The 44,599-nt window shown below is 68.8% G+C and carries 46 protein-coding genes (1 of these 46 only partly in view); 33 read left to right on the top strand and 13 right to left on the bottom strand.

The window, feature by feature from the left end; genetic code table 11:
• From infB to MRAB57_RS26735, 3 genes are all read left to right on the top strand, one after another.
• Positions 1-2,504 (top strand): translation initiation factor IF-2 (gene infB / locus MRAB57_RS26745; protein WP_245836017.1); only part of this gene is annotated, 2,504 nt, incomplete at its 5' end.
• On the top strand, positions 2,504-2,995 hold the full coding sequence (gene rbfA / locus MRAB57_RS26740; RefSeq protein ID WP_077090020.1) for a 30S ribosome-binding factor RbfA: 492 nt from the start codon (positions 2,504-2,506) through the stop codon (positions 2,993-2,995). The genes infB and rbfA, both read left to right, overlap by 1 nt.
• Positions 2,970-3,980, top strand: a complete 1,011-nt coding sequence (locus tag MRAB57_RS26735; RefSeq protein ID WP_077090019.1) for a DHH family phosphoesterase — start codon at positions 2,970-2,972, stop codon at positions 3,978-3,980. Before rbfA ends, MRAB57_RS26735 begins: the two co-directional genes overlap by 26 nt.
• Here MRAB57_RS26735 and MRAB57_RS26730 read toward each other — a convergent pair.
• From MRAB57_RS26730 to MRAB57_RS26720, 3 genes are all read right to left on the bottom strand, one after another.
• Positions 3,977-4,552, bottom strand: coding sequence for a hypothetical protein (locus MRAB57_RS26730; protein WP_077090018.1), 576 nt, complete (start codon positions 4,550-4,552; stop codon positions 3,977-3,979). The genes MRAB57_RS26735 and MRAB57_RS26730 overlap by 4 nt on opposite strands.
• Before the next feature lie 84 nt (positions 4,553-4,636).
• Positions 4,637-4,996, bottom strand: a complete 360-nt coding sequence (locus tag MRAB57_RS26725) for a hypothetical protein (RefSeq protein WP_077090017.1) — start codon at positions 4,994-4,996, stop codon at positions 4,637-4,639.
• Between the two features lie 8 nt (positions 4,997-5,004).
• A complete protein-coding gene (locus tag MRAB57_RS26720) occupies positions 5,005-5,754 on the bottom strand; it encodes an enoyl-CoA hydratase (RefSeq protein ID WP_077090016.1) in 750 nt (249 codons plus the stop codon).
• A 68-nt stretch (positions 5,755-5,822) separates the two neighbouring features.
• Between MRAB57_RS26720 and MRAB57_RS26715 the strand changes: the two genes are divergently transcribed.
• Together MRAB57_RS26715 and MRAB57_RS26710 are read left to right on the top strand one after the other, a co-directional pair.
• Positions 5,823-6,092 carry a DUF2277 domain-containing protein gene (locus MRAB57_RS26715; RefSeq protein WP_077090015.1) on the top strand — a complete coding sequence of 90 codons (270 nt, stop codon included), beginning with the start codon at positions 5,823-5,825 and terminating at the stop codon, positions 6,090-6,092.
• The gene (locus tag MRAB57_RS26710; RefSeq protein ID WP_077090014.1) at positions 6,089-6,649 is read left to right on the top strand and encodes a DUF1802 family protein; all 561 of its coding nucleotides are present in this window, start codon (positions 6,089-6,091) and stop codon (positions 6,647-6,649) included. The genes MRAB57_RS26715 and MRAB57_RS26710 overlap by 4 nt, the downstream gene beginning before the upstream one ends.
• Here MRAB57_RS26710 and MRAB57_RS26705 read toward each other — a convergent pair.
• The gene (locus tag MRAB57_RS26705; RefSeq protein WP_077090896.1) at positions 6,608-8,317 is read right to left on the bottom strand and encodes a CocE/NonD family hydrolase; all 1,710 of its coding nucleotides are present in this window, start codon (positions 8,315-8,317) and stop codon (positions 6,608-6,610) included. The two genes, MRAB57_RS26710 and MRAB57_RS26705, sit on opposite strands and share 42 nt — an antisense overlap.
• Before the next feature lie 51 nt (positions 8,318-8,368).
• The gene (locus tag MRAB57_RS26700) at positions 8,369-8,944 is read right to left on the bottom strand and encodes a DUF3558 domain-containing protein (RefSeq protein WP_077090013.1); all 576 of its coding nucleotides are present in this window, start codon (positions 8,942-8,944) and stop codon (positions 8,369-8,371) included.
• Positions 8,945-9,099: 155 nt separating this feature from the next.
• Between MRAB57_RS26700 and MRAB57_RS26695 the strand changes: the two genes are divergently transcribed.
• The 5 genes from MRAB57_RS26695 (at position 9,100) to MRAB57_RS26675 (ending at position 14,189) form a co-directional block, all read left to right on the top strand.
• Positions 9,100-10,071, top strand: a complete 972-nt coding sequence (locus tag MRAB57_RS26695; RefSeq protein ID WP_077090895.1) for a metallophosphoesterase family protein — start codon at positions 9,100-9,102, stop codon at positions 10,069-10,071.
• Positions 10,068-10,745, top strand: coding sequence for a 4'-phosphopantetheinyl transferase PptT (pptT, locus tag MRAB57_RS26690; protein ID WP_077090012.1), 678 nt, complete (start codon positions 10,068-10,070; stop codon positions 10,743-10,745). The genes MRAB57_RS26695 and pptT overlap by 4 nt, the downstream gene beginning before the upstream one ends.
• The gene (gene truB / locus MRAB57_RS26685; RefSeq protein ID WP_077090011.1) at positions 10,742-11,644 is read left to right on the top strand and encodes a tRNA pseudouridine(55) synthase TruB; all 903 of its coding nucleotides are present in this window, start codon (positions 10,742-10,744) and stop codon (positions 11,642-11,644) included. Before pptT ends, truB begins: the two co-directional genes overlap by 4 nt.
• Positions 11,645-11,737: 93 nt before the next feature.
• Positions 11,738-12,928 carry a lipid-transfer protein gene (locus tag MRAB57_RS26680; RefSeq protein WP_077090894.1) on the top strand — a complete coding sequence of 397 codons (1,191 nt, stop codon included), beginning with the start codon at positions 11,738-11,740 and terminating at the stop codon, positions 12,926-12,928.
• A gap of 7 nt (positions 12,929-12,935) precedes the next feature.
• Entirely contained in the window at positions 12,936-14,189 is a 1,254-nt protein-coding gene (locus tag MRAB57_RS26675) for an acyl-CoA dehydrogenase family protein (RefSeq protein WP_077090010.1), read from the top strand.
• A gap of 52 nt (positions 14,190-14,241) precedes the next feature.
• On the opposite strand, the gene mntR is transcribed toward MRAB57_RS26675, so the two are convergent.
• Positions 14,242-14,934, bottom strand: a complete 693-nt coding sequence (mntR, locus tag MRAB57_RS26670) for a manganese-binding transcriptional regulator MntR (RefSeq protein WP_077090009.1) — start codon at positions 14,932-14,934, stop codon at positions 14,242-14,244.
• A 122-nt stretch (positions 14,935-15,056) separates the two neighbouring features.
• Between mntR and MRAB57_RS26665 the strand changes: the two genes are divergently transcribed.
• From MRAB57_RS26665 to MRAB57_RS26645, 5 genes are all read left to right on the top strand, one after another.
• On the top strand, positions 15,057-16,031 hold the full coding sequence (locus tag MRAB57_RS26665) for a bifunctional riboflavin kinase/FAD synthetase (RefSeq protein WP_077090893.1): 975 nt from the start codon (positions 15,057-15,059) through the stop codon (positions 16,029-16,031).
• Between the two features lie 150 nt (positions 16,032-16,181).
• On the top strand, positions 16,182-16,451 hold the full coding sequence (rpsO, locus tag MRAB57_RS26660) for a 30S ribosomal protein S15 (protein ID WP_077090008.1): 270 nt from the start codon (positions 16,182-16,184) through the stop codon (positions 16,449-16,451).
• 375 nt (positions 16,452-16,826) lie between these two features.
• Complete coding sequence (locus MRAB57_RS26655; RefSeq protein WP_077090007.1) at positions 16,827-19,097, top strand: polyribonucleotide nucleotidyltransferase; 2,271 nt, start codon at positions 16,827-16,829, stop codon at positions 19,095-19,097.
• Positions 19,078-20,445 (top strand): M16 family metallopeptidase, encoded by a 1,368-nt coding sequence (locus tag MRAB57_RS26650; protein WP_077090006.1) that lies wholly within the window; start codon positions 19,078-19,080, stop codon positions 20,443-20,445. The genes MRAB57_RS26655 and MRAB57_RS26650 overlap by 20 nt, the downstream gene beginning before the upstream one ends.
• Before the next feature lie 4 nt (positions 20,446-20,449).
• A complete protein-coding gene (locus MRAB57_RS26645) occupies positions 20,450-21,481 on the top strand; it encodes a nitronate monooxygenase (RefSeq protein WP_077090005.1) in 1,032 nt (343 codons plus the stop codon).
• Positions 21,482-21,483: 2 nt separating this feature from the next.
• Here MRAB57_RS26645 and ald read toward each other — a convergent pair whose 3' ends face one another.
• The gene (ald, locus tag MRAB57_RS26640; protein ID WP_077090004.1) at positions 21,484-22,599 is read right to left on the bottom strand and encodes an alanine dehydrogenase; all 1,116 of its coding nucleotides are present in this window, start codon (positions 22,597-22,599) and stop codon (positions 21,484-21,486) included.
• A gap of 67 nt (positions 22,600-22,666) precedes the next feature.
• Here ald and aldR point away from each other — a divergent pair, with 67 nt between their 5' ends.
• The 5 genes from aldR to MRAB57_RS26615 are packed head-to-tail and all read left to right on the top strand — an operon-like array spanning position 22,667 to position 26,637.
• Positions 22,667-23,182: an HTH-type transcriptional regulator AldR gene (aldR, locus tag MRAB57_RS26635; RefSeq protein WP_077090003.1), complete on the top strand. Its 516-nt coding sequence runs from the start codon at positions 22,667-22,669 to the stop codon at positions 23,180-23,182.
• A 36-nt stretch (positions 23,183-23,218) separates the two neighbouring features.
• A complete protein-coding gene (locus MRAB57_RS26630; protein WP_077090002.1) occupies positions 23,219-23,680 on the top strand; it encodes an SRPBCC family protein in 462 nt (153 codons plus the stop codon).
• Between the two features lie 57 nt (positions 23,681-23,737).
• Positions 23,738-24,646, top strand: coding sequence for a metal-dependent hydrolase (locus tag MRAB57_RS26625; RefSeq protein ID WP_077090001.1), 909 nt, complete (start codon positions 23,738-23,740; stop codon positions 24,644-24,646).
• Positions 24,647-24,649: 3 nt separating this feature from the next.
• The gene (locus MRAB57_RS26620) at positions 24,650-25,564 is read left to right on the top strand and encodes an alpha/beta fold hydrolase (protein ID WP_077090000.1); all 915 of its coding nucleotides are present in this window, start codon (positions 24,650-24,652) and stop codon (positions 25,562-25,564) included.
• Entirely contained in the window at positions 25,516-26,637 is a 1,122-nt protein-coding gene (locus MRAB57_RS26615; RefSeq protein WP_077089999.1) for a PDR/VanB family oxidoreductase, read from the top strand. The genes MRAB57_RS26620 and MRAB57_RS26615 overlap by 49 nt, the downstream gene beginning before the upstream one ends.
• A 12-nt stretch (positions 26,638-26,649) precedes the next feature.
• Here the strand turns inward: MRAB57_RS26615 and MRAB57_RS26610 are convergent, their stop codons facing one another.
• The gene (locus MRAB57_RS26610) at positions 26,650-27,168 is read right to left on the bottom strand and encodes a GNAT family N-acetyltransferase (protein ID WP_077089998.1); all 519 of its coding nucleotides are present in this window, start codon (positions 27,166-27,168) and stop codon (positions 26,650-26,652) included.
• Positions 27,169-27,183: 15 nt separating this feature from the next.
• Positions 27,184-27,762 carry a TetR/AcrR family transcriptional regulator gene (locus tag MRAB57_RS26605; protein WP_425436829.1) on the bottom strand — a complete coding sequence of 193 codons (579 nt, stop codon included), beginning with the start codon at positions 27,760-27,762 and terminating at the stop codon, positions 27,184-27,186.
• Between the two features lie 170 nt (positions 27,763-27,932).
• Between MRAB57_RS26605 and MRAB57_RS26600 the strand changes: the two genes are divergently transcribed.
• From MRAB57_RS26600 to MRAB57_RS26575, 6 genes are all read left to right on the top strand, one after another.
• Positions 27,933-28,958 (top strand): aromatic ring-hydroxylating dioxygenase subunit alpha, encoded by a 1,026-nt coding sequence (locus MRAB57_RS26600; RefSeq protein WP_077089996.1) that lies wholly within the window; start codon positions 27,933-27,935, stop codon positions 28,956-28,958.
• A gap of 4 nt (positions 28,959-28,962) precedes the next feature.
• Positions 28,963-30,042, top strand: a complete 1,080-nt coding sequence (locus MRAB57_RS26595; RefSeq protein ID WP_077089995.1) for an NAD(P)H-dependent amine dehydrogenase family protein — start codon at positions 28,963-28,965, stop codon at positions 30,040-30,042.
• A gap of 69 nt (positions 30,043-30,111) precedes the next feature.
• Positions 30,112-30,465, top strand: a complete 354-nt coding sequence (locus tag MRAB57_RS26590; RefSeq protein ID WP_173813974.1) for a DUF732 domain-containing protein — start codon at positions 30,112-30,114, stop codon at positions 30,463-30,465.
• A gap of 67 nt (positions 30,466-30,532) precedes the next feature.
• Positions 30,533-31,270, top strand: a complete 738-nt coding sequence (gene dapB, locus MRAB57_RS26585; protein WP_077089994.1) for a 4-hydroxy-tetrahydrodipicolinate reductase — start codon at positions 30,533-30,535, stop codon at positions 31,268-31,270.
• The gene (locus MRAB57_RS26580; RefSeq protein WP_077089993.1) at positions 31,267-31,731 is read left to right on the top strand and encodes a hypothetical protein; all 465 of its coding nucleotides are present in this window, start codon (positions 31,267-31,269) and stop codon (positions 31,729-31,731) included. The genes dapB and MRAB57_RS26580 overlap by 4 nt, the downstream gene beginning before the upstream one ends.
• A complete protein-coding gene (locus MRAB57_RS26575) occupies positions 31,728-32,183 on the top strand; it encodes a flavodoxin family protein (RefSeq protein ID WP_077089992.1) in 456 nt (151 codons plus the stop codon). The genes MRAB57_RS26580 and MRAB57_RS26575 overlap by 4 nt, the downstream gene beginning before the upstream one ends.
• On the opposite strand, the gene MRAB57_RS26570 is transcribed toward MRAB57_RS26575, so the two are convergent.
• Together MRAB57_RS26570 and MRAB57_RS26565 are read right to left on the bottom strand one after the other, a co-directional pair.
• Positions 32,180-33,187 (bottom strand): IS481 family transposase, encoded by a 1,008-nt coding sequence (locus MRAB57_RS26570; RefSeq protein WP_108638077.1) that lies wholly within the window; start codon positions 33,185-33,187, stop codon positions 32,180-32,182. The two genes, MRAB57_RS26575 and MRAB57_RS26570, sit on opposite strands and share 4 nt — an antisense overlap.
• A 115-nt stretch (positions 33,188-33,302) precedes the next feature.
• Positions 33,303-33,782, bottom strand: a complete 480-nt coding sequence (locus MRAB57_RS26565; protein ID WP_077089991.1) for a hypothetical protein — start codon at positions 33,780-33,782, stop codon at positions 33,303-33,305.
• 100 nt (positions 33,783-33,882) lie between these two features.
• On the opposite strand from MRAB57_RS26565, the gene MRAB57_RS26560 reads away from it, so the two are divergent.
• Positions 33,883-35,130, top strand: a complete 1,248-nt coding sequence (locus MRAB57_RS26560) for an HNH endonuclease signature motif containing protein (protein ID WP_077089990.1) — start codon at positions 33,883-33,885, stop codon at positions 35,128-35,130.
• Positions 35,131-35,215: 85 nt separating this feature from the next.
• Here MRAB57_RS26560 and MRAB57_RS26555 read toward each other — a convergent pair whose 3' ends face one another.
• Positions 35,216-36,049: a thioesterase family protein gene (locus MRAB57_RS26555; RefSeq protein ID WP_077089989.1), complete on the bottom strand. Its 834-nt coding sequence runs from the start codon at positions 36,047-36,049 to the stop codon at positions 35,216-35,218.
• 38 nt (positions 36,050-36,087) lie between these two features.
• On the opposite strand from MRAB57_RS26555, the gene MRAB57_RS26550 reads away from it, so the two are divergent.
• Both MRAB57_RS26550 and MRAB57_RS26545 read left to right on the top strand, forming a co-directional pair.
• Positions 36,088-37,620 (top strand): class I adenylate-forming enzyme family protein, encoded by a 1,533-nt coding sequence (locus MRAB57_RS26550; RefSeq protein WP_173813973.1) that lies wholly within the window; start codon positions 36,088-36,090, stop codon positions 37,618-37,620.
• Positions 37,617-40,841: an acetyl-CoA carboxylase family protein gene (locus tag MRAB57_RS26545; protein WP_077089987.1), complete on the top strand. Its 3,225-nt coding sequence runs from the start codon at positions 37,617-37,619 to the stop codon at positions 40,839-40,841. Before MRAB57_RS26550 ends, MRAB57_RS26545 begins: the two co-directional genes overlap by 4 nt.
• 22 nt (positions 40,842-40,863) lie before the next feature.
• On the opposite strand, the gene MRAB57_RS26540 is transcribed toward MRAB57_RS26545, so the two are convergent.
• Positions 40,864-41,184: a PE-PGRS family protein gene (locus MRAB57_RS26540; RefSeq protein WP_077089986.1), complete on the bottom strand. Its 321-nt coding sequence runs from the start codon at positions 41,182-41,184 to the stop codon at positions 40,864-40,866.
• 132 nt (positions 41,185-41,316) lie between these two features.
• On the opposite strand from MRAB57_RS26540, the gene MRAB57_RS26535 reads away from it, so the two are divergent.
• The 4 genes from MRAB57_RS26535 to MRAB57_RS26520 all read left to right on the top strand — a co-directional run.
• Positions 41,317-42,105, top strand: coding sequence for an SDR family oxidoreductase (locus MRAB57_RS26535; protein WP_077089985.1), 789 nt, complete (start codon positions 41,317-41,319; stop codon positions 42,103-42,105).
• Entirely contained in the window at positions 42,095-43,276 is a 1,182-nt protein-coding gene (locus MRAB57_RS26530) for an acyl-CoA dehydrogenase family protein (protein WP_077089984.1), read from the top strand. The genes MRAB57_RS26535 and MRAB57_RS26530 overlap by 11 nt, the downstream gene beginning before the upstream one ends.
• Entirely contained in the window at positions 43,273-44,370 is a 1,098-nt protein-coding gene (locus tag MRAB57_RS26525; RefSeq protein WP_077089983.1) for an acyl-CoA dehydrogenase family protein, read from the top strand. Before MRAB57_RS26530 ends, MRAB57_RS26525 begins: the two co-directional genes overlap by 4 nt.
• Positions 44,371-44,442: 72 nt before the next feature.
• On the top strand, positions 44,443-44,599 hold the start of the coding sequence (locus MRAB57_RS26520) for a glycosyltransferase (RefSeq protein ID WP_077089982.1). It continues 1,061 nt past the right edge of the window; 157 of the gene's 1,218 nt are visible here — the first part of the coding sequence; it begins with the start codon at positions 44,443-44,445; its stop codon lies off the right edge, out of view.

Raw genomic sequence — 44,599 nt, 5'->3', positions numbered from 1 at the left:
CGGCCCCGGCCGCGGAGGCTCCCGCGGCCTCGGCGCCCGCGCCCCAACGGCCGGGCCCAGCCCCGGCGCCGCCCGCGGCGCCGACTCCCGGCCAGCCGACACCCCCGGCCCCCGGTCAGGCCCCGGAGCAGCAGGCGCCTCCGCAGCCCGGTGCGACACCCGGCCCGCGTCCCGGCCCGATCCCGCGACCGGCGGCCCGCACCCCGCGCGTCGGTAACAACCCGTTCTCGTCGGCGCAGCCCGTCGACCGGCCCATCCCGCGCCCGCAACCCCCGCGTCCGGGGGCGGCCCGGCCCGGTGCGCCGCGTCCCGGCGCGTCGCCCGGCAACATGCCCCCGCGTCCCGGCGGTGGTGCCGGCGGCGGATTCCGTTCGGCGCGTCCCGGCGGTGGTCCCGGTGGCGGCGGAGCCCGGCCCGGCGGTGGCGGCGGTCGGCCCGGTGGTCCCGGCGGTGGTGGTGGCGGCGGTAACTACCGCGGTGGCGGCGGCGGCGTCGGTGCCGGACCCGGTGGCGGTGGCGGCGGTTTCCACGGCCGTCCCGGCGGTGGTCCCGGTGGCGGCGGCGGTCGTCCCGGCCAGCGCGGCGGTGCGGCCGGTGCGTTCGGCCGCCCGGGTGGCGCGCCGCGGCGCGGTCGCAAGTCGAAGCGGGCGAAGCGCGCCGAGTACGAGAACATGCAGGCGCCGGTCGTCGGTGGCGTGCGGTTGCCGCACGGCAACGGCGAGACCATCCGGCTGGCCCGCGGCGCATCGCTGAGCGACTTCGCCGACAAGATCAACGCCAACCCGGCCTCGCTGGTGCAGGCGCTGTTCAACCTCGGCGAGATGGTCACGGCCACCCAGTCGGTCGGCGACGAGACGCTCGAGCTGCTGGGCAGCGAGATGAACTACGTCGTCCAGGTCGTCAGCCCGGAGGACGAGGACCGCGAGCTGCTGGAGTCGTTCGACCTCACCTACGGCGAGGACGAGGGCGGCGAGGAAGACCTGCAGACCCGTCCGCCGGTGGTGACCGTGATGGGTCACGTCGACCACGGTAAGACCCGACTGCTGGACACCATCCGAAACGCCAGCGTCCGCGAGGGCGAGGCCGGTGGCATCACCCAGCACATCGGTGCCTACCAGGTCGGGGTCGACTTCGAGGGCAGCGAGCGGCTGATCACCTTCATCGACACCCCGGGTCACGAGGCGTTCACCGCCATGCGTGCCCGCGGTGCCAAGGCCACCGACATCGCGATCCTGGTGGTAGCCGCCGACGACGGCGTGATGCCGCAGACGGTGGAGGCCATCAACCACGCGCAGGCGGCCGACGTGCCGATTGTGGTGGCGGTCAACAAGATTGACAAGGAAGGCGCCGACCCGGCCAAGATCCGCGGCCAGCTCACCGAATACGGTTTGGTGGCAGAGGATTTCGGTGGCGACACGATGTTCGTCGACATCTCGGCCAAGCAGGGCACCAACATCGAGGCGCTGGAAGAGGCGGTGCTGCTGACCGCGGACGCCGCTCTGGACCTGCGGGCCAACCCCGACATGGAGGCCCAGGGTGTGGCGATCGAAGCGCACCTGGACCGTGGTCGCGGACCAGTGGCCACCGTGCTGATCCAGCGCGGCACGCTGCGGGTCGGTGACTCGATCGTCGCCGGCGACGCCTACGGCCGCGTCCGACGGATGGTCGACGAGCACGGCGAGGACGTGCACGAGGCCCTGCCGTCGCGGCCGGTCCAGGTCATCGGCTTCACGTCGGTGCCAGGCGCCGGTGACAACCTGCTGGTCGTCGACGAGGACCGCATCGCCCGGCAGATCGCCGACCGGCGCAGCGCGCGCAAGCGCAATGCGCTGGCGGCACGGTCGCGCAAGCGGATCAGCCTGGACGACCTGGACGCCGCGCTGAAGGAAACCAGCCAGCTGAACCTGATCCTCAAGGGCGACAACGCCGGTACGGTCGAGGCGCTGGAAGAGGCCTTGATGGGGATCCAGGTCGACGACGAGGTGGAGCTGCGCGTCATCGACCGCGGCGTCGGTGGCATCACCGAGACCAACGTCAACCTGGCGTCGGCGTCGGACGCGGTGATCATCGGCTTCAACGTCCGTGCCGAGGGTAAGGCGACCGAGTTGGCCAACCGCGAAGGCGTGGACATCCGCTACTACTCGGTGATCTACCAGGCCATCGACGAGATCGAGAAGGCCCTGCGCGGCATGCTCAAGCCGATCTACGAGGAGAACGAGCTGGGCCGTGCCGAGATCCGCGCGATTTTCCGGTCCTCGAAGGTCGGCATCATCGCCGGTTGCATGATCAGCTCGGGCATCGTGCGCCGCAACGCCAAGGCCCGGTTGCTGCGCGACAACATCGTCATCGTCGACAACCTCTCGATCACGTCGCTACGGCGTGAGAAGGACGACGTGACCGAGGTGCGCGAGGGCTTCGAATGCGGTATGACACTTGGGTATTCGGACATCAAGGAAGGCGACATCATCGAGTCCTTCGAGCTTGTCCAGAAGGAGCGCACCTGATGGCTGATCCCGGACGGGCACGCCGCCTGGCCAAGAGGATCAATACGATCGTCGCCTCGGCGATCGAGTTCGAGATCAAGGATCCCGGATTGGACGGGGTGACCATCGTCGACACCAAGATGACCGCCGACCTGCACGATGCAACGGTGTTCTACACCGTGATGGGACGCACGCTGGACGAGGAGCCGGATTACGACGCGGCCGCGGCTGCGCTGGAACGGGCCAAGGGCACGTTGCGCACCATGGTCGGGGCGGGCACCGGGGTGCGTTTCACGCCCACCCTGACGTTCGCGAGGGACACGACGTCGGACGCCGTGCAACGGATGGACGAACTACTGGCGCGCGCGCGTGCCGCGGACGCCGACGTGGCACGGGTTCGGGTGGGGGCCAAGCCGGCCGGGGAGGCCGACCCATACCGTGACAGCGGGCCGGGGACGCTGGGCGGGCTCGACGCTGAGGACACAGGTGACAACGGCCGACCAGAAGACTGAACTGGGCGAGGCCTCGTTCGGCGAGGTCCGCGTCGATGCGGCCGCTGCCGCCGAATTGGTTTCGGCGGCAAGAACTGTCGGGGTGATCTGTCACGTCCACCCCGACGCCGACACCATCGGTGCCGGACTGGCACTGGCCATCGTGCTGGACAAGTGCGGGAAACAGGTCGAGGTCAGCTTCGCCGCGCCCGAGACGCTGCCCGAGTCGCTGCGTTCGCTGCCCGGATGCCACCTGCTGGTCGGTCCCGACGAGATCCGTCGCGACGTCGATCTCCTTGTCACCGTAGATGTTCCGAGCGTCAAACGGCTCGGGGCGCTGGGCGAGCTGGCCGGCCCGGGCCAGCAGCTGCTGGTGATCGACCACCACGCCTCCAACGAGATGTTCGGCACCGCGAACTACGTCGACCCGTCCGCGGACTCGACCACGCTGCTGGTCGCCGAGCTGCTCGACGCCTGGGGCAAGCCGATCGATGCCGAGGTTGCGCACTGCCTGTACGCGGGGCTGACGACCGACACCGGCTCGTTCCGCTGGGCCAGCGCCCGCGCCTTCCGGCTCGCGGCACGGCTGCTCGACATCGGCGTGGACAACGCCGCGATCAGCCGGACGCTGATGGACACCCACCCGTTCGTGTGGTTGCCGATGCTGTCGCGCGTGCTGGACTCGGCGCGGCTGCTGCCCGACGCGGCCGGCGGCCGCGGGCTGGTCTACGTGGTCGTCGACAACCAGGAATGGGCCACGTCGCGCCCGGAGGAAGTCGAGAGCATCGTCGACATCGTGCGCACCACCCAGCAGGCCGAGGTGGCCGCCGTCTTCAAAGAGGTTGCCCCGCAACAGTGGTCGGTGTCGATGCGGTCCAAGCGTGAGGTGGACCTGGCTGCGGTGGCGTCGGAGTTCGGCGGGGGTGGCCACCGTCTGGCGGCCGGGTATTCGACCACCGGATCGATCGACGACGCGGTGGCGTCACTGCGCGACGCGCTCGGTTAGAACGCCCAGCTGCCCGAGGACTGCAGCACGAAGCCGTGGTCCCCGCTGGTGGTGTCCAGGCAGGCGACGAGGTTGTCGGCGCCGACCGCACACGTGACGTTGAGGTAGCTCACCTTCTGGCCCGCGGCCAGCAGCTTGCCGTTACTCGGCAGGGCGGCCGGGTTGCCGCCGCATCCGCCGTAGGACATCCGGCTCAGCTCGTAGCCGGGCCCCTTGAAATTCACCGAGCCCACCACGCAGTCGCCCGGGCGCAGGTGGCTCGCGCCGGGGAACGGAACGTCGTCCATGCCGGGCAGCTCGCCGCTGCACTTGATGTCCTGCGACGGTTGCGGGGCTGGAGCCGCACCGCCGTAGAAGTCGCACACCAGCGAGCTGTTCGCCAAGAAAGTAATCCGCGGGCCGCTCGTGGTGGACATCGCGACGTAGCCGTCGGCCGGGACGGCGGTGAATCCGTCGAGGTTCGGGAATTGCGGTGGCGGCACCGCAAGGGCCTGCGGTGCCGACGCTAGCGCCGATGCCGCGAGAGTCAGGGCGCCCAGTGCGTGCACAGCGAGGTCGGCGACATTGCGCATCGATTTCCTCCTGCACTGCTCGCTCGGTTGGGGCCGCTGTTGGGATCGTATTGGCTCGCGCTTCGGCTGGCGATCACCGGTAAGTCATCCGGCGCCCGACAGCGCGCTCGCCCGCAGGCCCTCCGCGACCACCCCGCAAACGATCACAATCGCCAATCCGAACGCAGGCCATTTCCACATCCTGGTTGCCCGCAGGCCCGAAACGAGCGTTCCGCAGGCCGCGACCAGCAGCGCGATCCCCACTCCGGACACGACGATCAACGTCCCGATCCACGTGTTGTGCACGAAATGGGAGGTCGCGGAGCTGTCGCAGTTAACGCCGCAACTGGGCATCGCCGACCCCATAATCGTCAAGACGAAGGCCAGGCCGCTGGCCGTGAGCTGCGCCACGAACAGGAGCGCGGTCGCGACGATGTCGGCCGTTGACCGCTGCTGCTCGGGCATGGCTGGTGCTACCGCACCTGAGCCCGCCCGCGCTGCAGCACGGCCTCGCGGTTGGCGGCGATGTCGTCGCCGCTGGTCCGGAACTGCCTGGCGGCCGTCGCCTCCAGCCACAGCCCCTCGCTGGTCTGCGAGTCGTCGATGCGGTGGTAGGACGCCAGCAGCGCCCGCACCGCGTCCTGGTTGTTGCCGACGATCGACGCGGCCACCTGGCGGGCGGTGGGCAGCAGCTGATCGTGCGCCACCACCTCGGTGACCAGCCCGGCCCGCAGCGCGTCGGCCGCCGACAGGTAGTCCCCGGTCATGCTCATCCGCCGGGCCATCCCGACGCCCACCTTCTGCGGCAGCCGCACGCTCAGGCCCCAGGTCGGCAGCAGGCCGACGCGGGCGTGTGTGTCGGCGAAACGTGCCTGCTCCGACGCGATGACGATGTCGCAGTACAGCACCAACTCCAGCCCACCGGTGACGGCGGCTCCGTTGATCGCGCCGATCACCGGCTTGGTCATGGCCGGCCAGCGCGGCGAGATGTCCGGAAGCGCCGTCGAGTCACCCAGCTCCTTGAGGTCCAGTCCCGCGCAGAACACCGGGTCGGCGCCGGTGAGGATGACGACGTCGACGGCGTCGTCGGTCTCGGCGTCGGCCAGCGCCCCGAAGAATTGGTCGCGCAGCGCCGAGGACAGCGCGTTGCGGGACTGCGGGCGGTTGAGAGTCAGGGTGCGCACCCGCTCGTCGGTCTCGATCAGCAGGATGTCGTCGCTCATGTGATCACCGTAGCCAGTCGCGGATATCGGGCGGCACGTCCCACCGTCTCGCGCCTATCGTTGTAGCCATGTGCCGGAACATCACCGAGCTGCGCGGACTGCAGCCGGCCGCCACCGATGCGGAGATCGCGGCGGCCGCACGCCAGTACGTGCGCAAGGTCAGCGGCGTCACGCGCCCGTCGGCGGCCAACGTCGAGGCGTTCGAGGCCGCCGTCGCCGAAGTCACCGAGACCACGACGCGATTGCTGCGCGCCCTGCCGCCGCGCCGTCAGCCCCCCAAGACGGTGCCCCCGCTGCGCCGGCCCGAGGTGGTGGCCCGGCTCGCGGGAGCGAAATGACGCTCACCGCAACGGTGCCCGCGCTCAAGGAGTGGAGCGCGGCCGTGCACGCGATGCTGGACGGCCGGCAGCTGGTGCTGCTGCGCAAGGGCGGCATCGGGGAGAAGCGATTCGAGGTTGCCGCAAGCGAGTTCCTGCTGTTTCCGACGGTCGCGCACAGCCACGCCGAGCGGGTCCGCCCCGAGCACCGCGACCTGCTGGCCGGCGCGGCGGCCGACAGCACCGAGGACGAGCTGACGATCCGGGCCGCCGCGAAAGTCGTTGCCGCACTTCCGGTTGACCGGATCGATGGACTGGACGCGATCGAGGACCTGCACATCTGGACCGCCGAGTCGGTGCGGGCCGACCGGCTCGACTTCCGGCCCAAGCACAAACTGGCCGTCCTGGTCGTGTCGGTGGTCCCGCTGCTCGAGCCGGTGCGCATCGCCCGCACGCCCGACTACGCCGGGTGCACCAGCTGGGTTCAGCTGCCGGTGCGCCCGGCGCTGGGCACGCCGATCCACGACGACGCCGCGCTAAGCCGGGTCGCCGCCCGGGTCCGCGCCGCCGTTGGCTGACAGGTCGGGCGGCCCCACCGGCAGCAGCAGCCGGGAGCGCCCGTAGCGGACGGTGTGGGTCGCCGGTTTCTGCTCCCGGCCGGTCAGCAGCGGTTCGTCGGTGCCGAGGTTGCGCGCGTAGCGGGGAAACCAGCTGCCGGCGATCAGCACTCGGATGCGCGAGCCCGCCCGGAAGCGATGGGCAATGCCGTCGAGCTCGAGGCTGACCGGCTTGCGCGACTTCGGACCGACGGGCAGCCGCCGGTAGCCGTCGCTGACGTTGCGGGAGCGGCCGTTGGCGTCGACCTCGCTCACGCGGACGAACAGGTCGGCGTGCGGGTTATCCGAGCTGTGCGCCAGCTCGACGACGGGGTTTCCGTACACGCACACGTCCTGGGTGAGGGTCGCGCTGGTGAACACCAGCACGTCATCGCGCGCCGCGAGCGCGCTGTCGTCGCGGTAACCGCCGTTCGACTCCAGCAGGGGACCGCCGGTGGTCGGCGTCGGATCGGCAGGGTCGTAGCGGAAGGTCGCCGGGGCGACCTTGCCCAGGTCGGTGGGCGGGAACTCGTCCAGGTAGGCGCCGGGCCGCAGGTACAGCTCGCGTGTGGTGGTGGTGGGCGGCCAGTCGGGCACGCTGCGCCAGCCCTGCCCGGTGACGCACACCCGGACGCGGTTCGGGCGCCGGAGCTCCGCGCCGCCCAGGTGCGCACCCAGCCAGTCCAGGGTGTCGCGCGTGAGGGTGCGCAGCCCCTTGGTGAGGACCTGGGTGTGCGTCCACGGCCCCATCGTGAGCGCGACGTCCACGCCGCGGCCGCGCAGATGCGCGTACTGCTGCAGCGTCTGCCCCGCGAAGACGTCCTGCCACCCGCCGACCAGTAGCACCGGCACCTGCACGCGGTCCAGCGCGGCGGCGCACTGCACCGACTCCCAAAACGGGTTGTCCGGGGCGGGGGGCGTGGCCCACGTTTCGAACCAGGGCGCACCGTTTCCCAGCAGCCTCCGCGCCGACTCACCGAACGGCAGCCCGGCGGCCGCGGCGGCCAGCCGGCGCGGCGCCTGCAGTTGGCGGATCCCGGCTCGCAGCCGCACCGAGTCCTCCTGGTGCGACACCATGTCGCTCCAGCCCAGGAAGTCGGTCGTGAACGAGCCGGTGCTCCACACCGCGGATTCGAAGTCGTGCGGCCCGACGGCGATCACGGCCGCGGCCAGCTCCGGCGGCGGGTCCACCAGCAGCGCCCACTGCGTGTAGCCCAGATACGACAGCCCGACGGTGGCGAATTGCCCGGTGAACCAAGGCTGTTCGCGCAACCACGCCGCGGTGTCGGCGCCGTCGGCTGCCTCGTTGACCATCGGCTCGAGCGCACCGCCCGAGCCGAACGTGCCGCGCACGCTCTGCAGCACGACGTGGTAGCCGCGCGCCGCATACAACCTGGCGAACACGATCGAGAACGGAAACGCCCGCCCGTAGGGGCCGCGCACCAGCAGCGTGCCTGCGGGGTCGGCGGTGGCCGGCGCGTAGTGGTCGGCCACCAGCTGCACGCCGTCGCGCATCGGGACCCGAACCCGGTTGACGGTGTAGGCGGTAGTCGGGCTCGGCAGCCGCAGCAGCCGGCTCAGCGCGCGGTCGCCGACGTGTCGCAGCGAACGCGGCACCGGCGGCGCCTGACGGGTCTCAGTCGTACTCACGACCACCAGGTTAGGGCGCGGCGGCCGAACGCTTCCGGGGGACCGCCGGGCCTAGAACTTGTAGTACGGGATCAGGTCGTTGGCCCGCTGCAGGTTGGTGGACGGGCAGTCCACCTCGGGGTTGGAGTACACCGCCGAGTAGTACAGCGCCTGCTGCAGCACGCCGTAGCTGGTCTTGAACGCCACCATGCAGGAGAAGAACCAGTAGCTGTTGTGATAGGTCGGCTTGACCACCCAGTAGGTGGCGGCGCGGTGGCCTCCGATTGTCGTCTCGAGCGCGTCCGGCGGCAGCGACTTCTCGTAGGTGCGCCAGATGATGGGCTCGACGGCCATCTGATAGTTCCCCGCGTCGAGGTGGCAGCGCAGCCCGTCCTCGTACTCGGGCGGGGTGAAGGCCAGGCCCAGCCCCTGCAGGGCGCCCAGCGGCATGTCCTTGCACGGATCGAACGGGCTCGGGTCCGTCGTCGCCACGATCGGGCTCTTCATCGTGGTTTCCATGGGCGCGGCGGTCGATCGCAGGTCGACGCTTCTGGCCGGGTTCGGCGCGGGCGGGGCGCTGTGCCAGCCCACGACTACCGCGGTGATCAGCGCGGCAACCGCTCCGATCAAACGAATCCTGGTGAACACGACACCCCCTGACGCCGCGGCGGTTCCTTGCCGGGAGTGTACAAGTCGTCTCAGCACGGTCACAGGGAAACGAGAACACGTTCTAATCGCGCAAGCAAGCGTCCGCCCTTGCCCGGTCCGTCGGCGCCGGGTCATTAGGCTGATTACTCGTGGGTTTGCAAGAAACGGGACATGGCCCGAGCAATGGCGCACAGCCGACGTTGTGGGCGGTCTCCGACCTGCACACCGGCCACCTGGGCAACAAGCCGGTCACCGAGTCGCTGTACCCGACTTCTCCGGACGACTGGCTGATCGTCGCCGGCGACGTCGCCGAGCGCACCGACGAGATCCGCTGGGCACTCGACCTGCTGCGACGGCGGTTCGCCAAGGTGATCTGGGTGCCGGGCAACCACGAGCTGTGGACCACCAACCGCGACCCGATGCAGGTCTTCGGCAAGGCCCGCTACGACTACCTGGTCAACGTCTGCGACGAGCTGGGCGTGGTCACGCCCGAGCATCCGTTCCCGGTGTGGACCGAGCGCGGCGGCCCGGCCACCATCGTTCCGATGTTTTTGCTCTACGACTACAGCTTCTTGCCGAAGGGGGCGACGAGCAAAGCCGAGGGTTTGGCCATCGCGCGGGAGGCCAACGTGGTGGCCACCGACGAGTTCCTACTCTCGTCGGAGCCCTACGCCACCCGCGACGCCTGGTGCCGCGACCGGCTCGCGATCACCCGCAAGCGGCTCGAACAGCAGGACTGGATGACGCCGACAGTCCTGGTGAATCACTTCCCGATGGTGCGCGAACCCTGCGACGCGCTGTACTACCCGGAGTTCGCGCTGTGGTGCGGAACCACTCAGACCGCCGACTGGCACACCCGCTACAACGCCGTCTGCTCGGTCTACGGCCATCTGCACATTCCCCGCACCACCTGGTACGACGACGTTCGGTTCGAGGAAGTGTCGGTGGGTTACCCGCGGGAGTGGCGCCGCCGCAAGCCGCACAGCTGGCTGCGCCAAGTGCTGCCGGCCCCGCATTACGGTCCCGGTGACCTCAACGAATTCGGCGGCCACTTCACCATCACCCAGGAGATGCGCGACCAGTCCGCGAAGTTCCGGGAACGGTTGCAGCAGCGGCAATCCCGATGACGGCCCAGCTGCTGGTGTCGTCGGTGCTGCCCGCGACCGACGGCCTGGCGTATTCCGAGACCTACTCCGATCCGCCCGACCTGCACCCGCTGCCCGAGGAGGAGGCGCTGATCGCCAAGTCGGTTGCCAAGCGGCGCAACGAGTTCATCACCGTTCGGCACTGCGCCCGCATTGCGCTCGGCGAGCTCGGCGTGCCACCGGTGCCGATCCTCAAGGGCGACAAGGGCGAACCGTGCTGGCCCGACGGCGTGGTGGGCAGCCTGACGCACTGCACGGGATACCGGGGCGCGGTGGTCGGGCGCAGCTCGTCGGTGCGTTCGGTGGGCATCGACGCCGAACCGCACGACGTGTTGCCCAACGGCGTGCTGGACGCGATCAGCCTGCCGGCCGAGCGCAGCGAAATCCCCGCGGCCATGCCCGCGGGTTTACATTGGGATCGAATCCTGTTCTGCGCCAAGGAAGCAACGTATAAGGCCTGGTTTCCGCTGACCAAGAGGTGGCTGGGTTTCGAGGACGCCCACATCACTTTCGAGCCCGACGGCTCCCGTTCGGCGGGCAGCTTCGTCTCCCGCATCCTGATCGACCCCGAGGCGCTGTCGGGTCCGCCGCTGACCGCGCTGAACGGCCGCTGGTCGGTCGATCGCGGGCTCGTGCTGACCGCGGTCGTGCTGTGACCGAAAGTTCCCTCGGTCCGGGAATCGTCGTCGTCGACAAGCCGGCCGGGATGACCAGTCACGACGTCGTCGGGCGCTGCCGCCGCATCTTCTCCACCCGGCGGGTGGGGCACGCGGGCACACTCGACCCGATGGCCACCGGCGTGCTGGTGATCGGGATCGAGCGCGCCACCAAGATCCTGGGCCTGCTGACGGCCTCGACAAAGTCGTATGCCGCCACCATTCGCCTGGGCCAGACCACGTCCACCGAGGACGCCGAAGGCGAACTGCTGCAAAGCATCCCGGCCGACCACCTGACCGACGAGGCGATCGCCGCGGCGGTCGCCGGGTTGCGCGGCGACATCGAGCAGGTGCCGTCGGCCGTCAGCGCGATCAAGGTCGACGGTCGTCGCGCCTATCAACTGGTCCGCGAGGGCCAGACCGTCGAGCTCAAGGCACGCCCGGTGCGCATCGAGCGGTTCGACGTGCTGGCCACCCGGCGCGGCTCCGGCGGCCTGGGTGTTATAGATCTCGACGTCGACGTCGACTGCTCGTCGGGCACCTACATTCGCGCGCTGGCCCGCGACCTCGGGTCCACGCTCGGGGTGGGCGGGCACCTGACGTCGCTGCGGCGCACGCGGGTGGGCCGCTTCGGGCTGGACCAGGCCTGGGCGCTCGACGACCTGGCCGAGCGGCCCCGGCTGAGCCACACCCTGGACGAGGCCTGCCTGTTGATGTTTCCTCGCCGCGACCTCACCGCCGAGGAGGTCGACGCCACCAGCAACGGGCGCGCGCTGTCGCCGGCCGGCCTGGACGGGGTGTATGCCGCCACCGACGCCGACGGGCGGGTGATCGCGCTGCTGCGCGACGAGGGTTCGCGGACAAAGTCGGTGGTGGTGGTCCGTCCGGCGACGCTCTAACGGGTCCCGGCCGAGCGGTTGGTTGGGCGGCGTTGCACACTGTGATGACTACGCGGCCTACCGTTGAAGAAGGGGACAATGATGTCCGGCAAGATGTCCAGCAAGGTTTACGTCGTCGGCGTCGGGATGACGAAGTTCGAGAAGCCCGGGCGCCGTGAAGGCTGGGACTACCCGGACATGGCCAGGGAGTCGGGAACCAACGCCCTGGCCGACGCCGGCATCGACTACCGCGAGGTGCAGCAGGGCTACGTCGGCTACTGCTCGGGCGACTCCACCTCCGGGCAGCGCGCGCTCTACGAGCTCGGCATGACCGGCATTCCGATCGTCAACGTCAACAACAACTGCTCGACCGGCTCGACGGCGCTGTTCCTGGCGGCCCAGGCCATCCGCGGTGGCCTCGTCGACTGCGCGATCGCGCTGGGCTTCGAGAAGATGCAGCCCGGCTCGCTGGGCGGCGGCGCCCAGGACCGCGAATCGCCGATGGGCAAGCACGTCAAGGCGATGGCCGCGATCGACGAGTTCGCGATGCCCGTCGCGCCTTGGATGTTCGGCGCGGCCGGGCGCGAACACATGAAGCAACACGGCAGCACCGCAGAGCATTTCGCCAAGATCGGCTACAAGAACCACAAGCACTCGGTCAACAACCCGTTCGCGCAGTTCCAGGAGTCCTACACGCTCGACGACATCCTGGCGGCCCGGATGATCTCCGACCCGCTGACCAAGCTGCAGTGTTCGCCGACCTCCGATGGGTCGGGCGCGGCGATCCTGGCCAGCGAATCGTTCGTCGAAAGCCACGGGCTGGCCGGCCAATCGGTCGAGATCGTCGGCCAGGCGATGACGACCGACTTCGCCTCGACCTTCGACGGCAGCGCCAAGAACCTCATCGGCTACGACATGAATGTGCAAGCCGCGCAACAGGTTTACGACCAGTCCGGCCTGGGGCCGCAGGACTTCCAGGTGATCGAGCTGCACGACTGCTTCTCGGCCAACGAGCTGCTGCTCTACGAAGCCCTGGGGCTGTGCGGTCCGGGTGAGGCGCCCAAGCTGATCGACAACAACGACACCACCTACGGCGGGCGCTGGGTGGTCAACCCGTCCGGTGGCCTGATCTCCAAGGGGCATCCGCTGGGTGCGACCGGGCTGGCGCAGTGCGCCGAGCTGACCTGGCAGCTGCGGGGGACCGCTGACAAGCGTCAGGTCGACAACGTCACCGCCGCACTGCAACACAACATCGGGCTGGGCGGGGCGGCCGTGGTCACCGCGTACCAGCGCGCCGAGCGCTAAGGGCGTCATGTTCGAGTGGTCCGAAACCGACCTGTTGGTCCGGGACAGCGTCCGTCAGTTCGTCGACAAGGAGATCCGTCCGCACCTCGACGAGCTGGAAAGCGGTGAGCTGTCGCCGTATCCGATCGCGCGCAAGCTGTTCAGCCAATTCGGCTTGGACGCGATGGCCGCCGAATCGGTCAAGAAGATGCTGGACCGCGAGCGCGCCAAGCGCAACGGCGACTCCAAGGCCGAAAAGCGGGACAATGCAGATGATTCCGGCGGTTTCGGCGGGGGCCAGGGCTCGATGGCCGCGGTGCTGATCTCCGAAATCGCCAGGGTCAGCATCGGATTGCTGAGCACCGCCTCGGTCAGCCTCGGGCTGGGCGCGGCGACCATCATGAGCCGCGGCACGCTCGCGCAGAAGGAACGCTGGCTGCCCGAGCTGATGACGCTGGAAAAGATTGCGGCGTGGGCGATTACCGAGCCCGACTCCGGGTCGGACGCGTTCGGCGGCATGAAGACCTACGTCAAGCGCGACGGCGAGGACTACATCCTCAACGGGCAGAAGACGTTCATCACCAACGGGCCCTGCGCCGACGTGCTGGTGGTCTACGCCAAGCTCGATGACGGCGACGCCTCCGTAGATAAGCGCAACCGCCCGGTGCTCATCTTCGTGCTCGACGCGGGGATGGAGGGCCTGACGCAGGGCAAGCCGTTCAAGAAGATGGGCATGATGTCCTCGCCGACGGGCGAGCTGTTCTTCGACAACGTCCGGCTGACCCCGGACCGGCTGCTCGGCGAAAACCAGGAATCCGGCGGGGACGGCCGCGACAGCGCGCGCGAGAATTTCTCGGCCGAACGCATCGGGATCGCGATGATGGCGCTGGGCATCATCAACGAATGTCACCGGCTCTGTGTGGATTACGCGAAGACGCGCACGCTGTGGGGCAAGAACATCGGGCAGTTCCAGCTGATCCAGCTGAAGCTGGCGAAAATGGAAATCGCCCGAATGAACGTGCAGAACATGGTCTTTCAGACCATTGAGCGTCAGGCCGCCGGCAAGGCTCTGACCCTGGCTGAGGCGTCGGCGATCAAGCTGTACTCCTCGGAGGCGGCCACCGAGGTGGCGATGGAGGCCGTGCAGCTGTTCGGCGGCAACGGCTATATGGCCGAGTACCGCGTGGAGCAGCTGGCGCGCGACGCGAAGTCGCTGATGATCTACGCGGGCAGCAACGAGGTTCAGGTCACCCACATCGCCAAGGGCCTGCTGTCGGGCTGAGCCCGATGGCGGCGACCCGCTTCGCCCGGCTACGCCGCGCTTGCGATCGCCGCTAGGTAGTCACCCAGATCGCGCGGGCCGCGGGGCTGCCCAGATCGACGTTGGTCTCGGCGCCATCGGTTGACGTGATCGCGATCGAGATCATGCCGGCGAACTCGCGCCGGGTCACCACGCGCAGCCGCGAGTCCAGGTTGATTCCGACGCTGTCGAAATACCGCAGCATCTCCGGGTCCTTGTCAGAGATGCGGGCGACCGTGGCCGTCTCCCCGTCGTCGCACGCCCACAGCTGGCGCGCCGGAGGCGTCGGGACCTTCCCGTCGGAAGCCGGGATCGGGTCGCCGTGCGGGTCGCGCTGCGGGAACCCCAGCTTGGCGTCGATGCGGTCCACCAGCCGATCCGATACCGCGTGCTCGAGCACCTCGGCCTCGTCGTGCACCTCGTCCCAGCCGTAGCCGAGTTCGTTGACCAGAAAGGTCTCCAGCAGCCGGTGGCGGCGCACCACCTCCAGGGCGGCCCGCCGCCCGGCGTCGGTCAGGCTGACCGCGCCGTACTTCTCGTGGTCCACCAGGCCCTGCTCGGCGAGCCGGCGGATGGACTCCGACGCGGTGCTGGCCGACACCCCGATGCGGTCGGCCAGCATCTTGGTGCTGACCTTTTCCACCGACCACTCTTGGGCGTTCCAGATGACTTTCAAATAGTCCTGGCCAACCGCGGTGAGACCGCCAGTCTCGTCGTCAGCCCTCACAACCAGAAAGTTTAGGCAACCCACGCACGATCCCGCGTCGTGACCGGCACGTCGCGGCCGGGAGGTCACGAATCGGGATCTTGTGCGCGCGGCCGTGCGTGTTGCGCCGTAGGCTTGCGATCGTGCAGCGGTGGCGCGGCCAAGACGAGATCCCCACGGACTGGGGCAGGTGCGTACTCACCATCGGTGTGTTCGACGGGGTGCATCGCGGTCATGCCGAATTGATCGCGCACGCCGTCAAGGCGGGCCGGGCCCGCAACGTGCCGGCCGTGCTGATGACGTTCGACCCGCATCCCATGGAAGTGGTGTATCCCGGCAGCCATCCGGCTCAGCTGACCACGCTGACCCGGCGGGCCGAGCTCGTCGAGGAACTCGGCATCGACGTCTTCCTGGTGATGCCGTTCACCACCGACTTCATGAAGCTCACCCCGGAGCGCTACGTGCACGAGCTGCTGGTGGAAAACCTGCACGTGCTCGAGGTCGTGGTGGGGGAGAACTTCACCTTCGGCAAGAAGGCCGGCGGCAACGTCGGGACCCTGCGCAAGGCCGGCGAGCGGTTCGGCTTCGCCGTCGAGTCGATGTCGTTGCTGGCCGATCACCACACCGACGAGAACGTGACGTTCTCCTCGACGTACATCCGGTCCTGCGTGGATGCCGGTGACATGGTGGCGGCCACCGAGGCGCTGGGCCGCCCGCACCGCGTCGAGGGCGTGGTGGTGCGCGGCCACGGCCGCGGCGCCGAGCTGGGCTTTCCCACCGCGAACGTGGCGCCGCCGATGTACTCGGCCATCCCCGCCGACGGCGTGTACGCCGCCTGGTTCACGGTGCTCGGGCACGGGCCGGTGACGGGGACCGTCGTCCCGGGCGAGCGCTACCAGGCCGCCGTCTCCGTCGGCACCAACCCGACGTTCTCCGGGCGCACCCGCACGGTCGAGGCGTTCGTCCTGGACACCACCGCCGACCTGTACGGACAGCACGTCGCGCTGGACTTCGTCGCCCGCATCCGCGGGCAGCGCAGGTTCGACTCGATCAAGGAACTGGTCGACGCGATCGCGACCGACACCGAACGGACGCGTTCGGTGCTCTCGACGGGCTAGCGGGCCCGGCGGCCCGCGGCGCTAACTCCGCCGTTTATGCCCGCCGTGAAACCGCTGCTAAACTGCCGGACGACATCGGCGCGTGCTGCGGTTCGCGGTGGCCGCGCCTTGAAGATTCAACGATCGCGGACCGATTGATGGAGATATTTCGTGGCGCTTACAGCCGAGCAGAAAAAAGAAATTCTTGGGTCGTATGGCCTGCATGACACCGACACCGGATCCCCGGAGGCGCAGATCGCGCTGCTGACCAAGCGGATCAGCGACCTGACCGAGCACCTCAAGGTGCACAAGCACGACCACCACTCGCGGCGCGGACTGCTGCTGCTGGTGGGTCGCCGCCGCCGGCTGATCAAGTACATCTCCCAGATCGACGTCGAGCGTTACCGCTCGCTGATCGAGCGCCTCGGCCTGCGCCGCTGACCTGGGCGAAGCGCGGGCGGGTGCTGGCAGAGTGCACTCGCCCGTGTAGAGTAGGAGCGTTCTGGGCCGGTTCGGCCCGAGCAAACGGTGCGGTCCGCGCAGATCCGCGCGTTCCGTTCCAGCGTGTCACGACGGGAGCAAACCCTGTCTGCATCGGGCGGTCTTCGGTAGTGGCTGCCGGGCTCTCTCCGGATCTGGGGTTAGGTCGGCCGCTTCGATCGATGGCCGTAGCCGCATTCAGACTTTCATTCTTCGGGAAGCTTCCAGGGTGGTTCGCCGTGCCTTTCCAGGCCGGTGCGCCGCCGCGAAACCCTCTGGGTTGCGCGTGATGACGCGAAAAAGCTGAACAACTCGAGAGAGGCCATACGGACACCTATGTCTGTAGCTGAAATTGAAGAAGGCGTGTTCGAAGCGACCGCCACCATCGACAACGGGAGCTTCGGCACCCGGACCATCCGTTTTGAGACCGGCCGGCTGGCCCAGCAGGCCGCCGGGGCGGTCGTCGCCTACCTTGACGACGAGACCATGCTGCTGTCGGCCACCACGGCCAGCAAGACCCCGAAGGACCATTTCGACTTCTTCCCTTTGACGATCGACGTCGAGGAGCGGATGTACGCCGCGGGGCGCATCCCCGGCTCGTTCTTCCGCCGTGAGGGACGTCCCTCCACCGATGCGATCCTGACCTGCCGCCTGATCGACCGGCCACTGCGCCCGACGTTCATCTCGGGTCTGCGCAACGAGATCCAGGTCGTCGTGACCATCTTGAGCCTGGATCCCAAGGACCTGTACGACGTGCTGGCGATCAACGCCGCATCCGCGTCGACGCAGATCTCCGGGATTCCGTTCGCCGGCCCCGTCGGCGGCGTGCGTGTCGCCCTGATCGACGGCCAATGGGTCGCCTTCCCCACTGTCGAGCAGCTTGAGACCGCCGTCTTCGACATGGTCGTTGCGGGTCGCAAGACGGCCGATGACGTCGCCATCATGATGGTCGAAGCCGAGGCGACCGACAACGTCATCGAGTTGATCGGTGGTGGCGCGGGCGCCCCCACCGAGAGCGTCGTGGCCGAGGGCCTGGAGGCGGCCAAGCCGTTCATCGCCGCGCTGTGCGATGCACAGCAGGCGCTGGCCGACCGCGCTGCCAAGCCGACCGCCGACTACCCGGTCTTCCCCGATTACCAGGACGACGTGTTCTACGCGGTGTCCTCGGTGGCCACCGAGGAGCTGGCCAAGGCGCTGACCATCGCCGGCAAGGAAGAGCGGGACGATCGCACCAACGAGCTCAAGGGCGAGGTGGTGGCGCGGCTCGCCGAGACCTACGAGGGCCGCGAGAAAGAGGTCAGCGCCGCGTTCCGCTCGCTGACCAAGAAGCTGGTCCGCCAGCGCATCCTGACCGACCACTTCCGCATCGACGGCCGCGGTATCACCGATATCCGCGCCCTGTCGGCCGAGGTCGCGATCATCCCGCGGGCGCACGGCAGCGCCCTGTTCGAGCGTGGCGAAACCCAGATCATGGGCGTCACCACGCTGGACATGGTCAAGATGGCGCAGCAGATCGACTCGCTGGGGCCGGAAAAATCCAAGCGCTACATGCATCACTACAACTTCCCGCCGTTCTCCACCGGCGAGACCGGCCGGGTCGGTTCGCCCAAGCGCCGCGAGATCGGCCACGGTGCGCTCGCCGAGCGCGCTCTGATGCCGGTGCTGCCGAGCATCGAGGAGTTCCCGTACGCGATCCGTCAGGTGTCGGAAGCGTTGAGCTCCAACGGTTCCACCTCGATGGGCTCGGTGTGCGCGTCCACGCTGTCGCTGCTGAACGCCGGTGTGCCGCTGAAGGCCCCGGTCGCCGGTATCGCGATGGGCCTGGTCTCCGACGACGTCGAGGTTGACGGCAAGACCGAGCGCCGCTTCGTCACGCTGACCGACATCCTCGGTGCCGAGGATGCCTTCGGCGACATGGACTTCAAGTGCGCAGGCACCAAGGACTTCGTCACCGCGCTGCAGCTGGACACCAAACTCGACGGCATCCCGTCGCAGGTGCTGGCGGGCGCGCTGGCGCAGGCCAAGGACGCGCGGCTGACTATTCTCGAGGTGATGGCCGAGGCCATCGACGAGCCCGACGAGATGAGCCCCTACGCACCGCGGATCACCACGATCAAGGTGCCGATCGACAAGATCGGCGAGGTCATCGGCCCCAAGGGCAAGATGATCAACTCGATCACCGAGGAGACCGGCGCGCAGATCTCCATCGAGGATGACGGCACCGTGTTCGTCGGGGCCAGCAACGGCGAGGCTGCGCAGGCCGCGATCGACAAGATCAACGCCATCGCCAACCCGCAGCTGCCGACGGTCGGGGAGCGATTCCTCGGAACCGTGGTCAAGACAACGGATTTCGGTGCGTTCGTGTCGCTGTTGCCCGGCCGTGACGGTCTGGTGCACATCTCCAAACTCGGCCGGGGCAAGCGTGTCGCCAAGGTCGAAGACGTGGTGAACGTCGGCGACAAGCTGCGCGTCGAGATCGCCGATATCGACAAGCGCGGCAAGATCTCGTTGGTCTTGGTTGCCGAAGGCGAGGGGGCCGACAACGGGGCCGCGGCCCCGGCCGACTCTGAGGAGACCGCACCAGCCGATGCCGCCAGCTCCGTCTAGAAGGCCAGCAGCTGACCCCGCGCTGCGCCGGGGCACGAACACCGCCGCAGCGAAACCTGAACACCATGCAGTGCCGCGCCGCACCACGCTGCCGGGCGGCCTGCGGGTGGTCACCGAGTTCCTGCCCGCGGTGCGTTCCGCCTCGGTCGGGGTCTGGGTCGGGGTCGGATCGCGCGACGAGGGTGCGACCGTGGCCGGGGCGGCGCACTTCTTGGAGCATCTGCTGTTCAAGTCGACGCCGACCCGCACGGCCGTCCAAATCGCTCAGTCGATGGACGCCGTCGGGGGCGAGCTGAACGCGTTCACCGCCAAGGAGCACACCTGCTACTACGCCCACGTGCTGGACAGCGACCTGGAGCTGGCCGTGGACCTGGTCGCCGACGTGGTGCTCAACGGTCGCTGCGCGGCCGACGACGTCGAGCTGGAGCGCGACGTCGTGCTCGAGGAAATCGCGATGCGCGACGACGACCCCGAGGACGCGCTGGGCGACATCTTCCTGAGCGCGCTGTTCGGTGACCATCCGGTGGGCCGCCCGGTGATCGGCAGCGCGAAGTCCGTGTCGGCGATGACCAGGACCCAGCTGCACTCGTTTCATGTGCGGCGTTACACACCGGAACGGATGGTCGTCGCGGTGGCCGGCAATGTCGACCACGACGAGGTGGTCGCGCTGGTGCGCCGGCACTTCGGGCCGCACCTGGTGCGCGGCCGCCAGCCCGCCCCGCCCCGCAAGATGGGTGGACGGGTCAACGGTGGACCCACGCTGGCCCTGGCCAATCGCGACGCCGAGCAGGCCCACGTGTTGCTGGGCGTCCGCACGCCCGGGCGCGGCTCCGAACATCGCTGGGCGCTGGCCGTGCTGAACACGGCGCTGGGCGGCGGGCTCAGCTCGAGGCTTTTCCAGGAGGTCCGCGAATTGCGTGGGCTGGCCTATTCCGTGTACTCGGCGCTGGACATCTTCGCCGACAGCGGGGCGCTGTCGGTGTACGCCGCGTGTCAGCCCGAGCGTTTCGCCGAAGTCATGAAAGTGACCAGCACGGTGCTCGAATCGGTGGCGCGCGACGGCATCACCGAAGCCGAATGCCGCATCGCCAAGGGCTCGTTGCGCGGCGGGCTGGTGCTCGGCCTGGAGGATTCCAGCTCTCGGATGAGCCGCATCGGTCGCAGCGAATTGAACTACGGCAAGCACCGCAGCATCGAGCACACCTTGCAGCAGATCGACAACGTGACCCTCGATGAGGTCAACGTGGTGGCCCGCCGGTTGCTGGGCCAACGCTACGGGGCCGCCGTCGTGGGCCCGTATGCCTCGAAACGGTCGCTGCCCCAACAACTTCGGGCGATGGTAAATTAGCCGAATGGTACTGGGCTTTTGGGACATCATGGTGCCCATCGTCGGTGCGCCGATGTCCGGCGGACCCGGTAGCCCGGCGCTGGCGGCGGCGGTGTCCAACGCCGGCGGCCTCGGTTTCGTCCCCGGCGGCTACCTGAGCGCCGATCAGTTCGCCGACGACGTCGCCGCGGCTCGCGCCGCCACCACCGGCCCGCTCGGCGTGAACCTGCTTGTGCCGCAACCCAGTGTCGCCGACTGGGTGCAGCTGAACTACTACGCCTACGAGCTCGAGGGCATCGCCGACCACTACCAGGTGGCGGTCGGCCAGCCAGAGCACGGCGACGACGACGACTGGGAACGCAAGCTCGACGTGGTCTCCGACCTGCGCCCGGAGCTGGTGTCCTTCACGTTCGGGGTGCCGTCGCCGGACGTGATCCGGCGGCTGGGCGCGCTCGGGCTGCTGGTGATGGTCACGGTGACGTCGGCCTACGAGGCGGGGGTGGCCGTGGCCGCCGGCGCCGACAGCCTGGTGGTCCAGGGTCCGGACGCCGGCGGGCACCGGGCGACCTTCGCACCCGACATGGAACCCGGTACCGAGTCGCTGCATCAACTGATCGACAAGATCCACCGGAGCCACCGCGACGTCCCGATCATCGCCGCGGGCGGGCTGGGTACCGCCGAGGACGTCGAGGGAGTGCTGCGCAGGGGAGCGGTGGCCGCACAGGTCGGCACGGCGCTGCTGCTGTCCGACGAGGCCAACACCACCACCGCGCAACGCACCGCCATGAAGAATCAACTCTTCGGCAAGACCATCGTGACCCGCGCGTTCTCCGGCCGGTACGCGCGCGGCCTGGAGAACGAATTCATCCGCCTGTTCGACAACGTTGCGCCACTGGGTTATCCGGAGGTCAACCAGATGACGCTGCCGATCCGCGAGGCGGCAACGGCCTGGGAGGATCCCAACGGGATGAACCTCTGGGCGGGAACGGCGTTCCATGAGGCGCAGACCGGCCCGGTCGCCGATATCGTCGCGACCCTCGCGGCCGGGGCCAACTAGCGTCAGCCCAGCACGCCGGCCGGTTCGGCGAACGGCAAGTCCAGGTCCGCGGCCACCTGCTCGGACAGCAGCGCGCCGTCATGCGTCGAAAGTCCTTTTGCCAGAACGGGATCGGCCCGGCATGCGGCCCGCCAGCCGTGGTTGGCGAGTTTGAGCACGTACGGCATGGTCGCGTTGGTCAGCGCATAGGTCGCGGTCTTCGGCACCGCACTGGGCATGTTCGCCACGCAGTAGAACACCGTGTCGTGCACGGCGAACGTCGGGTCGTCGTGGGTGGTGGGCCGCGAGTCCTCGAAACAGCCGCCCTGGTCGATGGCGATGTCCACCAGCACCGCGCCCGGCTTCATGTGGGCGACAAGCGAATTCGAGATCAGCCTGGGCGCCTTGGCGCCGGGCACCAGGACCGCGCCGATCACCAGGTCGGCGCGCTTGACGGCGCCCTCCAGCTCGTATGCCGACGAGTAGCGGGTCTGGATGTGACCGCCGAACTCGGCGTCGAGCAACCGGAGCTTGTTGATGTTGACGTCGAAGACCATCACGCCGGCGCCCATTCCGCTGGCCACCCGGGCGGCGTTGTAGCCGGCCGTGCCACCGCCGATGACGACGACGTCGGCGGCCTTGACGCCGGGCACGCCGCCCATCAGCACGCCGCGCCCGCCCTGCGTGCGCATCAGGTGATACGCGCCGACCTGAGCCGACAGCCGGCCCGCGACCTCGCTCATCGGCGCCAGCAGCGGCAGCGCGCCGTCGGCGGTCTGGACGGTCTCGTAGGCGATTGACGTTGCGCCCGAAGCCAATAGCGCCTCGGTACAGGAGCGGGATGCGGCCAGGTGCAGGTAGGTGAACAGCACCTGCCCGCGGCGCAGGCGGGGGTATTCGCCAGCCATCGGCTCTTTGACCTTGAGCAGCAGGTCGGCGTCGGCCCACACTTCGGCGGCGGTGTCGATCAGTTGGGCACCGGCGGCCTTGAAGTCCGCGTTTGTGATGGACGAACCGTCCCCGGCGCCCGCCTGGACGAGCACCTCGTGGCCGCGGTGGGTGAGCTCGGCGACTCCGGCCGGGGTGATGGCGACCCTGAACTCGTTGTTCTTCGTCTCGGTAGGGATGCCGACGCGCATGCCTCCAGTGTGAAGAAAGTTCGATTGAGGCGCAATTATACTGAGGAAGATTCTATATATTGGCGATATGGCTGATAGTTCGACGCAATTGACCGACAGATCCGCGGGCCGGCCGAAGGATGTTCGGCCCGCTGATCTCGACGACGTGGACCGCGCGATCCTGGGCCTGCTGCACGCCGATGCGCGCATCACCAACAACGCGCTGGCCGAGGCCGTCGGCATCGCGCCGTCGACCTGTCATGGCCGGGTCCGGCGGCTGGTGGACCTCGGTGTCATCCGCGGCTTCTACACCGACATCGACCCGGTCGCGGTCGGAATGCCTTTGCAGGCAATGATTTCGGTCAGCCTGCAGTCCAGCGCCCGCGGCAAGATTCGCAGCTTCATCCATCAGATCCGGGGCAAGCGACAGGTGCGCGACGTCTACTTCCTCGCCGGCGCAGACGATTTCATCCTGCACGTCGCGGCCCGCGACACCGAGGACCTGCGCTCGTTCGTCGTCGAGAACCTCAACGCCGACGCCGACGTGGCCGGCACCCAGACGTCACTGATCTTCGAGCACCTGCGTGGGGCCGCACCGATCTAGGCCGTCGGCGATCCGGCGGATGGCTATGATCCACGAATGATTGACCCGTGTGTGTCGGAAACTGTCGCGATCGATGCCCGCCCCGACGTGGTCTACGGGCTCATCACCGACCTGCCCACCCTGGCGTCGCTGGCCGAGGAGGCCGTGGCGATGCGGTTGTGCAAGGGCGAGGCCGTTGCCCCCGGCGCGGTGTTCACCGGCAACAACGAGAACAGCGGCCGGCGCTGGACCACCAAGTGCACCGTCACCGACGCCGACCCGGGCCGCCGGTTCGCGTTCGACGTCCGGCATACGGTCTTTCCCATTGCGCGTTGGCAGTACGACATCGTGGCGACCGACGGCGGCTGCGAGGTGACCGAGAGCACCTGGGACCGCAGGCCGGGGTGGTTCCGCAAGCTCGCGGGCAAGGCCACCGGCGTCCCCGACCGGGTCGCCGCGAACACCCACCACATCCAGCTAACGCTGCAGCGCCTCAAGCAGCGCGCCGAAACCGGGTAGCAGAAAACCCGGTACCGGCGGTTCCGTATATCTCGACGCGCACCTATACTGGGCGTGATGTTCACCGTCGATGACCGCGCGGCGGGTCCGCACGACTCGTCGCTGGACCACGAGCGTCTGGTGCTCGAGGCGCGCGACGTCGAGTTCGACTGGGCCGAGCTGCCGTATCACTACGTGCCGGGCGAGCCGTTCACCACGCACATGCTCAACGTGCTGCACCTGCTGCTGCCCGCGGGTGAGGAGTTCTTCGTCGAGGTGTTCAAGAGGGCCCTGCCGTTGATCAAGGACGACCAGCTGCGGCTGGATGTTCAGGGCTTCATCGGCCAGGAGTCCGTGCACTCGCAGGCGCATGCCGGGGTCGTCGATCGCTTCGTCGCGCAGGGTGTCGACGTGACGCCGTACACCGACCAGGTCCGGTGGATGTTCGACAAGATCCTGGGGCCCAAGCCGCGGTGGAGCCGGCGGCGGCAGGACCGCTGGCTGGTGGAGCAGGTGTCGTTCATCTCGGCGATCGAGCACTACACCGCCATCCTGGGCGAGTGGATCCTCAACACCCCGGCCCACGACGCCATCGGCACCGACCCGGTGATGCTGGACATGCTCCGCTGGCACGGCGCCGAGGAGGTCGAGCACAAGGCGGTCGCCTTCGACACCATGAAGCACCTGCGGGCCGGGTATTGGCGCCAGGTGCGCGCGCAGCTGGTCGTCTCGCCGGCGATGCTGCTGTTGTGGATCCGCGGGGTGCGCTACCTCTATTCGGTGGACCCGCAGCTGCCGCCGGGCGCCAGGCCGCGCTGGCGCGACTACTTCAGTGCGGCGCGGCGCGGGCTGCTGCCCGGTCCGCTGCGATTCGTGCGGGGCATCGCCGACTACTACCGGCCGGGGTTCCACCCGTCGCAGCTGGGCGGGCTCGGACTCGCGGTCGACTACCTGGCCGTCTCACCCGCCGCGCGGGCGTCGCACTGATCGATGACGAATCACGTAATCGCCCCCGACGGTGTGAGTTTGGCCGTGCACGCCTACACCGGCATCGACCCGCGGCGGCCGACGATCCTGGCCATCCACGGCTGGCCGGACAACCACCATCTCTGGGATGCGGTCGCCGACGAATTCACCCAGCACTACGCCGGCCGGTACAACGTGGTGGCCTACGACGTGCGCGGCGCCGGCGAATCATCCCGTCCGGCAAAGCGATCCGGCTATGAGTTCGCCCACGTGGTGGCCGACGTCGGCGCGGTAATCGACAGCCTCGGGGTCGATCGGGTGCACCTGCTGGCCCACGACTGGGGTTCGATTCAGGCGTGGGCGGCGGTCACCGACGAATCGGTGATGGGCAAGGTCGCCTCGTTCACGTCGGTGTCGGGCCCGCACCTGCAGTACGCGGGAGCATTCCTGCGGTCGGTGCGCGGTCTCCGGTCGCTGGGTCAGGTCATCCGACAGCTGCTGGCGTCGGCGTACATCGGGTTCTTCCTCTGCCCGCTGGTGCCCGAGTTGTCGTTCCACTCCCGGATCGGCGTGGCGGTCGTCGCGCTTGCCGAACGCATCGGCGGCGCGGGCACTCGTCGTCAACGCCCAAGGGCGCCACGCTCGATCGACGACTATCTCAACGGCCTGAACCTGTACCGGGCCAACATGGTCGGCAGCCTGCTCTCGCGCGAGCTGCCGACGACCGACGTCGCGATCCAGGTGCTGGTGCCGCGCTGGGACCTCTTCGTGACGCCGGCCCTGCAGCGGTTCACCGGCGCAATTCCCGCCGGCAGCAACGTAGTTCCGATCGAGGGCGGGCATTGGGTGGTGACCTCGCACCCCGCGGTCATCGCGGGACTGGCCGCCCAATGGGTCGACCGCAACACCGACGGCGCGATCGAACGGCACCTGCCGTGACCGAAAGCCTCTGGGCCAGCAGGCCGCCCGACCTCTACGGCCGGCGCGACCGCGACCGCCTCGGCGCGGTGCTGTGCGGAATCCGGGCGCTGTTCGACGGGTTCTCATCGGTCACCCGTTGGGAGCCGTCGTGGGTGCGGCCGGTGCGGCGGACGCAGGCTGCGGTCGTCACGAAGCGCGAACTCGTCGCGCCCGACGTCGTCGTCCTGACGCTGGCCGATCCGGGCGGCGGGCTGCTGCCGTCCTGGACGCCCGGCGGGCATATCGACGTCGAGCTGCCCTCGGGGCGGCGACGCCAGTACTCGCTGTGCGGTCCGCCGGGGCGGCGCACCGACTACCGCATCGCGGTTCGCCGAATCGCCGACGGCGGTGGCGGTTCGATCGAAATGCACGACGCGTTCGACGTGGGCGACACGCTGATGTTCGAAGGCCCGCGCAACGCCTTCTACCTCGGCACCTCGGAGCGCGAGGCGCTGTTCGTGATCGGCGGCATCGGTGTGACGCCGGTCCTGCCGATGATCCGGGTGGCCCAGCAGCGCGGAATCGATTGGCGCGCAATCTATGCCGGACGCGGCCGCGAATTCATGCCGCTGCTGGACGAAGTCGTTTCGGTGGCGCCCGACCGGGTGACGGTGTGGGCCGACGACGAGCGTGGCGGCATGGCTGGTGCCGACGAGCTGCTGGCCGGGGCCGGACCTGCGACGGCAGTCTATGTGTGCGGACCGACCGGCATGCTGGAGGCGGTGCGGCTGGCGCGTCACGAACATGCCTACGCGCCTTTGCATTACGAGCGGTTCAGCCCGCCGCCGGTGGTCGATGGGGTTGCATTCGAGCTCGAAATGGCCCGGTCAGGCCGGGTGCTCGCCGTTCCCGCCGATCGCTCCGCCCTGGCCGTGCTGCTCGACCAGGATCCGACCACCCCCTACTCCTGCCAGCAGGGATTCTGCGGCACCTGCAAGGTCAAAGTGCTTGGCGGACAGGTCGATCACCGCGGCCGCACCGCGGTGGGTGACGACGAGATGCTGGTGTGCGTATCGCGCGCCGGCGCCGGGCGGGTTGTGATCGACGCCTGAGCGCGGACGGGCTCAGGCCTGGGCCGCCGCCCGGCGGTAGCCCACATGGGGCACGTCCACACTGGGCAGCGGATGCCACGTGTAGCTGCGGCCGTCGAGCTCGAACTTGTTGTCCTCGTAGAACTGGCGCGCCCTGCTGTTGCGCTCGGCGCACCACAAAATCACGTCACCCGACGGATGCGAGCGCACCGCCTTGTTGAGCAGCCGGACGCCGATGCCGAGCTTGCGGCCCTGCTCCCAGGTGTAGAGGGCCTCGATGTACAGGGCATCGGGGATGGCGGCGTCGGGCCCAAAGATCGCCATCCCCAGGATCTTTCCGCCGGACTCGGCGATCCACATGTCCCAGCCGAGGCGCCTGACGGCGTCGGGGTAGCTCACGGTGGCCCAGAATTTCGGCGTCGCGATCAGGTCGAGCATGAAATCCTCGATGATTCCGGACCAGGACTGCCGCCACACCGGGTAGTGCATCTCCGCGACCTTCTCGAACTCGGTCGGTTCGGCCCTGCGGATCTTGACGTCGGGAGACTTCACGTCGCCACCTTAAGGTCAGTCCACCCGGGAGTGCTCGAGATAGGCGACCAGGGCGTTGGTGAGACCGGCGCGGGCCATCTCCATGTCGGCGTACGACCCCAGCTGACGCTCCGAGACCAGGCCGCGCATCGCGCCCGGGATCAGCGCGGCCACCTCGCGCACCCGGCCCGGGTCGACGTCGAGGCCGGCGAACGCGCTCTGGCAGGTCTCCAGCCAGCTCTTGCCCCAGGAGAACAATTCGGCGGCGGTGCGGGGATAGAGCCGTTCCAGCTCGCCGGGGTCGCGGGGGAGGGCGGCCCGCAGGTTTTCGATCGCGCGCGAATCCGCCGACGCCAGGCCGTTGTACAGCGTGTCGATGATCGCGCTGACGCGCTCGCTCAGCGGCGCGCCGGGTCGCACCGGGGCCGACAGCGTGGTGAACGTCGCGGCGCGCCGCTCGGCGGTGCGGTGCAGGACCGCGGCCCAGAAACCGTCGGTGTCGCCGAACTGATACTGCACGGCGCCCCAGGTGGCGCCGATCTCCTTGGCGATCCGGTTGGCCGAGACGGAACCCGGTTCGCCCGAGGCCAGCGACCGCAGCGCCGCCTCGAGCATGCTTTCGCGCGTCGCGCTGCCGCGCCGATTGGGGCGCCGGCCTGCGATTCCGGCCTCGCTAGCCTGCCGAGTCATCTGACCAGACTAACGGTTCGGCGCAAGTTTCATAGAGGGTACTTTGATTTCTGGGGGATGCGGCTTATCATTCCTACGCGTGGAGGGAGGCTCCGATGGCTAAGCCGCCGCTGTCGATGAAACCGACGGGCTGGTTCCAGGTCGCCTGGTCGGCCGAGATCGGCGTCGGCGACGTGCACAAGATGAAGTACTTCGACACCGAGATGGTCGCCTGGCGCGCCGAGTCGGGCGAGCTCACGGTGATGAACGCCTACTGCGAACACCTCGGCGCGCACCTGGGCTACGGCGGCACGGTGGTCGGCGAGGTGCTGCAGTGCCCGTTCCACGGCTGGCAGTGGAGCGCCGAGGGCCGCAATGTCTGCATCCCGTACCAGGACCGGCCCAACCGGGGTCGCCGCATGCGCACCTATCCCGTGGTCGAGCGCAATGAGTCGGTCTACATCTGGCACGACATCGACCGTCGCGAGCCGTACTTCGACGTGCCCGACGTGTTCGCCGCTTTCGGGGACGGCAGCGGTGTCGACGGCTACTACCCGCAGCAGCGGCTGTACCGGGAGCACCTGGAACTGCATCCGCAGTATGTGCTCGAAAACGGCGTGGACTTCGCGCATTTCAAGTACGTGCACAACACCCCGATCGTGCCGATTTTCACCCGCCACGACTTCGGCGAGCCGGTGTCGTTCGTCGACTTCACGATCACCTTCGAGGGCGACGACGGGCAGAGGATCGAGGACGTCAACAGCGGGGTGGAGGCCATCAACGGCGGCCTGGGCATCGCGGTGACCAAGAGCTGGGGGATGATCGACAACCGCACCATCTCGGCGATCACGCCGGTCGACGAGTTCACCTCCGATGTGCGGTTCATGGTCTACATCGGCCGCACGCCGCACAAGGATCAGGCCCGCGCCGCGGCCAAGGCGGACGAATTCGGCCGGGAAGTGATCCGCCAGTTCGAGCAGGACATCGAGATCTGGCGGCACCAGCGCTATTCGGATCCGCCCGCGCTGGCCACCGACGAGTACGAGGGCTTCACGGCAATTCGCCAGTGGGCCAAGCAGTTCTATCCCGACGGCATCGGTGGCAGCGCCGCCGACGTGTATGCCGCAACCCAGAAAGGCTGAATGCATGACTGCACCCGTTCGCGTCTTCCAGGTCGGAAGCGGCAACGTCGGTACGGAGATGATCAAGCGGATCGCGACCCAGCCCGACCTGGAACTCATTGGTGTGCATGCCTATTCGGCCGAGAAGGTGGGCAAGGACACGGGCGAGTTCGCCGGCGTGGGTGCCAACGGGGTGAAGTTCACCGGGACCATCGACGAGATCATCGCGGCCAGGCCCGACGTGCTGACGTTTCACGGTGTGTTCCCCGACGAGGACCTCTATGTCAAAGTCCTTGAGGCGGGCATCGATATCGTCACCACCGCCGACTGGATCACCGGCTGGCACCGCGACACCAACCACCCGCACCCGTCCGGCAAGCCGGTCAGCCAGCTGCTGGCCGAGGCCGCCGAGTCGGGCGGCGCGACCTTCTACGGCACCGGAATGAACCCGGGGCTCAACCAGATCCTCGGCGTGGTGTGCTCGGCCGACGTTGCCGACATCGAGAACGTCACGACGATCGAATCCGTCGACGTGTCGTGTCATCACTCCAAGGACACCTGGATCGAGGTGGGCTACGGCCTGCCGGTCGACGATCCGTCGATCCCGTCGAAGCTGGAGAAGTACACCCGGGTCTTCGCCGACAGCGTGTTGTTGATGGCCGACTGCTTCGACCTCAAACTCGACGAGGTCAAGTTCAGCTACGAGCTGGGTGCCTGCACCAAGGACGTCGACCTGGGCTGGTACACCCTGCCCAAGGGATCGTTGGGCGGCAACTACATCAAATACCAGGGCATGGTCGACGGCGTCCCCCGCGTCGAGACGCACCTGGAATGGCAGATGACCCCGCACACCGATCCGCACTGGGATATCAAGGGCTGCTACATCACTCAGATCAAGGGCGATCCGTGCGTCTACAACAAGCACATGATCTTCCCCAAGCCCGGGGTGGACCTGTCCAATCCGGACAATTTTGCCTCCATCGGCATGACGGTGACCGGCATGCCCGCTCTCGCGGCGATCAGGTCGGTGGTCGCGGCGCGCCCAGGGCTCATCACGAGCGCGGACCTGCCCTTGCGCGGTTTCGCCGGGCGGTTCAAGAAGTAGCCGCCAAAGCCGACAATTTTTCTCCTCGACATGCGGTTGCCGCTTTGAGCCGCCACAATGACGGCACCCGTGAAGAAGGAGATGCGTCAGATGGCTGCACGACGTTGGTTGGCCGGACTCGCCGCGCCCGTAATGGCTGGCGCGGTGCTGCTTTGTACCGCTGGGACCGCCTCCGCGATTACCACCCACGACGTCGACTTCCTGAACAGACTGCGCGGCCTCGGCTTCACTTGGCCGACGCCGCAGGAGGACGCTGACGTCGTCAACATGGGGCACCAGGTCTGCATCGATCGCTGGAATGGTTTCTCGCAGGACGCGCTCGCCCAGGACGTTCACTCCAACCTTGGCCCGAAAGGCGTGAACTTCGCCGACGCCACCGCCATGATCAACCTCTCGGAAGAGATGTTCTGCCCGTATCACTGAGCGTCGCGCGTGTGCGGCGCCCAACCGTCCATTAGCCCGCAGCCGGTCCCCGTCTAGGGTGAATGCCATGCGAGTGGGCGTATTGGGAGCCAAGGGCAAGGTCGGGTCGACGATGGTGGCCGCGGTGCGGGCCGCCGAGGATATGACCCTGTCGGCGGAGGTCGACGCCGGCGATGCGCTGAGCCTGCTGACCGACGGCAACACCGAGGCCGTCATCGACTTCACCCACCCCGACGTGGTGATGGGCAACCTGGAATTCTTGATCGGCAACGGAATTCACGCCGTGGTCGGTACGACGGGCTTCACCGCCGAGCGGGTCGCGCAGGTGGAGTCCTGGCTGGCCGACAGCCCGAAGACGTCGGTGTTGATCGCGCCTAACTTCGCGATCGGCGCGGTGCTGTCCATGCATTTCGCCAAGCAGGCGGCGCCGTTCTTCGACTCGGTCGAGGTGATCGAGCTGCACCACCCACACAAGGCCGACGCCCCGTCGGGCACCGCGGCGCGCACCGCCAAACTGATCGCCGAGTCGCGAAAAGGCTTGCCGCCCAACCCCGATGCCACCAGCACCGGCCTGCCCGGTGCGCGCGGCGCCGACGTCGACGGGATCCCGGTGCACTCGGTACGCCTGGCCGGGCTGGTCGCCCACCAGGAGATCCTGTTCGGGACCGAGGGCGAGACGCTGACCATCCGCCACGACAGCCTGGACCGGACGTCCTTCGTCCCGGGGGTGCTGTTGGCCGTGCGGCACATTCACGAACACCCCGGCCTGACGATAGGTATCGAGCCGCTGCTCAACCTGCAATGACCAGGGCATCGCGCGCCGTGCGCATCCAACTGCTGATCGCGTTCCTGTGCGCGGCGATGGTGACGTACTTCGTGCTGCTGGGCCACCTGGCCATCGCGATGATCGGCTCGGGCCGGCCCGCCGCGGTCGGTCTCGGGGTCGCGCTGCTGGTGATGCCGGGCATCGGGTTGTGGGCGATGATCGCCACCGTGCGGGCCGGGTTCGCCCACCAGAAGCTGGCCCGGCTCGCCGCCGAGGACGGCATGGAACTCGACGTCAGCGCGCTGCCGCGCCGCCCGTCCGGCCGTATCGAGCGTGACGCGGCCGATGCGCTGTTCGCCACCGTGCGCGCCGAGGTCGAGGCCGAACCGGACGACTGGCGGCGCTGGTATCGGCTGGCCCGGGCCTACGACTACGCGGGCGACCGCCGCCGCGCGCGGGAAGCGATGAAGACCGCGGTAGGAATGCAGGGGCGCCGATGACCAAGACACTGCTGATCGTGCACCACACGCCGTCGCCGCACACCCACGAGATGTTCGAGGCGGTGGTGTCCGGTGCCACCGACCCCGACATCGAGGGCGTGGAGGTGCTGCGCAGGCCCGCGCTGACCGTCGCGCCGGCCGAGATGCTGGCCGCCGACGGTTACCTGCTGGGCACCCCGGCGAACCTGGGCTACATCTCGGGTGCGCTCAAGCACGCGTTCGACTGCGCGTACTACCAACTGCTCGACTCCACCCGCGGCAGACCCTTCGGGCTGTACCTGCACGGCAACGAGGGCACCGAGGGCGCCGAGCGGGCCGTGGACACCATCACGACCGGCCTGGGCTGGGCCAAAGCCGCTGAGACAGTGGTGGTTTCGGGCAAGCCGAGCAAGGACGATTTGCAGGCGTGCTGGGAGCTCGGGGCGACGGTCGCCGCCCAGTTGATGGACTAGCTGTGATGTCCAGGGAGGTTGGTCAGTCGAGTGACCGGTGGGCGGCCTCCGATGGCGGAGTGGGCTCGGTGGTGATTGTAGAAGTGGAGCCAGCCCGTTAGCTCGGCGTCGCGCTGTGCGGTGTTTTCGTAGAGTCGGGCGTAGGCCCATCCGTCGGCCAGGGTGCGGTGAAATCTTTCGATCTTGCCGTTGGTCTGCGGCCGGTATGGGCGTGTTCGCTTAGCGGTGATGCGCAACGCGGTGCAGGCGTCGCGCCAGGCGTAAGAACGATAGGCCGATCCGTTGTCGGACAGCACTCGCTCGATGGTGACGCCGCGCTCGGCGAACCATGCCACTGCCCGCTGCAGCACGGCGATGGCGGTGAGGGCCCTTTCGTCGGTGCAGATCTCGGCGTAAGCGATCCGGGAGTGATCGTCAATCACTGTGTGTACGAACGCCGTTCCGATCCTTGGGCGATAACCCAGGGCCGGGCTGCCACGTTTACCGGTGCGGTGGCCGGTGGTGATGGCATTGCGTTTGCTTTGTTGTCGGCTTACGAACTTATGGCCGCCGCCGTCAGGGATGTTGGCGAACTTGGTGACGTCGACATGGATCAGCGATCCGGGATAGGCGTGTTCGTAGCGGCGCAACGGCTCACCGGTGACGCGGTCGATGTAGGACAGCCGATTGATACGACACCGAGTAAGCACCACGTGCACCGTCGAAGCCGGCACTCCAAGGCGCCCGCCGATCTGCACCGGCCCTAGCCGATGCCGCCAGCGCAGATCCACGATCTGACGGGTCAGCGCAGACGGGGTCTTGGCAGGGCTGACACGTGGACGCGAGCTGCGGTCGATCATTCCCAGCGGGCCCTCGACGCGGTAGCGATCGGTCCACTTCCTGGCGGTACGCGGCGAAACCATGAACATCTTGGCTGCCGCGGCATAGGTCCAGCCACAATCAACAATTAATTGCGCGAGCCTCAAACGAGCACGCGGTGTCAGTGCAGCGTTAGCGTGGGACACGAAGGCCTCCTGGTTAGTGAAGCGGTTCCTAGACAGCTCCACTTCACAACCGGAGGCCTTCTCTGTCACACAGGCTCACCGATAACGGGAGGGACAACCTCCCTGGACATCACAACTAGCCGACGGATTCCCGCGCGACGTAGCCCAGGCAGCCCGCGAGAGTTGCGAACTTGATCAGCGCCGCCGTCCGGGCGCGCCGCGCATGAACGCCGATGCGGGTGTGGTCGAGCACCTTCAGCAGCGAAACCCCCTCCGCCGCATCGGCGGCGACCGCGACGATCGTCGCGGCGGGCAGGATCGCCGGATGGCCGCGCCGCCGGCGTGCCCGGTCGACGAGGAGCGCCGTCAGCGCGCCGTAGGTCGTCATGTAGCCGAAGTCGAGCCACAGGGACAGCCGCGCCGCGCGCCGGCCGTCGGCACCCCACCGGGTCATGATGTCCTGGGCTCGAGATGCGTTGCCGGCCAGTTCAAATGCGATCATTCCCGCTCCGCCGCCGCGGTGCATGCGGTTATCCAGTGCGAGCATCACCGCGGTGTAGCCGACAAAGGAGACGGCGGCGGTCGCCACGGCATTGCCCGGCATGCGCTGGTTCATGACTCCAGCATGAGGCACGGGTCCGCACCTCGCTTGTACGGATCCGGCTAGGCGTCGTTCGGCGCCGAAACTTGTCGTACCCGGCTGCGATGATGTCGTCATGTTCTCGACCGCTGCGCCTGCGCTGGCAGAAAACGTTCCGCGACGTCTGGATGTGCTGTTTGAGGAGTTGGCGGAGTTGGCCGGTCAGCGCAACGCGATTGACGGGCGCACTGTAGAGATCGTCGCCGAGATCGAGCGCGACGAATTGTGGGGTGCTACGGGTGCGCGCTCGGTGCCGGCGTTGGTGGCTTGGAAGCTCGGCTCGTCCTCGGCAAATGCCCACACTATCGCCACGGTGGCGCGCCGGCTGCAGGAGTTTCCTCGCTGCGCGCGGGGCATGGCCGAGGGTCGACTGTCGCTCGATCAGGTAGGCGTCATCGCGGCCCGGGCGGGCGAGGGATCCGACGAGCATTACGCGGAGCTCGCCGCGGTCGCGACCGTCAACCAGCTGCGCACCGCGGTCAACCTGGAACCGCGACCGCAACCCGACCCCCTTCCAGAGCCTGAGTGCTCGATCACCAAGACCTCAGGTGAGCACGCCAGCTGCTACCGGATCACCCTTCCCCACCACGACGCGGCGAAGTTCGACGCGGCGTTGGCCTCGCATCGTGATGCGCTGTTCGCTCAGTGGAAGCGCGACCACGGCAACGACGAGCGCGCCTCAGGTTGCAGGCCCCCGTTGCCCACCACCGTCGATGCTTTCATGCACCTGGTGGAGGCCGGGTGGGACGCCGAGGCGGCCGGCCGCCCCCACGGGCAGCACACCACCGTGGTGGTGCACCTCGATGTCGAGCAGCGTGCCGCGGCAATGCATTTGGGCCCGCTGCTGTCCGACGCCGACCGCCGATACCTGACCTGCGATGCCACCTGCGAAGTGTGGTTCGAGCGCGACGGCGAGGTCATCGGAGCCGGGCGAGCGACCCGCCAGATCAACCGGCGGCTTCGCCGCGCGCTCGAGTACCGTCACCGGACGTGCGCGGTTCCGGGTTGTGGTGCCACCCGCGGTCTGCACGCGCACCACCTCCGGCACTGGGAGGACGGCGGCCCCACCGAAATGGCCAACCTGGTGCTGGTATGCCCCTATCACCACCGGTTGCACCACCGGGGCGTCATCACGATCACCGGGCCCGCAGACGATCTCGTTGTCACCGACAGCTCCGGCCGACGGCTCAACTCAGGATCGCTCGCGCGTCCGCCCAACCTGGCCCCGCCCGCTGTCTCACCGTGTCCCGGACCTACCGGCGAGCGCGCCGACTGGTGGTGGTACGAACCCTTCCACCCGCAACCACCGCCTACAACCAACTAGGTGGCGCACCGCCGCCGGTTATGAAACCGGTTGGCGCATCGAGATATTCGCGCCCCCTGCCGCGACTCCGGCGCGGCCCCGTGAACTAGGCGTAGGTTGGCTTGAACGCGTCGGCGGGTTGGGCCAACGCCAGCGCGGAGCTGGTGCCGATCGGGCCGTGCTGGTCGAACAGCGTCGCCGCGCCGGTGGCGACGCCCGCGGTGCCGTAGTGGCTCTGGGCGGCCAGCCCGATGAACTCGCCGTCGGGCAACCGGCTGGCGGTGACCGTGTAGTCGGCGTTGATGTAGCGCAATCCGCCTGTGCCCCAGTGGGTGAGCGAACTCGTGATGTCGCCTGCGAAGGCCAGCCGGGTGAACGGCGTCAGCGGGTAGCCGTGCACCATCGGCCGAAACATCCGCGCCCAGGCGAACTTCTGCGAGTGCGACTGCTCCCACTCGCCCGCGGCGATGCCGGGGCTGCCTTCGAACGTGGCCCCGTACCCCCAGATGAGGAACGGCATGTCCGCAGGGAAGCCGTCGGAGGACGTCGGCAGCGGCGGCATCTCGGTCGCCGACGACCACACCTGGCCGTCGGGGTGATCGCCGCGGCGCAGGAACAGCGCGCTGGCCCGCGCCACGACCGTTCCGTTTTGCACCAGCGCGCCGTCCACCAGCTTGATGCGCCGGCCCTCCCGCTGTATCGAGGTCTGGATGTGTACCGGTTTCATCAGCACCGGGCGCAACAGGTCGATCGTGAACCGCGCGGGCTGCAGTTCGGGATCGACGCCGGATTGTTCTATGCCCCAACCCAACAGGCCGCCGACGATCTGACCGCCCATCGTCGCGCCCCACGGCCCTTGCGTCATCGGGCCCGGAACGTAGGAGTCGCCGTCGACAGTGAAGAACGCCTCGGGCATGATGGCGGAATCCTCGATCGTCACCGGTATCACGATAGGACACCGGAGAGTAAGGACCGGGCATGCCTCCAGTGATCCAAATTTCCCGCGACCACAACCCGTTCGCCACGACGGGCGTATCCCGCGACACCAACGGCGTTCCGTACTACGACGACGTGCCGGCCACGCTGCTGGACCTGCTGGCCGAGCAGGTCGAGAACCACCCGGACAACGAGGCCGTGGTCGAAGTCGGCGCCGGCCGGCTGACCTACCGGCAGCTGTGGGACCGCGCGGCGCGCGTCGCCGGCGGGCTGCGCGAGGCCGGCGTGGCGCCCGGCGACCGTGTCGCGGTGCGCCACCCCGCGGGCATCGATTGGGTGTTGGCCTTCTGGGGAACGGTGCTGGCCGGCGGCGTTGCGGTGGCGGTCAACACCCGCTCGGCGCAGCCCGAGGTCGAGTTCGTGCTGTCGGACTCCGGCGCCACGGTGGACCTGGCCCCCGGCGCGCCGCTGCCCGACGGTCCGGCGTACGTCGCCGAGGGGCTAAGCCGCGACGACACGGCCGCGCTGTTCTACACCTCCGGCACCACCGGGCACCCCAAGGGCGTCCCGACCACGCATCGGGCGTTCGTCACCAACACCGAGAATTCGGTGCGCTGCATGGGGCTGTCCAGAGATATCGGCGCGGGGCTTCGCACGCTCATCTCGGTGCCGCTGTTCCACGTAACCGGTTGCAACTCACAGCTTCTGGCGGCGATGCGGGTCGGGGGAGCGTCGGTGATCCTGCCCGCGCTGAACCTCGACGAGTTGGTCGCGACGCTGACCGCCGAGCGCGTGTCGCTGATGGTGACGGTGCCGGCGATCTACTCGCTGATGCTGCGGCACAAGGGCTTTGCGGAGTCCGACGTCTCCGGCATCCGTTGGGTCGGATATGGCGGCGCGCCCATCGCCCCGTCGCTGGTGCGGTCGGTGAAGGCGGCGTTTCCGCGCGCCACGGTGTTCAACGGGTACGGCATGACCGAGTCGGCGTCGCTGATGACGGTGCTGCCGGATCGGGACGCGGTCGAGCACGCCGACTCCGTGGGGTATGCCGTGCCGTCGGTGGATCTCGGGGTGATCCCCAGCGGCGACGACCCCGGCGTCGGCGAGTTGGTGGCGCGCGGCGCCAACCTGACAGCGGGGTATTGGAACCGGCCGGAGGCCTCCTCGGCGACTTTTGCCGATGGCTGGCTGCACACCGGCGACGTGGTCCGCGTCGACGAGGCGGGCCGCGTGCACATCGTCGACCGGCTCAAGGACATCATCAACCGGGGTGGCGAGAACGTCTCCAGCGTCGAGGTCGAGGCGGTGCTGCTGGCCGCTCCTGGCGTCGCGGACGCCTGCGTGCTGGCGGTGCCCGACGAGGTGATGGGGGAGAAGGTCGGGGCCGTGCTGTTCGGCGGCGGAGCGCCGATCGATGTTCCCGCCGTGCTCGAGCACTGCCGCGGGCAGCTCGCGGATTACAAAGTCCCGCAATACGTGACGGTGGTATCGGACGCGTTGCCGCGCAACGCCGGCGGCAAGCTGCTCAAGGCCAAGCTCCGCGCCGAAGTGCAGTGGGGCGAAGCGCTGCGATGAACGCGACCCTGCTGATCGCCAATCGCGGTGAGATCGCGCTGCGGATAATCCGCACCGCAACCGAAGTCGGCATGAAAACGGTCGCGGTGTACGCCGAGGACGACGCCGAGAGCCCGCACGTGCACGCCGCCGACGAGGCCATCGGCCTGCCCGGCGCGGGTCCGGAGGCCTACCTCGATCACGCGGCGATGCTGGCGGCGGCCAAGGGCGCCGGCGCCGACCTGATCCATCCGGGTTACGGATTCCTTTCCGAGAACGCCGAATTCGCCCGCGCCTGCGCCGCCGCCGGATACACCTTCGTGGGCCCCGGCGCCGGCGCCCTCGAAACCGTCGGCAACAAGTCGGCGGCCCGAGCCGCCGCGGTGGCCGCCGGGGTGCCGGTGCTGCCCGCGACCGAAGGACCGAGCAGCGTGGCGGACGTGCACGCATTCTTCGCCGCGCACGACGGCGCCATCATGATCAAGGCGCTCGCCGGTGGCGGCGGCCGCGGCATGCGGCGGGTGGAGCGCGCCGAGCAGATCGACGCCGCACACCGCCAGTGCGCCGCCGAGGCGCAACTGGGCTTCGGCGACGCGGCGGTGTTCGCCGAGGCGATCCTCGACGACGCCCGCCACATCGAGGTGCAGATCATCGCCGCGCCGGCCGGCCACCGGACGCACGCGCTCGCGCTCGGCGATCGCGACTGCAGCGTCCAGCGGCGCTACCAGAAGTTCGTCGAAATCGCGCCCGCGCAAGGGCTTTCGGACGCATTGCGCCGCGATCTGCATCAGGCCGCGGCGCGGCTGTGCGCTAGTGTCGGCCTGCGCGGCCTGGCCACCGTCGAATTCCTGGTGGCCGGCGAGACGTACGTCTTTCTGGAGGTCAACCCGCGCATCCAGGTGGAGCACACGATCACCGAGGAGATCACCGGGGTGGACCTGGTGGCCGCGCAGCTCGCGGTCGCCGGCGGCTCGTCCTACTACCAGCTGGGGCTGCCGGCCGGGATCGCCTCCGACGGCGCCGAAGTCATCGGCGAGCCGGCCGCCCGCCGGGGCATCGCGATCCAGGCCCGGGTGAACGCGGAAACCTTCGCCGCCGACGGATCGGTCGTCCCCGCGGCGGGCACCCTCACCGCGTTCTCGCCGCCGACGGGCCCGGGCGTGCGCGTCGACACCTACGGCAGGCCGGGGTTGGCCGTCGGCGCGCGCTACGACTCGCTGCTGGCCAAGGTCATCACCCACGTGCACGGGACGTCGTTGCCCGCGGCGTTCCGCAAGACCCGCACCGCCCTGGCCGAGTTCGCGATCGAGGGCGTCCGCACCAACATCGGCATGCTGCGGGAGCTGTTGTCCGACAACGCGTTCGAATCCGGCTGGGTGACGACGAATTTCGTCGACGACAAACTGCCCGCGCTGGCGGCCGCGGCGATGGCACACGAGCACGACGTACGGCTGAGCGCCGTCGAGCTCTACCCTGGAGAGGAGGCGCTGCGCACGCACCTGGCCGGCACCGTGGTCGAGGTGGTCCCCGCCGGCACCGAGTACGGGGCGGGCAGCCAGCTCGTGGTGCTCGAGGCGATGAAGATGCAGCACGTGCTCTGCGCACCCGATGCGCTGCGCACCGTCCGCAACCTGGTGACGGTCGGCCAGGTCGTCGGCACCGGGGATCCGCTGCTGGTCTTCACCCGGACCGGCGTCGGCGCTGACGGCGACTTGTTCGCTGCCGCAGTCGATCTCGATGCGTCCCGGCCGGACCTCGACGAGGTGGACCACCGCCACCTGCTGACCCGCGACGAGGGCCGCGAGGCCGCGGTCGCCAAGCGGCACAACCAGGGCCGCCGCACCGCGCGGGAGAACATCGCCGATCTGGTCGACGACGGCAGCTTCGTGGAGTACGGCGCGCTGGCCATCGCCGCACAACGCAGCCGACGCTCCGAAGAGGACCTCATCGCCAACACCCCGGCCGACGGCCTGGTCGCCGGGCTCGCGACCATCGGGGCGGACCGCTTCGGGCCGGCGGCCGCCCAGGCGGTGGTGGTCTCCTACGACTACACGGTGCTGGCCGGTACGCAGGGCACCCGCAACCACGCCAAGACCGATCGGGTCTTCGACGTGGCCGCGCGAAAGCTGCTGCCGATGGTGCTGTTCGCCGAGGGCGGCGGGGGCCGGCCCGGGGACGACGTCGGCGGCGCCTCGGGGCTCGACGTCCCGACCTTTCGGGCGCTGGCCGCGCTGAGCGGCCGGGTGCCGCTGGTGTCGATCGTGTCGGGCCGGTGCTTCGCCGGCAACGCCGCGCTGGCCGGGGTGTGCGACGTGATCATCGCGACACCCGACGCCAACATCGGGATGGGTGGGCCGGCCATGATCGAGGGCGGCGGGCTCGGGGTGTACCCGCCGGAGGCGATCGGGCCTATCGACGTGCAGCGGCACAACGGCGTGGTGAGCCTGGTCGCGCGCGACGAGGCGGATGCGGTGGCACTGGCAAAGCGGTACCTGTCCTACTTTCAGGGCAGCATCCACGACTGGGAGGCACCCGACCCTCGGCTGGCCCGGCATGTGGTGCCGCAGAACCGGCTTCGCGCCTACGACGTGCACCGCGCCATCGAGTCCATCGTCGATGTGGGTTCCGCGCTCGAACTGCGCCCCGACTACGGCGTGGGCATCGTCACCGCGCTCGTTCGGGTCGAGGGCGTCGCATACGGGTTGCTGGCCAACAGCAGTCACCATCTCGGCGGCGCGATCGACGCCGAGGCGGCCGACAAGGCCGGCGACTTCCTGACGTTGTGCGAATCGTTTCGGCTACCGGTGATCTCGCTGTGCGACACCCCGGGCTTCATGGTCGGACCGGAGGCCGAGAAGGACGCGGCCGTGCGCCGGTTCGGCCGGATGTTCGTGCTCGGGGCGCGGCTGACGGTGCCGGTGGGAATGATCATCCTGCGCAAGGGTTATGGGCTCGGCGCGATGGCGATGGCGGGCGGATCGTTTCACGCGCCGCAGTTCACCGTCGCGTGGCCGACGGGGGAGATCGGCGGCATGGGCCTGGAAGGCGCTGTGCGCCTTGGCTTCAGCAAGGAGCTGGCCGCGGCGGCCGACGAGACGGAGCGCCAGCGGCTGTTCGATCGTTTGGTCGCAGCGGCCTACGAGCACGGCAAGGCGTTGCGCGCCGCCACCACCTTCGAGCTGGACGACGTAATAGACCCCTCAGACTCCCGGGCCTGGATAACCAGGCTGCCGGGGGTCTGAGGGGTCTTATCGCAAAGACTGTTTAGGCGTGGCCGGAACCGCAGCCGACGCCCGGCAGGCAGCCCTGCCCACCCGGAATGCCGCCCGGACCGGCGTTCTGGCCGCCGGAACCGCAGCCGACGCCCGGCAGACAGCCTTGCCCACCCGGACCGCCGCCGGGGCCCTGGTTCTGGCCGCCGGAGCCGCAGTTACCGTTCTGGTCGCAGCCACCGCCGCTCGGGTCATCCTTGAAGACGACGTGCGTGGCCGCACCGGTCGGCCCCGCCATCGAGATCTCGGCCGCGGCCGTCGGTGCGGCGGTGATAGCTGCAGCAACTGCCCCGGCAACAACTAGTGGTTTCATGAAGGTCAATTTCGCTAACATGCGACTCGCATACCACGCAGACACGTGTACAAAACATCGTGAGAAAAATTGGGCGCAAGTGTTCACCGCACGCCGACCCCGGTCGCCATACACAACAGAAGGCATAAAGACATGACCTCACTGGATCTGACCGGCCGGACCGCAATCGTCACCGGCGCCTCGCGCGGAATCGGGTTAGCCATCGCCCAGCAGCTGGCCGCCGCCGGCGCGAACGTGGTGCTCACCGCCCGTAAGCAGGAAGCCGCCGACGAAGCCGCGGCACAGGTCGACGGCAAAGCGATCGGCGTCGGCGCGCACGCTACCGACGAGGACGCCGCGCGGCGCTGCGTGGAACTGACGCTGGAGCGGTTCGGCAGCGTCGACATCCTGGTCAACAACGCGGGCACCAACCCGGCGTTCGGCCCGCTGATCGACCAGGACCACGCTCGGTTCAGCAAAATCTTCGACGTCAACCTGTGGGCCCCGTTGCTCTGGACCTCGCTCGCGGTCAAGGCCTGGATGGGGGAGCACGGCGGTTCGATCGTCAACACCGCGTCCATCGGCGGCATGCACCAATCCCCGGGGATGGGCATGTACAACGCCACCAAGGCGGCGCTGATCCACGTCACCAAGCAGCTCGCGCTGGAACTGTCGCCACGCGTCCGGGTCAACGCGATCAGTCCCGGGGTGGTGCGAACCCGGCTTGCCGAGGCCCTGTGGAAGGGCAACGAGGACCCGTTGGCCTCGACGATCGCGCTGGGACGCATCGGCGAGCCCATCGACGTGGCCAACGCGGTGGCATTCCTGGTTTCCGACGCGGCCAGCTGGATCACCGGCGAGACGATGGTGATCGACGGCGGCCTGTTGCTCGGCGGGGCGCAGGGCTTTCAGTCCAGTCCGGGGGCGAGTAATGAGCACTGACGACCTGAACGCGCGCGTGCAGGCCCTGCTCGACGAACACGACCCGGCGACCAGCGATCCGCGCGAATTCCTTGGCGCGCAATACGATGCGGGCCTGGCGTGGGTGCACCTCCCGCACGGCTTCGGCGGCCTGGACCTGCCGCGCAAGGCGCAGGAGCTGGTCGAGACCCGCCTTGCCGCCGCCGGTGCGCCGGTCGGTGGAACCCCGAAGAACTACATCGGCATGGGCATGGCGGCGCCCACGATCGCGGCGTTCGGGACCGACGAGCAGAAGCGAAAGTTCTTGCGCCCGTTGTTTACCGGTGAACAGATCTATTGCCAGCTGTTCAGCGAGCCCGGTGCCGGATCGGATTTGGCGGGGGTGTCCACCCGGGCGGTGCGCGACGGTGACGACTGGATCGTCAACGGGCAGAAGGTGTGGACGTCGCAGGCCCAGAACGCCCAGATGGCCATCCTGGTCGCCCGCACCGACCCGACAGTGCCCAAACACTCCGGCCTGACGTACTTCCTGTGCGACGTGACCCAACCCGGCGTCGAGATTCGGCCGCTGCGCCAGATCACCGGCGAGGCGGAGTTCAACGAGGTGTTCCTCACCGATGCGCGGGTGCCCGACGCCAACCGGCTCGGCCCCGAGGGCGGCGGCTGGCGGGTCGCGACCACCACGCTCAACAACGAGCGGGTCGCGATCGGCTCGCGCTCCGGCGTGCCGCGGGAGAGCGGCCATATCGGCAAGGTCGCCAAGGCCTGGCGCACCGAGGCTGCGCTGCGCAATCCCGCGATGCACGACGAGCTGATGCGGTTGTGGGTAGAGGCGGAGGTGTTGCGCCTGGCCGGCGAGCGGCTGGGACAGCAGGCCAGCACCGGCCAGCCCGGGCCGGAGGGCGCGGGCATGAAGATCGTCTTCGCCACCCTGGCGCAGGCGATCTCGGGATTCGAGATCGAAATGCACGGCGAAGCGGGGCTGGCCTATGACGACTGGGCCATGCGCCGACCCGAAACGGTCGACCTGATCGGTCGCGAACCCGGCTACCGGTACCTGCGGGCGCGGGGCAATTCAATCGAGGGCGGCACCTCGGAGATCCTGCGCAACACCATCTCCGAACGGATCCTCGGCCTGCCCGGCGAACACCGTGTCGACAAAGACGTCGCCTGGAAGGACCTGGACCGATGAGCATCGGCGACCTGCTGTACTCCGACACCGAGGACGCCCTGCGCGACAGCGTGCGGCACCTATTCGCCGACCGCTGCCCGCCCGAGGCGGTCGCGCGGTCCTATGATGCCCCACCACAAGACTTTTCGGGTGTCTGGCGAACGCTGGCCGCCGAGCTCGGGGTGGCCGGCCTGCTGGTGCCCGAGTCGCTCGGGGGTGCCGGCGCGGGTGCACGCGAGGCCGCGGTGGTGATGGAGGAGATCGGCCGGGCGGTGGCGCCGGTGCCGTTCCTGTCCAGCGCCGTCCTGGCCACCGTCGCGCTCTTGCGGGCCGGTGACACCGAGACGGTGCCCGCGCTGGCGGCCGGTGAGCGAACCGCGGCGCTGGCGGTGCCGCTGTCCACCGCGCCGGGTGACCCGATCGCGGGGCCGAAGATCGGCCCGGACGGTCTGAACGGGACGGTCAGCAGCGTCGCCGGTGCCGTGGAGGCCGATGTGCTGGTGGTGCCGGTCGCGGGCCCCGACGGGCTGGAGCTGCACACGGTGCCCACGACGGGCGCCGGCGTCGAGGTAACGCCGATGCTGGCCCTGGATATGACGAGACCCCTTGCCAGCGTGCGGTTTTCGGGGGCGGTGTCGGCACGCGTCGGGCCGGGGCAGGCCGCGGTGGCCGAAGCGCTGAACACGGGCGCGGCGCTGTTGGCTTCCGAACAGCTGGGCATCGCGCAGTGGTGCTTCGAGACCACGCTCGCATATGCCAAGGAGCGCAAGCAGTTCGGCCGCGCGATCGGCTCCTATCAGGCGATCAAGCATCGGCTCGCGGACCTGTGGTTCGAGGTCGGTGCGGCGACGGCGGCCGCCCGCCACGCCGCCGACGCCTGCGCCCGCGGCGACCAGGACGCGGGCATCGCCGCGGCCGTCGCGCAGGCCTACTGCAGCGGCATCGCCGTGCACGCCGCCGAGGAGTGCGTCCAGCTGCACGGCGGCATCGGGATGACGTGGGAGTATCCGGCGCACCTGTACCTCAAGCGGGCCAAGAGCGACCAGCTGGCGCTGGGCACCGCCTACCGGCACCGGGCGCGGCTGGCCGAATTGGTGGACCTGCCCGCCGGCTGACTACCCGCGGGTTCGCGGTCCGGGCGCCGCTGCTGCACAATCGGGTGCCGGATCGAACAGGGGAGCTGCGAAATGCGTGTGTTGTTGACGACATACGATTCGCGCGGCGGCGTCGAACCGCTGCTGGGGCTCGCCGTGCAGCTGCAGGCGCTCGGTGCCGAAGCGCTGCTGTGCGCGCCGCCGGACGAGGAATTCGCCCAGCGCGCAGCGACTTTCGACGTGCCGCTGG

The sequence above is a fragment of the Mycobacterium rhizamassiliense genome (assembly GCF_900157375.1).
GTDB classification, from domain to species: domain Bacteria; phylum Actinomycetota; class Actinomycetes; order Mycobacteriales; family Mycobacteriaceae; genus Mycobacterium; species Mycobacterium rhizamassiliense.
The sequence above is the reverse complement of the archived record's forward strand: the minus strand, read 5'-3'. Positions and strand labels throughout refer to the sequence as shown.

Bases quoted from the DNA above. Each gene is read 5' to 3' on its own strand.
- MRAB57_RS26715 (WP_077090015.1), top strand. From the start codon at position 5,823: ATGTGCCGGAACATCACCGAGCTGCGCGGACTGCAGCCGGCCGCCACC.
- MRAB57_RS26655 (WP_077090007.1), top strand. From the start codon at position 16,827: ATGTCTGTAGCTGAAATTGAAGAAGGCGTGTTCGAAGCGACCGCCACC.
- MRAB57_RS26710 (WP_077090014.1), top strand. From the start codon at position 6,089: ATGACGCTCACCGCAACGGTGCCCGCGCTCAAGGAGTGGAGCGCGGCC.
- MRAB57_RS26540 (WP_077089986.1), bottom strand. From the start codon at position 41,184: ATGAAACCACTAGTTGTTGCCGGGGCAGTTGCTGCAGCTATCACCGCC.
- MRAB57_RS26625 (WP_077090001.1), top strand. From the start codon at position 23,738: ATGTTCACCGTCGATGACCGCGCGGCGGGTCCGCACGACTCGTCGCTG.
- MRAB57_RS26730 (WP_077090018.1), bottom strand. From the start codon at position 4,552: ATGCGCAATGTCGCCGACCTCGCTGTGCACGCACTGGGCGCCCTGACT.
- dapB (WP_077089994.1), top strand. From the start codon at position 30,533: ATGCGAGTGGGCGTATTGGGAGCCAAGGGCAAGGTCGGGTCGACGATG.
- MRAB57_RS26615 (WP_077089999.1), top strand. From the start codon at position 25,516: ATGGGTCGACCGCAACACCGACGGCGCGATCGAACGGCACCTGCCGTG.
- MRAB57_RS26560 (WP_077089990.1), top strand. From the start codon at position 33,883: ATGTTCTCGACCGCTGCGCCTGCGCTGGCAGAAAACGTTCCGCGACGT.
- MRAB57_RS26550 (WP_173813973.1), top strand. From the start codon at position 36,088: ATGCCTCCAGTGATCCAAATTTCCCGCGACCACAACCCGTTCGCCACG.
- MRAB57_RS26645 (WP_077090005.1), top strand. From the start codon at position 20,450: ATGGTACTGGGCTTTTGGGACATCATGGTGCCCATCGTCGGTGCGCCG.
- MRAB57_RS26605 (WP_425436829.1), bottom strand. From the start codon at position 27,762: ATGCTCGAGGCGGCGCTGCGGTCGCTGGCCTCGGGCGAACCGGGTTCC.
- MRAB57_RS26600 (WP_077089996.1), top strand. From the start codon at position 27,933: ATGGCTAAGCCGCCGCTGTCGATGAAACCGACGGGCTGGTTCCAGGTC.
- MRAB57_RS26680 (WP_077090894.1), top strand. From the start codon at position 11,738: ATGTCCAGCAAGGTTTACGTCGTCGGCGTCGGGATGACGAAGTTCGAG.
- aldR (WP_077090003.1), top strand. From the start codon at position 22,667: ATGGCTGATAGTTCGACGCAATTGACCGACAGATCCGCGGGCCGGCCG.
- MRAB57_RS26720 (WP_077090016.1), bottom strand. From the start codon at position 5,754: ATGAGCGACGACATCCTGCTGATCGAGACCGACGAGCGGGTGCGCACC.
- MRAB57_RS26650 (WP_077090006.1), top strand. From the start codon at position 19,078: ATGCCGCCAGCTCCGTCTAGAAGGCCAGCAGCTGACCCCGCGCTGCGC.
- MRAB57_RS26565 (WP_077089991.1), bottom strand. From the start codon at position 33,782: ATGAACCAGCGCATGCCGGGCAATGCCGTGGCGACCGCCGCCGTCTCC.
- MRAB57_RS26545 (WP_077089987.1), top strand. From the start codon at position 37,617: ATGAACGCGACCCTGCTGATCGCCAATCGCGGTGAGATCGCGCTGCGG.
- MRAB57_RS26620 (WP_077090000.1), top strand. From the start codon at position 24,650: ATGACGAATCACGTAATCGCCCCCGACGGTGTGAGTTTGGCCGTGCAC.
- rbfA (WP_077090020.1), top strand. From the start codon at position 2,504: ATGGCTGATCCCGGACGGGCACGCCGCCTGGCCAAGAGGATCAATACG.
- MRAB57_RS26580 (WP_077089993.1), top strand. From the start codon at position 31,267: ATGACCAGGGCATCGCGCGCCGTGCGCATCCAACTGCTGATCGCGTTC.
- MRAB57_RS26675 (WP_077090010.1), top strand. From the start codon at position 12,936: ATGTTCGAGTGGTCCGAAACCGACCTGTTGGTCCGGGACAGCGTCCGT.
- ald (WP_077090004.1), bottom strand. From the start codon at position 22,599: ATGCGCGTCGGCATCCCTACCGAGACGAAGAACAACGAGTTCAGGGTC.
- MRAB57_RS26525 (WP_077089983.1), top strand. From the start codon at position 43,273: ATGAGCATCGGCGACCTGCTGTACTCCGACACCGAGGACGCCCTGCGC.
- MRAB57_RS26535 (WP_077089985.1), top strand. From the start codon at position 41,317: ATGACCTCACTGGATCTGACCGGCCGGACCGCAATCGTCACCGGCGCC.
- MRAB57_RS26595 (WP_077089995.1), top strand. From the start codon at position 28,963: ATGACTGCACCCGTTCGCGTCTTCCAGGTCGGAAGCGGCAACGTCGGT.
- MRAB57_RS26630 (WP_077090002.1), top strand. From the start codon at position 23,219: ATGATTGACCCGTGTGTGTCGGAAACTGTCGCGATCGATGCCCGCCCC.
- MRAB57_RS26575 (WP_077089992.1), top strand. From the start codon at position 31,728: ATGACCAAGACACTGCTGATCGTGCACCACACGCCGTCGCCGCACACC.
- MRAB57_RS26725 (WP_077090017.1), bottom strand. From the start codon at position 4,996: ATGCCCGAGCAGCAGCGGTCAACGGCCGACATCGTCGCGACCGCGCTC.
- pptT (WP_077090012.1), top strand. From the start codon at position 10,068: ATGACGGCCCAGCTGCTGGTGTCGTCGGTGCTGCCCGCGACCGACGGC.
- MRAB57_RS26530 (WP_077089984.1), top strand. From the start codon at position 42,095: ATGAGCACTGACGACCTGAACGCGCGCGTGCAGGCCCTGCTCGACGAA.